Source organism: Arthrobacter sp. Bi83 (genome assembly GCF_918698095.1).
Classification (GTDB): Bacteria; Actinomycetota; Actinomycetes; order Actinomycetales; family Micrococcaceae; genus Arthrobacter.
The window spans coordinates 1-55,932 of the sequence record NZ_CAKKLY010000023.1 but is presented as its reverse complement, the minus strand read 5'-3'; the positions used below and the strand labels follow the sequence as shown (position 1 = coordinate 55,932).

The 55,932-nt window shown below is 66.6% G+C and carries 52 protein-coding genes, 3 tRNA genes and 1 riboswitch; of the genes, 17 read left to right on the top strand and 38 right to left on the bottom strand.

Annotated features, from left to right (window positions below; translation table 11 throughout):
* Positions 1-6: 6 nt before the first annotated feature.
* The 6 genes from LQ144_RS12475 to LQ144_RS12450 form a co-directional block, all read right to left on the bottom strand.
* A complete protein-coding gene (locus tag LQ144_RS12475) occupies positions 7-1,197 on the bottom strand; it encodes an acyl-CoA dehydrogenase family protein (protein ID WP_230119020.1) in 1,191 nt (396 codons plus the stop codon).
* A 222-nt stretch (positions 1,198-1,419) separates the two neighbouring features.
* A tRNA-Ile gene (locus LQ144_RS12470) sits at positions 1,420-1,493 on the bottom strand.
* Between the two features lie 140 nt (positions 1,494-1,633).
* On the bottom strand, positions 1,634-2,830 hold the full coding sequence (locus LQ144_RS12465; protein WP_230119019.1) for a glycosyltransferase: 1,197 nt from the start codon (positions 2,828-2,830) through the stop codon (positions 1,634-1,636).
* A 97-nt stretch (positions 2,831-2,927) separates the two neighbouring features.
* Positions 2,928-3,836: a DMT family transporter gene (locus LQ144_RS12460; protein ID WP_230119018.1), complete on the bottom strand. Its 909-nt coding sequence runs from the start codon at positions 3,834-3,836 to the stop codon at positions 2,928-2,930.
* Positions 3,836-4,456, bottom strand: a complete 621-nt coding sequence (locus tag LQ144_RS12455; protein WP_230119017.1) for a CDP-alcohol phosphatidyltransferase family protein — start codon at positions 4,454-4,456, stop codon at positions 3,836-3,838. Before LQ144_RS12455 ends, LQ144_RS12460 begins: the two co-directional genes overlap by 1 nt.
* A gap of 55 nt (positions 4,457-4,511) precedes the next feature.
* Positions 4,512-5,399 (bottom strand): phage holin family protein, encoded by an 888-nt coding sequence (locus LQ144_RS12450; protein ID WP_230119016.1) that lies wholly within the window; start codon positions 5,397-5,399, stop codon positions 4,512-4,514.
* Positions 5,400-5,581: 182 nt separating this feature from the next.
* Between LQ144_RS12450 and LQ144_RS12445 the strand changes: the two genes are divergently transcribed.
* The 3 genes from LQ144_RS12445 (at position 5,582) to LQ144_RS12435 (ending at position 7,589) form a co-directional block, all read left to right on the top strand.
* Positions 5,582-6,802: a multidrug effflux MFS transporter gene (locus tag LQ144_RS12445; protein ID WP_230119015.1), complete on the top strand. Its 1,221-nt coding sequence runs from the start codon at positions 5,582-5,584 to the stop codon at positions 6,800-6,802.
* A gap of 122 nt (positions 6,803-6,924) precedes the next feature.
* Positions 6,925-7,104 carry a hypothetical protein gene (locus LQ144_RS12440; RefSeq protein ID WP_230119014.1) on the top strand — a complete coding sequence of 60 codons (180 nt, stop codon included), beginning with the start codon at positions 6,925-6,927 and terminating at the stop codon, positions 7,102-7,104.
* Between the two features lie 77 nt (positions 7,105-7,181).
* Complete coding sequence (locus tag LQ144_RS12435) at positions 7,182-7,589, top strand: hypothetical protein (RefSeq protein WP_230119013.1); 408 nt, start codon at positions 7,182-7,184, stop codon at positions 7,587-7,589.
* Between the two features lie 70 nt (positions 7,590-7,659).
* On the opposite strand, the gene LQ144_RS12430 is transcribed toward LQ144_RS12435, so the two are convergent.
* The 6 genes from LQ144_RS12430 to LQ144_RS12405 form a co-directional block, all read right to left on the bottom strand.
* A tRNA-Asn gene (locus LQ144_RS12430) sits at positions 7,660-7,732 on the bottom strand.
* A 124-nt stretch (positions 7,733-7,856) separates the two neighbouring features.
* A tRNA-Asn gene (locus tag LQ144_RS12425) sits at positions 7,857-7,929 on the bottom strand.
* A gap of 75 nt (positions 7,930-8,004) precedes the next feature.
* The gene (dnaG, locus tag LQ144_RS12420; protein WP_230119012.1) at positions 8,005-9,888 is read right to left on the bottom strand and encodes a DNA primase; all 1,884 of its coding nucleotides are present in this window, start codon (positions 9,886-9,888) and stop codon (positions 8,005-8,007) included.
* 85 nt (positions 9,889-9,973) lie between these two features.
* The gene (locus LQ144_RS12415; RefSeq protein ID WP_230119045.1) at positions 9,974-11,263 is read right to left on the bottom strand and encodes a deoxyguanosinetriphosphate triphosphohydrolase; all 1,290 of its coding nucleotides are present in this window, start codon (positions 11,261-11,263) and stop codon (positions 9,974-9,976) included.
* Between the two features lie 37 nt (positions 11,264-11,300).
* On the bottom strand, positions 11,301-12,482 hold the full coding sequence (dusB, locus tag LQ144_RS12410; protein ID WP_230119011.1) for a tRNA dihydrouridine synthase DusB: 1,182 nt from the start codon (positions 12,480-12,482) through the stop codon (positions 11,301-11,303).
* A gap of 40 nt (positions 12,483-12,522) precedes the next feature.
* On the bottom strand, positions 12,523-13,959 hold the full coding sequence (locus LQ144_RS12405) for a YibE/F family protein (RefSeq protein WP_230119010.1): 1,437 nt from the start codon (positions 13,957-13,959) through the stop codon (positions 12,523-12,525).
* A 53-nt stretch (positions 13,960-14,012) separates the two neighbouring features.
* Between LQ144_RS12405 and LQ144_RS12400 the strand changes: the two genes are divergently transcribed.
* Genes LQ144_RS12400 through LQ144_RS23115 form a run of 4 tightly spaced genes read left to right on the top strand, consistent with a single transcriptional unit; the run spans position 14,013 to position 16,502 of the window.
* Entirely contained in the window at positions 14,013-14,870 is an 858-nt protein-coding gene (locus LQ144_RS12400) for an alpha/beta fold hydrolase (protein WP_230119009.1), read from the top strand.
* Positions 14,867-15,685 (top strand): DUF1295 domain-containing protein, encoded by an 819-nt coding sequence (locus LQ144_RS12395; RefSeq protein WP_230119008.1) that lies wholly within the window; start codon positions 14,867-14,869, stop codon positions 15,683-15,685. Before LQ144_RS12400 ends, LQ144_RS12395 begins: the two co-directional genes overlap by 4 nt.
* Entirely contained in the window at positions 15,682-16,212 is a 531-nt protein-coding gene (locus LQ144_RS23120) for a lysophospholipid acyltransferase family protein (protein WP_354962149.1), read from the top strand. The genes LQ144_RS12395 and LQ144_RS23120 overlap by 4 nt, the downstream gene beginning before the upstream one ends.
* Positions 16,182-16,502, top strand: coding sequence for a hypothetical protein (locus tag LQ144_RS23115; protein WP_354962148.1), 321 nt, complete (start codon positions 16,182-16,184; stop codon positions 16,500-16,502). Before LQ144_RS23120 ends, LQ144_RS23115 begins: the two co-directional genes overlap by 31 nt.
* On the opposite strand, the gene LQ144_RS12385 is transcribed toward LQ144_RS23115, so the two are convergent.
* The 3 genes from LQ144_RS12385 to LQ144_RS12375 form a co-directional block, all read right to left on the bottom strand.
* Positions 16,499-17,476, bottom strand: a complete 978-nt coding sequence (locus LQ144_RS12385; protein WP_230119007.1) for a GNAT family N-acetyltransferase — start codon at positions 17,474-17,476, stop codon at positions 16,499-16,501. The genes LQ144_RS23115 and LQ144_RS12385 overlap by 4 nt on opposite strands.
* Before the next feature lie 2 nt (positions 17,477-17,478).
* The gene (locus LQ144_RS12380; RefSeq protein WP_230119006.1) at positions 17,479-18,864 is read right to left on the bottom strand and encodes a glycine--tRNA ligase; all 1,386 of its coding nucleotides are present in this window, start codon (positions 18,862-18,864) and stop codon (positions 17,479-17,481) included.
* Between the two features lie 133 nt (positions 18,865-18,997).
* On the bottom strand, positions 18,998-19,987 hold the full coding sequence (locus tag LQ144_RS12375; RefSeq protein ID WP_230119005.1) for a DMT family transporter: 990 nt from the start codon (positions 19,985-19,987) through the stop codon (positions 18,998-19,000).
* A gap of 33 nt (positions 19,988-20,020) precedes the next feature.
* Between LQ144_RS12375 and LQ144_RS12370 the strand changes: the two genes are divergently transcribed.
* On the top strand, positions 20,021-20,254 hold the full coding sequence (locus LQ144_RS12370) for an RNA-binding S4 domain-containing protein (protein WP_230119004.1): 234 nt from the start codon (positions 20,021-20,023) through the stop codon (positions 20,252-20,254).
* A 33-nt stretch (positions 20,255-20,287) separates the two neighbouring features.
* Here the strand turns inward: LQ144_RS12370 and LQ144_RS12365 are convergent, their stop codons facing one another.
* Entirely contained in the window at positions 20,288-20,938 is a 651-nt protein-coding gene (locus LQ144_RS12365) for a phospholipase (RefSeq protein ID WP_230119003.1), read from the bottom strand.
* A 94-nt stretch (positions 20,939-21,032) separates the two neighbouring features.
* Here LQ144_RS12365 and LQ144_RS12360 point away from each other — a divergent pair, with 94 nt between their 5' ends.
* The 3 genes from LQ144_RS12360 (at position 21,033) to LQ144_RS12350 (ending at position 23,859) form a co-directional block, all read left to right on the top strand.
* The gene (locus LQ144_RS12360; protein WP_230119044.1) at positions 21,033-21,884 is read left to right on the top strand and encodes an SGNH/GDSL hydrolase family protein; all 852 of its coding nucleotides are present in this window, start codon (positions 21,033-21,035) and stop codon (positions 21,882-21,884) included.
* 30 nt (positions 21,885-21,914) lie between these two features.
* Positions 21,915-23,138, top strand: coding sequence for a winged helix DNA-binding domain-containing protein (locus LQ144_RS12355; protein WP_230119002.1), 1,224 nt, complete (start codon positions 21,915-21,917; stop codon positions 23,136-23,138).
* Between the two features lie 139 nt (positions 23,139-23,277).
* Complete coding sequence (locus tag LQ144_RS12350; protein ID WP_354962150.1) at positions 23,278-23,859, top strand: hypothetical protein; 582 nt, start codon at positions 23,278-23,280, stop codon at positions 23,857-23,859.
* Between the two features lie 138 nt (positions 23,860-23,997).
* On the opposite strand, the gene LQ144_RS12345 is transcribed toward LQ144_RS12350, so the two are convergent.
* The 3 genes from LQ144_RS12345 to mmsB all read right to left on the bottom strand — a co-directional run bounded on the left by LQ144_RS12345 (position 23,998) and on the right by mmsB (position 28,285).
* The gene (locus LQ144_RS12345; RefSeq protein WP_230119000.1) at positions 23,998-25,473 is read right to left on the bottom strand and encodes an HNH endonuclease signature motif containing protein; all 1,476 of its coding nucleotides are present in this window, start codon (positions 25,471-25,473) and stop codon (positions 23,998-24,000) included.
* A gap of 329 nt (positions 25,474-25,802) precedes the next feature.
* Positions 25,803-27,287, bottom strand: a complete 1,485-nt coding sequence (locus LQ144_RS12340; protein ID WP_230118999.1) for a CoA-acylating methylmalonate-semialdehyde dehydrogenase — start codon at positions 27,285-27,287, stop codon at positions 25,803-25,805.
* A 95-nt stretch (positions 27,288-27,382) separates the two neighbouring features.
* Positions 27,383-28,285: a 3-hydroxyisobutyrate dehydrogenase gene (gene mmsB / locus LQ144_RS12335; RefSeq protein WP_230118998.1), complete on the bottom strand. Its 903-nt coding sequence runs from the start codon at positions 28,283-28,285 to the stop codon at positions 27,383-27,385.
* A gap of 137 nt (positions 28,286-28,422) precedes the next feature.
* Between mmsB and LQ144_RS12330 the strand changes: the two genes are divergently transcribed.
* The gene (locus tag LQ144_RS12330) at positions 28,423-29,322 is read left to right on the top strand and encodes a LysR family transcriptional regulator (RefSeq protein ID WP_230118997.1); all 900 of its coding nucleotides are present in this window, start codon (positions 28,423-28,425) and stop codon (positions 29,320-29,322) included.
* Between the two features lie 6 nt (positions 29,323-29,328).
* Here LQ144_RS12330 and LQ144_RS12325 read toward each other — a convergent pair whose 3' ends face one another.
* From LQ144_RS12325 to LQ144_RS12315, 3 genes are all read right to left on the bottom strand, one after another.
* Positions 29,329-30,462, bottom strand: coding sequence for a zinc-dependent alcohol dehydrogenase family protein (locus tag LQ144_RS12325; protein WP_230118996.1), 1,134 nt, complete (start codon positions 30,460-30,462; stop codon positions 29,329-29,331).
* Positions 30,463-30,557: 95 nt separating this feature from the next.
* Positions 30,558-31,940 (bottom strand): MFS transporter, encoded by a 1,383-nt coding sequence (locus LQ144_RS12320; RefSeq protein ID WP_230118995.1) that lies wholly within the window; start codon positions 31,938-31,940, stop codon positions 30,558-30,560.
* 238 nt (positions 31,941-32,178) lie between these two features.
* Positions 32,179-33,360, bottom strand: coding sequence for a homoserine O-acetyltransferase (locus tag LQ144_RS12315; protein ID WP_230118994.1), 1,182 nt, complete (start codon positions 33,358-33,360; stop codon positions 32,179-32,181).
* A 12-nt stretch (positions 33,361-33,372) separates the two neighbouring features.
* Positions 33,373-33,488, bottom strand: a riboswitch (SAM riboswitch).
* Between the two features lie 186 nt (positions 33,489-33,674).
* On the opposite strand from LQ144_RS12315, the gene LQ144_RS12310 reads away from it, so the two are divergent.
* On the top strand, positions 33,675-34,313 hold the full coding sequence (locus LQ144_RS12310) for a VOC family protein (RefSeq protein ID WP_230118993.1): 639 nt from the start codon (positions 33,675-33,677) through the stop codon (positions 34,311-34,313).
* Positions 34,314-34,413: 100 nt separating this feature from the next.
* Here the strand turns inward: LQ144_RS12310 and LQ144_RS12305 are convergent, their stop codons facing one another.
* Positions 34,414-35,193, bottom strand: a complete 780-nt coding sequence (locus LQ144_RS12305; protein WP_230118992.1) for a type II CAAX endopeptidase family protein — start codon at positions 35,191-35,193, stop codon at positions 34,414-34,416.
* Positions 35,194-35,298: 105 nt separating this feature from the next.
* Here LQ144_RS12305 and LQ144_RS12300 point away from each other — a divergent pair, with 105 nt between their 5' ends.
* Complete coding sequence (locus tag LQ144_RS12300) at positions 35,299-35,979, top strand: histidine phosphatase family protein (RefSeq protein ID WP_230118991.1); 681 nt, start codon at positions 35,299-35,301, stop codon at positions 35,977-35,979.
* Positions 35,980-36,027: 48 nt separating this feature from the next.
* On the opposite strand, the gene LQ144_RS12295 is transcribed toward LQ144_RS12300, so the two are convergent.
* The 5 genes from LQ144_RS12295 to tdh all read right to left on the bottom strand — a co-directional run bounded on the left by LQ144_RS12295 (position 36,028) and on the right by tdh (position 41,690).
* On the bottom strand, positions 36,028-36,837 hold the full coding sequence (locus tag LQ144_RS12295; protein ID WP_230118990.1) for a DeoR/GlpR family DNA-binding transcription regulator: 810 nt from the start codon (positions 36,835-36,837) through the stop codon (positions 36,028-36,030).
* A gap of 105 nt (positions 36,838-36,942) precedes the next feature.
* Complete coding sequence (gene hutI, locus LQ144_RS12290) at positions 36,943-38,160, bottom strand: imidazolonepropionase (RefSeq protein ID WP_230118989.1); 1,218 nt, start codon at positions 38,158-38,160, stop codon at positions 36,943-36,945.
* An 11-nt stretch (positions 38,161-38,171) separates the two neighbouring features.
* Positions 38,172-39,284: an FAD-dependent oxidoreductase gene (locus LQ144_RS12285; protein WP_230118988.1), complete on the bottom strand. Its 1,113-nt coding sequence runs from the start codon at positions 39,282-39,284 to the stop codon at positions 38,172-38,174.
* A gap of 38 nt (positions 39,285-39,322) precedes the next feature.
* Positions 39,323-40,519, bottom strand: coding sequence for a glycine C-acetyltransferase (locus LQ144_RS12280; protein ID WP_230118987.1), 1,197 nt, complete (start codon positions 40,517-40,519; stop codon positions 39,323-39,325).
* Positions 40,520-40,643: 124 nt separating this feature from the next.
* A complete protein-coding gene (gene tdh / locus LQ144_RS12275) occupies positions 40,644-41,690 on the bottom strand; it encodes an L-threonine 3-dehydrogenase (RefSeq protein ID WP_230118986.1) in 1,047 nt (348 codons plus the stop codon).
* Positions 41,691-41,828: 138 nt separating this feature from the next.
* Between tdh and LQ144_RS12270 the strand changes: the two genes are divergently transcribed.
* Complete coding sequence (locus LQ144_RS12270) at positions 41,829-42,737, top strand: LysR family transcriptional regulator (RefSeq protein WP_230118985.1); 909 nt, start codon at positions 41,829-41,831, stop codon at positions 42,735-42,737.
* 7 nt (positions 42,738-42,744) lie between these two features.
* Here LQ144_RS12270 and LQ144_RS12265 read toward each other — a convergent pair whose 3' ends face one another.
* From LQ144_RS12265 to LQ144_RS12245, 5 genes are all read right to left on the bottom strand, one after another.
* Complete coding sequence (locus LQ144_RS12265) at positions 42,745-43,440, bottom strand: hypothetical protein (RefSeq protein WP_230118984.1); 696 nt, start codon at positions 43,438-43,440, stop codon at positions 42,745-42,747.
* 188 nt (positions 43,441-43,628) lie between these two features.
* Entirely contained in the window at positions 43,629-45,137 is a 1,509-nt protein-coding gene (gatB, locus tag LQ144_RS12260) for an Asp-tRNA(Asn)/Glu-tRNA(Gln) amidotransferase subunit GatB (protein WP_230119043.1), read from the bottom strand.
* On the bottom strand, positions 45,134-46,714 hold the full coding sequence (gene gatA / locus LQ144_RS12255; protein WP_230118983.1) for an Asp-tRNA(Asn)/Glu-tRNA(Gln) amidotransferase subunit GatA: 1,581 nt from the start codon (positions 46,712-46,714) through the stop codon (positions 45,134-45,136). The genes gatB and gatA overlap by 4 nt, the downstream gene beginning before the upstream one ends.
* Positions 46,715-46,720: 6 nt before the next feature.
* Positions 46,721-47,017, bottom strand: coding sequence for an Asp-tRNA(Asn)/Glu-tRNA(Gln) amidotransferase subunit GatC (gene gatC / locus LQ144_RS12250; RefSeq protein ID WP_141940678.1), 297 nt, complete (start codon positions 47,015-47,017; stop codon positions 46,721-46,723).
* 145 nt (positions 47,018-47,162) lie between these two features.
* Positions 47,163-48,851 carry a CitMHS family transporter gene (locus tag LQ144_RS12245; RefSeq protein WP_354962147.1) on the bottom strand — a complete coding sequence of 563 codons (1,689 nt, stop codon included), beginning with the start codon at positions 48,849-48,851 and terminating at the stop codon, positions 47,163-47,165.
* Between LQ144_RS12245 and LQ144_RS12240 the strand changes: the two genes are divergently transcribed.
* Positions 48,850-50,601: an ATP-binding protein gene (locus LQ144_RS12240; protein WP_230118981.1), complete on the top strand. Its 1,752-nt coding sequence runs from the start codon at positions 48,850-48,852 to the stop codon at positions 50,599-50,601. The genes LQ144_RS12245 and LQ144_RS12240 overlap by 2 nt on opposite strands.
* 7 nt (positions 50,602-50,608) lie before the next feature.
* The gene (locus LQ144_RS12235) at positions 50,609-51,271 is read left to right on the top strand and encodes a response regulator (protein WP_230119042.1); all 663 of its coding nucleotides are present in this window, start codon (positions 50,609-50,611) and stop codon (positions 51,269-51,271) included.
* Between the two features lie 50 nt (positions 51,272-51,321).
* Here LQ144_RS12235 and LQ144_RS12230 read toward each other — a convergent pair whose 3' ends face one another.
* The 5 genes from LQ144_RS12230 to LQ144_RS12210 all read right to left on the bottom strand — a co-directional run.
* Positions 51,322-51,705, bottom strand: a complete 384-nt coding sequence (locus LQ144_RS12230; protein WP_230118980.1) for a RidA family protein — start codon at positions 51,703-51,705, stop codon at positions 51,322-51,324.
* 91 nt (positions 51,706-51,796) lie between these two features.
* Positions 51,797-52,300 (bottom strand): GNAT family N-acetyltransferase, encoded by a 504-nt coding sequence (locus LQ144_RS12225; RefSeq protein WP_230118979.1) that lies wholly within the window; start codon positions 52,298-52,300, stop codon positions 51,797-51,799.
* Positions 52,301-52,397: 97 nt separating this feature from the next.
* The gene (locus LQ144_RS12220; RefSeq protein WP_230118978.1) at positions 52,398-53,219 is read right to left on the bottom strand and encodes an inositol monophosphatase family protein; all 822 of its coding nucleotides are present in this window, start codon (positions 53,217-53,219) and stop codon (positions 52,398-52,400) included.
* Entirely contained in the window at positions 53,216-55,459 is a 2,244-nt protein-coding gene (ligA, locus tag LQ144_RS12215) for an NAD-dependent DNA ligase LigA (protein ID WP_230119041.1), read from the bottom strand. Before ligA ends, LQ144_RS12220 begins: the two co-directional genes overlap by 4 nt.
* Before the next feature lie 102 nt (positions 55,460-55,561).
* The coding region (locus tag LQ144_RS12210) for a hypothetical protein (RefSeq protein WP_230118977.1) at positions 55,562-55,932 on the bottom strand (371 nt) is incomplete at its 5' end.

The following is a 55,932-nucleotide window of genomic DNA, read 5'->3' as shown; positions in this document are numbered from 1 at the left end:
GGACCACTAGACGATGGCCGAAACGCCGGTGATGGCGCGCCCCGTGACCAGGGTGTTCACTTCGTGCGTCCCTTCGTAGGAGTAGACGGCCTCGGCGTCGGCGAAGATCTTGGCCATCTCGAAGTCGGTGACGATGCCGTTTCCGCCCAGCAGGCTGCGGCCCATGGCCACGCTTTCCCGCATGCGGGCGGTCGTAAAGGCCTTTGCAAGCGCTGATTGTTCGTCCTTGGCCTGCCCGGCGTCTTCCAGCTGTGACAGGCGGACCATCATGCCCATGGAGCTGACGGCATTCCCCAGGATCTGCACAAGCTGGCTTTGCACCAGCTGGAAGGAGGCCAGCGGGCGTCCGAACTGATGGCGTTCCACAGCGTAGCGGCGGGCGACGTCGAAGGCGGCCAGCTGCTGGCCCACAGCCTGCCAGGCCACGGCGAGGCGTGTGACCTTGAGGACCTTGTTGGTGTCGCGGAAACTGTCGGCGTTGGCCAGCTTGAAGAACTCCGGGACTGCCACGTTCTCGAGTGTGATGTCCGCGTTCTGGACCGTCCGGAGGGAGATCTTGTTCTCGATCTTGGTGGCGCTGAACCCGGGGAGGGTGGTGTCCACCAGAAAGCCCTTCACCTGGTTGTCGGTCACATCCCGGGCATAGATGACCACCCAGTCCGAGAATGTGGCATTGCCGATCCAGCGCTTGGCGCCATTGAGGATCCAGTGGTCGCCGTCGCGCCGTGCCGTGGTGCGGGTTCCGCCCGCAACGTCGGAGCCGCCCAGCGGTTCCGTCAGGCCGAAGGCGCCGATCTTCTTGAGGGAGTAAATGTCCGGCAGCCAGGCATCCTGCTGTTCCCGGGAGGCCAGCGCTTCTATGGATCCGGTGAAAAGGCCGTCGTGGACGCCCATGAACGTGGCGATGGACGTATCCGCCCGGGTGACTTCCGCGTGCACAATGCCGGCAAAAAGATTGGAGTAGCCCTGGCGCCGCACTGGGCTGACGAGGTCGATCTCGGCCAGCTTGGGAATCAGTTCCATGGGGAACTCGCCACGGTTCCAGCAGTCCACCGCAATGGGCTTCACCTCGCGGGCCAGGAAAGCGCGGATCTCGGCCAGCCGGTCCTGCTCCTTGCTGTTGAGCAACTGCTCGAAGGCGAAAAAGTCTCCGTCGGCATAGGGAAGGTTGTTGATGTCAATTGCGGCTTCGGACATGGTGTTCCTTCGCGGTGATCAGCAGTGACCTGAGAGACTCCGGGCATTGCACCTAAGATATGTTACTGACCAGTAACTTACCGCAGTTGCCGCGGGAAACAAAGCCCACGGAAACGACATCCTTCCCGGGGAACGAGGCAGGCCCGGAGACCGGGCCCCCCGGAAAGCAGAAAGAGCCGTGACCGACGTTGAAACGTCGGTCACGGCTCTGTGCAGAACGGGTAGGGCTACTCGGACTTGAACCGAGGACCTTAGGATTATGAGTCCCGCGCTCTAACCAGCTGAGCTATAGCCCCCCGCCCCCGATTCCGGGGCCCCTGACCGGGGCCCGTCATCTGAGGGGCAGAAACACTCTAGCAAACTGGCGAACGGCTTTAGACCACGCGCCCCTCGACGGCCTGCTTCCAGAGAAGACCTTCTTCCAGGCGACGTCCTTCTAGACCACTTTGTCGTCGTAGCTCGCGCCGCGGTACAGATCCTCAAAGGTCTGCAGGGTCCCCTGGATGCTGTGGGGCTCCACCATGCAGCGGCTGGCGTGCCCCATGGCCTTCCGCTCCTCGGCCGGCAGGCGCAGGATCCGCGTCAGCTTCTCTGACAGGTCCGCACTGTCATTCGGAGTGAACAGGTAGCCGTTCTCGCCGTCCCGTACCAGGTGCGGTAGCGCCATGGCGTCGGCCAGCAGCACGGGAGTAGAGGCGGACATCGCCTCAAGGGTAACGAGGGACTGCAACTCGGCGGTTCCCGGCATGCAGAAGATGTCCGCCCGGATGTAGGCCTCGCGGAGCTCTTCGTCGCTGGCAAGGCCCAGGAACTTCACCCGGCCCTGCAGTCCAAGCCGGTGGACGAGGGACTCCAGGGCAGGGCGGACCTCGCCGCCGCCAACGATCTCCAGGTGCACATTCAAGTCCGCGGGAGCGGCCGCCACGGCCTTGATCAGCACATCGACGTGCTTCTCCTCCGCCAGGCGGCCGGCAAACAGCACTGTCGGATGGGCGTGCGGCTTGATGACCTCGTCCGGCTTCAGTTCGTAAGCGGCCGAGTCGATGCCGTTGGACAGCGGCAGGACCTTGCGGAGGAAGGCGTGCTGGTGCATCGCCTTCGCCGCCAGCGGTGTGGGCGTCGTGACGACGTCAGCCTGGCCCATCACCTTGCCCATGTCCCGCCAGGAAATCTTCCCGATGATGTCCTTGAACCACTGCGGGAACGGCAGGAACGGATTGAGGTTTTCCGGCATGAAGTGGTTCGTGGCAACTATCCGGATGCCACGCTTCACCGCCTCGTAGAGCACGTGCTCACCAATCATGTAGTGGCTTTGGATGTGCACCACGTCCGGCTGGACCTTGTCGAACAGGAGGCTGATCTCCTTCTTGATCTCCCAGGGAAGGCAGATCCGGAAATACTCATGCGTGAAGACGCCGTGCGAGCGAAGGCGGTGAACGGTTGCTTCCGTGCGGAACTCCGTGAAGCTCCTGCCCTTGTCTGGCCGGCAAGCAAGGACATGGACGTTGTGTCCGCGGCCGGTCAGGCCCTTCGCCAGCCGGTAGCCGAACTGGGCGGCTCCGTTGACGTGGGGCGGATAGGTGTCGGCCGCAATGAGGATGGTCAGGGGAGGCTGGGCATCGGGCATGGTCACGTGGAGAGCTCCTGGTGGTCACGGCGTGTTCAGCTGCGGCTGTCCACGCCGGGTGGCCGCTGGCACGTTTTGCGCCTGGCCCGCTGTGAAAAGTCGGCTAGTGGGACGCCCTGCCAGCGGCCTTCCGAGCGTCTTTCTTCCGCTTGGTGACCTCGGGATGGTGCCGGGAGAGGGCGATTACTCCCACGATAGCAAGGGTTGCCGCCGTACCCATGGCAATCGCCATCACGGCGTGGACATCGGGCCGCAGCTCACCCAGGATGGCGATGCCGATCGCGATGCCCACAATGGGGTCGATGACGGTCAGGCCGGCGATCACGAGATCAGGCGGCCCGGTGGAGTAGGCACTCTGGACAAACCAGGATCCGAGCCCGCCTGCTGCGGCAATGGCGAGCACGGTATACCACTGCACGTTCAGCAGGCCCAGGCCGTTGGGGTCGAGCAAGTGCTTGCCGATAATCCTGGTCAGCACCGCCACGAATCCGAACAGCACGCCGGCGCCAAGAATGTAGACAAAGGCACTCATGCGGTGCTTGAACATGGCCGCGAGGGTGCCGAAAATACCCACGGCAAGGGCGAGCAGCAGCACAATGGTGAGTTCGTCGTCGGAACTCACATGGTGGTTTTCCTGCGTGACGTTCACGGCAAGCAGGACAAACAGCGCGGAGCCGGTGACGCATGCGGTGATGGCCACTACGGTGGCCCGGTTGATACTCAGCCCTTGGTCCTTGGAATTGACCACTGTGGTGACCACCAACGCGATGGCACCGATCGGCTGCACCACAGTCAACGGGGCTGTGACCAGTGCGGTCGCATTCATCACCATGCCGGTGCACAGGAGCAGCAAGCCGAAGACCCACCGCCGGTTGCGCAGGAGGCGAAGGAACCCGTTGGAGCTGAGGGCCAGGCCGCCGGTATCGGCCTTGACCGCGCTGCCCTGGCGCTGGGCGCCAAAGGCAAGGAAAAACGCGCCCATCACCGCAAGGAAAACGGCAAGCCACACCATCAGCTGTCCCCGCCATCGGCAGTAAGCATCGTGCCCTTCCGGCGGATGGCCCAGAAATAGTTGTAGGCCGCAATCCAGTGGCCGATCAGCCCCAGGCCGAGCACGATCCAGGCGGCCACAAAGAAGGCAGCGGCAGAAGGAATGTCCAGCTTCGACAGCACCAGCAGCGGAGTGCCCAGCAGCAGCAGGCCGGTGCGGGCCTTGCCGATCCGGCTGACCGGCAGATCCGGATGGCTGTGGAAATAGAAGAGCGACATGGTCAGCAACACGGCGTCGGGGATCACGAGCGCAGCCAGGTACCACCACTGCACCACACCGGCGATCACCAGCGTCACCGCCACGGAGAGCAGCGCCAGCCTGTCAGCGATAGGGTCCATGACCCTGCCCAGCTTGGAGGCCTGGTTGAACCGGCGGGCAACGTAACCGTCCACCCAGTCGGTGCTGCCCATGATGGCGAGCACCAGCACGGCGAACCCGTATTCCTTCTGTGCCAGCACGAGCCAGATGAAAAGCGGCACGCCCATGAAGCGCAGCACCGTGATGAGATTGGGGACAGTGAAGACCAGATCGTGATCGACGTGCGGCTGGCCGGGCCGGGAACCAGCGCCGATAAACCTCATCCGGTCCCCCTCTCCATGGCCGGCGGTGTCTTCCTGTCAGAGTTCAGGGCAACACTCAGCTCTTGAACAGTTTGCGCAGCAGGGCAAGCAGAACGGCGGTGGACGCGGCGAAGGCGAGCAGCGGCTTCCACCGTGCCTCCAGCTGTTCCGGCAAGGAACCTGCGGCCGTGCCTCCGGAGGAAGACGCTGAAGCGGACAAGGCCGCAAACTTTTCGCCTACGCGCTCCTTGCCGTCCTTGAGCTTGTCCTTGCCCTGGTCCAGGCGGTGCCTGGCTGTGCCGAGCAGGGCCTGGGCCTGGGTCTTGACGTCGATTTCCTCGCTGAGTTCGTCGCGGACCCCCGTCAGGTGTTCGCGGCGCTGCGCCAGGCGGCGGTGAAGTTCGGGCTCAGTAACGGCCGGCACGTCAACGGCCTCTGCGGCAGCCTTCGCTTCTTTGTCCGCCTTGGCTTTGGCTTTGGCCGCAGCCTTGGCTTCCTTGGCTGCCTTGGCCTGGGGCGAGTTGGGATCCAGCAAGGCAGCGTCGAAGTCCGAGCCCTCCTTGGCGATCCCAAGGTCATGCTTCAGGCCGCGGATGGTTTCCTCGGGGACCAGCGGCATGGCCTTCTTGAACTTCCGGAGGCCGATAAGCCCGCCAATCAGCGCGATGAGGAGGAATACCGCGCACACCAGAAGCGCCGCGAGCCAGGCCGGCATCACGGTGGCGAGCCCCATGATGGCTGCGACGATCAGCCCGGTCACCAGGAACGCCAGGAAGACGGCGGCCACACCAAAGAAGGCTCCGGCAACGCCGAGCTGTTTGCCCTTGCGCTTGACCTCGAACTTGGCCAGGGCAATCTCGTCGTTGAGCTGGCGCGGCGCCAGTTTAAAGATGAGTTTCAACGTTTTTGGCAGCGCAGTTATACGCAATCCCTGGTTGGCCCGCCCGCTGTGACGCCCGCTCATAGGTTCCGCCTAACTGGTTCCCTAGTCGATTCTTCTTCGGCTGTTGCGGGGCCCGCGTGTGGCTCAGCGCGCCCCCGCTGACAAAACTATCATTCAGGGTCAGCCGCAACTTCTGGAATTTCTTCCCGGCGAGCCCTCCAACGCTGTAAAAGTATGATCTTTGCGCCCTAGGATTGATCTCTGTGACCACCACCAACCCGGGCGACGCCCTGAGCCGCCGCCAGAAATTCCGGTACATCCTTCTTCTTGGTGCCCTCACCGCCCTGGGACCCTTCACGGTGGACCTCTATCTGCCCGCCTTCCCCGCGCTGGAGGCAAGCCTGAACGTTTCGGAGGCCGCCGTCCAGCTGACCCTGACAGGCACCACCGTCGGCTTCGCGCTGGGGCAACTGGTGGTGGGCCCGTTCAGCGACAAGTTCGGCCGGCGGCTGCCGCTCATCCTGGCCACCGCCGTGCACATTGCCGCCTCCGTGGGGGCTTCGCTGTCCACAGACATCGGAACCCTCGGCCTGTTCCGCGTCCTGATGGGCATCGGTGCCGCCGGCGGAGGCGTGGTGGCCATGGCCATGGTGCGCGACCTGTTCAGCGGCTACGCCATGGTGCGGATGTTCTCCCGCATGGCCCTGGTCAACGGCCTGGCACCCATCCTTGCTCCCGTGATCGGATCCCAGCTGCTGCTGGCCATGCCGTGGCCGGGCATCTTCGTTTTCCTGGCCTGCTACGGCTCTTTGGTGATCATCGCCGCGACGTTGCTGGTCCGCGAGACGCTGCCGCGTGAGAAACGCGGCCAGTCCGGGATGACGGCCCGCGAGCGGTACCGCAAGCTCTTCTCCGACCGGATCTTCGTCGGCCTCCTTTTGGTCGGCGGCATGAACTTCGGCGGCCTGTTTACATACCTGTCCGCGTCGCCATTCCTCTTCCAGGACATCTACGGTTTCACGCCGCAGCAATATGGCCTGCTGTTCGGCATCAATTCACTGGGTATCGTGGCCGGGGTCCAGACCAGTTCGAGGCTCATCCGGCGGGTCCCGCCCCAATGGATTCTGGCCGGCTCCACCGCCTGGATGTTCCTGATGGCCCTGCTGATCGTCGTCTTCGACCAGCTGGGATTCGGGCTCTGGGGCGTGATGGTCCCGCTCTGGTTCTACATCCTCGGGACAGGCTTCACCTTCCCGAGCGTCCAGGTCCTCGCCCTGGCCAGCCACGGCGCGCAGGCGGGCACGGCTGCGTCCCTGCTGGGTGCCTCCACCTTCCTCATGGCCGGCATCATCTCACCGGTGGTGGGTTGGCTGGGCGGCAGTTCGGCCACGCCCATGGGTGCAGTCCAGGCCTGCTGCATCTTCCTCGCAGCCGCAGCCCTGTGGATCGTGGTCCGCCCCAGGACCGTGCCGTCGATCCACTGATTCGCGGAACCAGCAAGCCAAGGTCCAGCCATGCGAAGGTCCAGCAAGGCGAGGTCCAGCAAGCCAAGGTCCAGCAATACACGGAGCCACCGACGCACACTGTCCGCGGGTACGCTGGCCGCATGACTCGAAAACCGCACCGCAACCGCCGCGGGCTGTTCCTCGGAGCGATCCTTGGCGGCGTCGCAGGCTACTTTGCCGGCAGGGCCGTTGGCAACGCTGCGATGGGCATCATCCTCGGTGCCGTGGCGGGCTCCGCGCTGCTGTACCGGGTCAATCCGGGGCCCTGGAACCGGCCCTGAGGACAGGCACCCCCCGGCGCCCCGGAGGCTCCGCACGGGTCTGTTCCGCGCGGCCCGCTGCGAGATAAAGTTGATACGTGCCCCACTGGCAGGATCATCACCCACTCCCGGCCACGTGGCAGCGGTGCGACGCCGGCATACTGCCGTTGTGGTGGGACCGGCTGTGCACCCAGACCAGTGCGCAGTCGGCAGCTCTCTATGCGGCGGGACTTTTCACCGAGGACCGCCGCCGCCCCATTGCCCAATGGTTCAATCCGGCCTTCAACGCGGCATTGCTCGTGGCCCCGGAGACCTCCCCGGAGTGGCCTGTGCAGCGCTTCGGCATCTTCTATGCCCCGCCCGACGGCGGCTTCACCCGCGTGCACTCCTCGCCGCACGAGTGGCATCCGCGGCAGCCCCGCACCCCGCCCACCGAGAGTGAGGCCTTCGCAGCCGCCGTGGCCGAGGCCGAACGGTTCCTCCAGGTCGAGATGGATTTCGTCTGAAAGCAGGCCCACACCAGAACATGAAAAAAGTCCCGCAGCCGGCGGTGAGCCGGCTGCGGGACTTTGTGCGCTCCTCCTGCTGGACTTGAACCAGCAACCCTTCGATTAACAGTCGAATGCTCTGCCAATTGAGCTAAGGAGGAATGAAGCAGGTATGACATTAGCAAAGGTTCCGGCGCTATGGGAAATCGGCCCGGCCGAGCGGAGAAATACCCCGCCCGGGTATAAAAAAGTCCCCGTTCCGGAGGCCGGAACGGGGACAGTGCGCTCCTCCTGCTGGACTTGAACCAGCAACCCTTCGATTAACAGTCGAATGCTCTGCCAATTGAGCTAAGGAGGAATGAAGCGGGTACTAGCCTAGCAAACACCCCGCCGGGAAACGAAATCGAGCTCCCCCGTGCCGGCCGGTGGCGCCTCAGGCGTCCGAGCGAAGGGCCCTGCGCTCCATCTCCAGCTGCATCAGCTCCCGGTTCAGCCGCTGGAATTCCTCAGGATCGGCCGACGCGTCGAGGCGCTGCAGCTGCCCCATCTTCTCTGCCTTGACCCTGGTGATCTGGAGTTCGAACAGCCGGGCCAGGATGTCGCGGCAGTACTTCAGGACGCCCTCGGCGTTGCTGGCGGGCAGCGGGACGACGGCAAGCTCCGAGACCAGCGGCCGCAGCGGTTCCGGGACCTCGTGCATCACCTGCTCCACCCAGCGCACGGGGTCACCGGTCAGCCCGGGCCCTGAGGCGCGCATGGCGTCGTGGACGGCCTGGTAGGCCGGGGTCCGGAACCCGGCGGCGCTGAACCGGTCCCAGGTCCCGCCCTCCAGCATGCCGGGCTCCTGCAGGGCCACTTCCAGCGCCTGCCGCTCCATGGACGCCACGGGGTCCCGGGGGTCGGGACGGTTGAAGGACGGCACCACGCCCGACGGCGGCAGCGCACCGACGCCGGGCCCCGCACCATGGGAGGGGGCCCCGCCCTGGGCGGCGCGCTTCGCGGCGGCGGCCACCGCTCCGCTGACCTCCTCGACGGACATGCCGAGCCAGCCGGCCAGCTCGCGGGCGTAGCCGGGGCGTATGCCGGCATCGCGGATCTGCGCCACGACGGGCGCGGATTCACGCAGGGCAGCAATACGGCCCTCCACCGTGTCCAGGTTGTGCCGCTTCAGGGAGGCCCTGATGGCAAATTCAAACAGCGGACGCCGGGTCCCGATGAGGTCGCGGACAGCCGCGTCGCCTTTGGCCTGGCGCAGCTCGCAGGGGTCGGCTCCCGTGGGTTCGACGGCCACGTAGGTCTGTGCGACGAACCTCTGGTCCTCTTCAAACGCCCGGAGGGCGGCCTTCTGGCCGGCCGCGTCGCCGTCGAAGGTGAAGATGACCTCTCCCCCGGTGCCATCGTCGGACAGCAGCCGCCGGGCGATCTTGATGTGGTCGGCGCCGAACGCCGTCCCGCAGGTGGCCACCGCCGTCGGGATCCCCGCCAGGTGGCAGGCCATGACGTCGGTGTACCCCTCCACCACCACCAGCTGGCGGTCCTTGGCGATGTTCCGTTTGGCGAGGTCGATGCCATAGAGCACCTGGGATTTCTTGTACAGCGTGGTCTCGGGCGTGTTCAGGTATTTGGGGCCCTGGTCGTCCTCGTAGAGTTTGCGGGCACCGAAGCCGATGGTGTCGCCGGCAATGTCACGGATGGGCCAGATCAGGCGCCCGCGGAACCGGTCGTAGATCCCCCGGTTGCCTTCGGAGAACATGCCCGTCAGCCTCAGTTCAGCATCTGTGTAGCCGCGGCCGCGGAGGTGCTTGAGCAGCGCGTCCCAGCCCTGCGGGGCGTAGCCGACGCCAAACTGTTCCGCCGCGGCGCGGTCAAAACCCCTGCCGTGGAGGAAGTTGCGGCCTTCGGTGGCGCCGGGTGTCAGCAGTTGGGCGCGGAAGAATTCGTCGGCCAGTTTGTGGGCGTCCAGGAGCCTCTGCCGCTTGCCCACGTCCTCCCGGCTGGGGCCGGTGCCGCCGTCTTCGTAGCGGAGTTCGAAACCGATCCGGGCGGCAAGTTTTTCGACGGCCTCCTGGAAAGAGGAGTGGTCAAGTTTCTGGACGAAGGAAATGGCGTCGCCGTCTTCGCCGCAGCCAAAGCAGTGGTAGCGGCCCACCTGGGGCCGGACGGTGAACGACGGGGACCGCTCGTCGTGGAACGGGCACAGGCCCTTGAAACTGCCCAGCCCGGCGCCCTTGAGGGTCACATACCCGTCAATGACTTCCTTGATGTCGGTACGCTGGCGGACTTCGTCGATATCTTCACGTTTGATCAGTCCAGCCACAAAGACATCCTAGACCCGGGGCATGACAACTTTGGATACGCCGTCGACGGCGGGACGCACGGCGTGGAGCTGACTCTTGCCGCCGTCACCACAGCGAGGGCAGGCTGCCCACGAGCCGTTCGTACATGGCCAGCGCAGAACCGTCAGTCAGTGAGGCCACCTGGTCGATGACCACCCGGAGCCGGGCGCCGTCGTCGGCCGCGTCCCGCCAGTCGGCCGCGAACATCGGCTCGAGGTGCCGGTCACCCGAGGCGTTCAAAGAGGTCACCAGGGCATGGAGGACTTCACGCTGCCGCTCGTAAATGGGCTGGCGGTGGTCGGTGGTCATCACGAACGTGGTGGCGAGGCCCTTCATCACCGCGATTTCCATGACTGTTTCGTCCGGCACCATGAGCTCGGCGTTGTAGCGGGTCAGGTGTTCCGGCCCGTAAACGGCGCGGGTGGTCTCCAGCGCGCTCTGGCAGAACCGTCCGATGAGCTGGCTGGTCATATCCTTCAGGGCCGCCATGGACTTGCGGCTGCCGTCGGCCTCGCGCACCCAGACGTCCGTGGCCTCGAGCCTGGCGAGGGCGGCGTCGATCGCCGCGGGATCGTTGTGCGGCAGGTACCACTGCTTGGCGTAGCCCACCACGCGGGCCCGGTGGTCCGGGTTGTCCATCCAGCGCAGCTGGAAGTGGCCCGCCACGATGGCGTCCTCGACGTCGTGCACCGAGTAGGAAATATCGTCCGCAAGGTCCATGACCTGGGCTTCCAGGCAGGACCGCCGCCCGGGCGCACCTTGCCGGATCCAGTTGAAGATGGGCAGGTCGTCCTCGTAGGCGCCGAACTTGCTGGTCCGCTGCCCATGGATCACGGGCGCGTCCAGGGCAGACCACGGGTACTTTGCCGCAGCGTCCAGGCTTGCCCGGGTAAGGTTCAAGCCTGCCGGCCTGCCCTGCAGGTCCAGGACCTTGGGCTCCAGCCTGGTCAGCAGCCGGAGGGTCTGGGCGTTGCCTTCGAAGCCGCCGATCGCGTGGGCCATCTCGTTGAGTGCTGACTCGCCGTTGTGGCCGAACGGCGGGTGTCCGAGGTCATGGCTGAGGCACGCGGTGTCCACCACGTCGGGATCGCAGCCCAGGGCACGTCCCAGTTCACGGCCCACCTGCGCCACCTCGAGACTGTGGGTCAGGCGCGTGCGGACAAAGTCATCCGTGTCCGGCGCCACCACCTGGGTCTTTGCACCGAGCCGGCGCAGCGCCGAGGAGTGCAGCACCCGGGCACGGTCCCGCTCGAAGTCCGAACGGTAGGTGCTCTTGGGCGGTTCCTCCACCCAGCGGGCGGAATCGAAGGCTTCGTAGCCGGGCAGGAACTGGGGCGGCCGGCGGGCCTGGGTCATCGGGCTCCCGGCAATCTGGCTTTCGGCCACCTGGCTTTCACCCACCGGACACATCCAGTTCCGCGGCGGCAATGTCGCGGGTCTGGTCCGCGTCCATCTGCCGGCTCAGCAGCCAGTCCTTGGGCAGGGCCGGCTGTTTGGGCGAGCCGGCGCGGCCGCGCGGGCCCTCGGCGTCGATGCCCGGGTACGGGGAATCCATGTCCAGCTCATCCAGAGTGGCGCGGAGCACTTCGAGGGTGGTCACCATGGCCAGCCGGGTGCGCAGTTCGCTGCCCACCACATAGCCCTTGAAATACCAGGCCATGTGCTTGCGGATTTCGCGCAGGGCCTTGTATTCGTCGTTGCCGAAGGTTTCGACCATGAGCTCGGCATGGCGGTAGACGCCTTCCGCCACCTGCCGCAGGCCGGGGCGGTGGCGCTGGTCGCTGCCTTCGAAGGCCGCCTGCAGGTCCCCGAAGAGCCAGGGGCGGCCCTGGCAGCCGCGGCCGACCACCACGCCGTCCACGCCTGTTTCGCGGACCATGCGCACCGCGTCCTCGGCGGACCAGATGTCGCCGTTGCCCAGGACGGGGATGTCCGGGAGGGCCTCGCGCAGGCGGGCGATGGCGGACCAGTCGGCCTGGCCGGAATAGAACTGCGCGGCAGTGCGGCCGTGGAGGGCGACGGCGGCCACTCCGGAATCGCGGGCGATGCGGCCGGCGTCGAGGTACGTCAGGTGGTCCTCGTCAATGCCCTTGCGCATCTTGATGGTCAGCGGGATGCCGCCCTTGGACGCTTCCCTGACCGCCGTCTGCACGATGGAGGTGAAGAGATCGATCTTCCACGGCAGGGCCGAGCCGCCGCCGCGCCGGGTGACCTTGGGGACCGGGCAGCCGAAGTTGAGGTCGATGTGGTCCGCACGGTCCTCGTCAACCAGCATGCGCACGGCCTGGCCCACGGTGACGGGGTCCACGCCGTAGAGCTGGACGGAGCGGACCTTCTCGTCGTCGTCGTGGGAAATGATGCGCAGCGATTCCGGCGTGCGCTCCACGAGGGCGCGGGAGGTGACCATCTCCGCCACGTACAGTCCGCCGCCGTATTCACGGCAGAGCCTGCGGAAGGCAGAGTTGGTGATGCCGGCCATCGGGGCCAGGATCACGGGGGTGTCCACCGTGATCGGCCCGAGCTCCAGGGGCGGGAGTTCCAGCTTGGGGGCGGGAGGCGTTGCTACTACAGTCACCCGTCCATTGTCTCAAAGACGGGCAAATCGGGCACAAGTGCTATTCTCCGGCCCTCAGCTGCTGGGCTTCGCGGCGGCCGCGCCGTGTCTCCGCGAGGGGTGCGGCGCCGGAGGCAACCGCCGTCGGACGTTCGCTGCCGGCCACGGCTGCTGCGGCCGCGAGCGCACCGGTGTCGTCGACGTCGTCGGGCGTTATTGAGCCCTGGCCGCCGGTCCGGATGCCGGTGGCTTTGACCACGAGCACGGCGATCAGGGTGGTGACCGGAATCGCCAGGACGAGGCCGATCGATCCCACGAGCGTGCGGATGACTTCCTCGGACAGTTCGGCGCTGGTAAGCGCCTCCCCCAGCGGCCGGTCGTAGAGCATCACGATGATGAGCGTGGGCAGGGCTGCGCCGGCATAGGCGAAGGCAATCGTGTACACGGTGGAGGCGATGTGGTCCCGGCCGATCCGCATGGCTGAGGTGAACAGCTTGCGGGCGCTGGTGGCGGGGGCGAGTTCGTACAGCTCCCAGACCGCGGATGACTGCGTGATGGTGACGTCGTTGAGGACGCCCAGCCCGGAAATGATGAGTCCACACAAGATGATGCCTGAAATGGAGATGTTGCCCGAGATGTTCGCCAGGGTGGCGGCGTCGTGGCTTCCCACGCCCGCGAGGTTCGCGGCGTCTGTTGCCCAGGCTGCCAGTAGTGCCGTGATGCCCAGGCCGAACATGGTGCCCAGCAGCGCGGTCGAGGTCCGCGCCGAGAAACCGTGCGCGAAGTACAGCACCCCGATCATGATCACCGTGGAGCCCACCACGGCCAGCAGCAGCGGCGGCTTTCCCTCCACAAGACCGGGAAGCATGAAGCTCACCAGCACAAAGTAGGCTCCGACGAGGCCAATCAGGGCACGCAACCCGCGCCAGCGTGCCACGGTCACGACCACCACGGCGTACAGAACGGCCAGCAGAATGATGGGCATGGTCCGGACGAAGTCCACGAAGATGTAGGCCGGGGACCCCTGGGCGGCCGGTGCGTCGCCGGCCGCGGCGCCCTGAGCGTTGCTGAGGTTCAGGTAGCGGATGTTGTCCCCCGCGTCCACGCCGTGCGATTTGGCGACGTCCGGGTTGATCACCACTTTGACGGGGCTGCCGCCCTTGTCCGGCTCGGTGAAGGCGAAGGTGCACTGGGATCCGCCCCCGGCCTGGCCGCCCTGCTGCGGGTTTTGGCTTGTCCCGCCCGTGCAGTCTTCAATGACGACGCGCTGGATCCGGCCGGTATCAAAGGTGACGCCGGGTGCCGCCGTGTACGGGCTCGCCAGCGTCAGGCCTTCCTTGCTGCCGGACGGCCAGAGCGCCGCCATGGCCGCCAGTGTCAGCAGGGTCAGGGGAATCAGCACGGCGGCCAGAATCCGGTTTGCCTTCCTGCGGGCGGCAATCGCCTGGACCGTCGGCTCCGAATGACCCGTATGACCGTGGGAGTGACCGGAACCCATCAGCAGTTAGACCTCATGCTTGAACTCTACGGCGGTCGCCATAGGGTTGATAAATGGACGCCAGAAAGTCGGAGGATGCCGGAGTGAGCCACCGCAGCACTGCCAATCCCGAGGGGGCGCCGTCGCAAGACGCCACGCCACCGCAAACTGAGTCGCCGCAAGCTCAGCCGCCGGCTGACGCACGACGGGAGGCACCGCCGTCGGAAGCTGTGCTGACCGTCCTGAATCCGGCCGGCGTCACCCGCGGGGTGGCGCTGGTCCTCCACGGCGGCCGTTCGCATTCGTTCGAACCTGTCCAGGCCCGGCACCTGAGCCCCGCGAGGATGGTGCCGTTCGCGCGGCACCTGCACCGGGCGGGCAGCAAACATGGCCTTGCGGTGTGGATACTGCGGAACAGCGTGCGCGGCTGGAATGGCGAGGACATGTCGCCGTTGAAGGATGCCCGCTGGGCCATGGCCAAGATCCGCGACCAGCACCCGGGCGTGCCGGTCTACCTGCTGGGGCACTCCATGGGTGGCCTGACCGCCATTTGCGCGGCCGACGAGGAACAGGTGGATGCCGTGGTGGCACTCGCCCCCTGGCTCAACGACGCAACTCCTGCGACTCCGGTGGCCGGGCGGAAGGTGCTCATCGTCCACGGCGATCGGGACCGCTGGACGAGCCCGACGGCGTCCCTGCGGTTTGCGCGGCGGGCGGCACCGGACGCCGAGGTTCTCCGGTACGTCTCGCTCAGGCGCGCCGGGCACTTCATGTTCCGGCGCGTGCGCCTCTGGCACACCCTGGCCACCGGCTTCCTGATGACGGCCTTCATCGAGAAAACCGGCACCCACGCCGGCCGCCTGCCGGCCCCTGCAGCGGCGCTGGAGCGGCTGCTCCCGCCGTCCGCCCAAGCTATTCCGGAAGTGCTGTGACCCCGTTCCCGCTTGACAGCTTCCTGGCCAGCCTGCCGTGGACTGCGCTCGCCGTCGTGCTGGTACTGGCCGTGACGTTCGCCGTGGCCACTGCCCAGCGCAGGCACTCCGTCATGGATGTGGCGTGGGGTCCGGGCTTCGTGGCCGTGGCGGCGGTCTCCTTCGTGCTGTCGGCCGGAGTGGGTGACAGCGGACGTCGCCTGCTGCTGCTCGCCCTGACCGCGGTCTGGGGGCTCCGGCTCGGCGTGCATATCGGCTTGCGGGCCCGCGGCGGTCATGAAGATCCCCGCTATGCTGCGATGCTCGACGACGCGGCAGGCTCCCGGAATGCCTATGCCCTCCGCCGCGTCTACCTCCCGCAGGGCCTGGTGATGTTCTTCGTCTCATTGACCGTCCAGGCGGGCATGTTCGCTGCCGGTGCCCTGGGGTGGCTGTCCCTGGCCGGCGCCCTGCTCTGGGTCACCGGGTTCGGCTTCGAGACCGTGGGCGACTGGCAGCTGGCGCAGTTCAAGAAGGATCCGTCCCGCAGGGGGACCGTCCTGGACACCGGGCTGTGGCGGTATACCAGGCATCCGAACTACTTCGGCGACGCCGCCGTCTGGGCGGGCCTCTTCCTGGTCGCGGCGGATTCCTGGCCCGGGGTCCTCACGGTCCTCTCCCCTGCGCTCATGATCTGGATGCTGGCCGGCAAGACCGGGAAGCCGCTCACGGAGAAATCCATGTCCGGGCGCCCCGGTTACCGCGAGTATGTGAAGTCGACAAGCGGCTTCATCCCGTGGCCCCCTCGCCAGACGCGCAACAGGACACAGCCGTGACGTGGACACCCAAACCGAACGACCGCTTCTACCGGCTGTTCGTCCGCACGGGCCTCTTCCTGCGGTGGCTGTTCCGGGTCCGGGTCATGGTCACGGGCGGGGAGAACCTGCCCGCCCCTGATCCACGGAACGGGGCATCACGCCTGGTACAGCCCGGCCGCGGGGCAGTCATTGCCGTCACGCACTTTGGCTACGTGGACTTTGCCGCGGCCGAACTGGTGGTCTGGAAGCACGCCCGCGCTCAGCTCCGCTTCCTCATCCACCAGGGCGCGGCGGACCACTGGCTCGCCGGTCCGGCCATCATCGCCACCGGGCACGTGGTGGTGGGCTACGGCGCCGGTTCGGCTGCCTACGATGCCGCCGTGGCCCGACTCCGTGCCGGGGAATACCTCGCCGTGTTTCCGGAGGCCGGAGTCAGCCGCAGCTTCAAGGTGCGCGAGTGCAAGACCGGTGCTGTGCGGATGGCAGCCGAGGCCGGCGTACCGGTGATCCCCCCGTGTCCATCTGGGGCGCGCACCGGCTGCTGACGCGCGGCCACGGATTCTCGGCACGACGAGCCTGGCGGGCACCGGTCCGTATCCACATTGGCCTGCCGGTGAACCTTGCGGCGGACATCGATGCCGAGGCCGAAACCGCGAAGCTCCGGGAAACGCTGCAGAACGGGATCGACACGTGCATCGACAGCTTCCCGGTCGTCCCGAGACCGGGCGACTGGTGGATGCCCGCCGACCTCGGCGGCGGCGCCCCCTCCGAGACTGAACGCCAAATGATGGACGCCCAGGACCTGGCCAGGGGCCGCCGCCGTGGTCCGGACTAGTCGGAGACGACGAACGTCTCGGAACCCTGGCGGCGGGCCCTGCCGGCTTCCATCAGGGGTTCGACGACGGCGCGGAGCGCTGTCATCGAATCGTCCAGTTCCATGAGGACCGGGTGCTGGTACGCAATGAGCGCCAGCAGGTCACGGACCGCGGCCTGCGCCTGATCTGCGTCCATCTCCGGTTCGTGGCCGAGGAACACGTCGGAGGGATGGTCCGACTCTCCCTGTTCGGGGCTGAGCTGGGCGTAACTGACGGCGAAGGCCTGCAACCTGCCTTTCTTCGACGGCGGCACACCCTGGCCGAAGGCGCTGGCCTTCGGTGCGCGCAGTACGATCGCCCCGTGGGCGCCGCTGAGCTCATCGAGGAACAGCCGCTGGACCGTGGGGATGCTCAGCTGGCCTGGGCTGTCCCAGTCATGGACGGACGTGTAGTACCGGCCCACAACGTCGGACAGTTCCACCGAGCCCGTAGCCAGGTCCTCCACCCGGTCCGCTGCGGCTTCCTCCGAGCCGTCCCCGAAGACCGGAAGCTTCAGGGCCGCCGGCTCCACCACCACGAGCTGCGAACGCTGGATCGGAGCGAGCCCCGCCGCCTCGGCGAACGCTGCACCGGGTGTCCCCGGCTCCACCTTGCACCTCAGCCGGGTAACCCCCGACGGCGATGCTTCGGTTTCGCGGCGCAGCATCATGAGCAGCGTGGAACCAATGCCGGAGCGGCGGTGGTCCCGGGCCACCTCAATGTACGCCCACAGGCGTTCCGGATGCAGTGTCGCCTCGTGGACCACCCCGGCCGCAACCGGGATGCCGACGCCGTCAACGACGTCCTCGGCCACGATGCAGCGCCGCCAGGGTGCGTTGCTCGACGGCGCCAGCGTCCCCCGGAACTGTCCGGCCTGGACAGTTTCCGGGTCGCCCCAGATTTGCAGGAGCACGAGGTCGTCGCCCTCGCGCCATTCGCGGTATTGGATTGCCACGGTTAAGCGCCGATCAGCCGTGCGGCCAGGTAGCCCTCCACCTTGTCCAGGGAGACGCGCTCCTGGCTCATGGTGTCGCGCTCACGGATGGTGACAGCCTGGTCATCCAGCGTGTCGAAGTCCACGGTGATGCAGAACGGGGTTCCGATCTCGTCCTGGCGGCGGTAGCGGCGGCCGATCGCACCGGCATCGTCGAAGTCGATGTTCCAGTTCTTGCGGAGCTGGGTACCGAGGTCCTTGGCTTTCGGGGACAGGTCCTCGTTGCGGCTCAGCGGAAGGACGGCGGCCTTGACCGGCGCCAGCCGCGGGTCAAGCTTCAGCACGGTGCGCACATCCACTCCGCCCTTGGCGTTGGGGGCCTCATCCTCCGTGTAGGCGTCCACCAGGAAGGCCATAAAGGAACGGGTCAGGCCGGCGGCCGGCTCGATGACGTACGGGGTGTAGCGCTCGTTCGTGGCCTGGTTGAAGTAGCTCAGGTCGGTGCCCGAGGCCTTGGCATGGGTGGACAGGTCGAAGTCCGTGCGGTTGGCGATGCCCTCGAGCTCGCCCCACTCGGAGCCCTGGAAGCCGAAGCGGTATTCGATGTCCGTGGTGCCCTTGGAGTAGTGGCTGAGCTTGTCCTGCGGGTGCACGAAGAAGCGGAGGTTCTCTTCACGGATGCCCAGGCCGGTGTACCAGGCCATGCGTTCCTTCATCCAGTACTCGTGCCATTCCTCGTCGGTGCCGGGCTCGACGAAGAATTCCATTTCCATCTGTTCGAACTCGCGGGTGCGGAAGATGAAGTTTCCTGGCGTGATCTCGTTGCGGAAGGACTTGCCGATCTGGCCGATGCCGAACGGCGGCTTCTTCCGGGACGTGGTGAGCACGTTGTTGAAGTTCACGAAGATGCCTTGGGCGGTCTCCGGGCGCAGGTAATGCAGGCCCTCCTCGCTGGCAACTGGGCCCAGGAAGGTCTTCAGGAGGCCGGAAAATTCCTGCGGTTCGGTCCATTCGCCGCGGGTGCCGCAGTTGGCACAGGCGATGTCCTTGAGGCCGTTTTCGGCTGGGCGGCCCTTCTTTTCCTCGTATTCTTCCTCGAGGTGGTCCGCGCGGTAGCGCTTGTGGCACGAAAGGCATTCCACCAGCGGGTCGGAAAAGACATCGACGTGGCCGGAAGCTTCCCATACCTGGCGGGGCAGGATCACCGAGGAGTCAAGGCCGACAACGTCTTCGCGGCCGCGTACCACGGACTGCCACCACTGGCGTTTGATGTTCTCCTTCAGCTCTGCACCGAGGGGGCCGTAGTCCCAGGCGGAACGGGAGCCTCCGTAGATCTCGCCGGCCTGGAAAACGAAGCCTCTCCGCTTGGAAAGGGAAATGACCTGGTCGAGGACGGATTTTGCTGCCATGGGAACTCCAATTTCTACAGGGCCGCTGGGTGCGGTCCGCGGTGTCTTGCCCCGGAACTCCGGCTGGTTGCCGGGCGGGGGTATGCGAAGGGGAAAACGGTGCAGGAAGCTGCGTGTCCTAGCCTACCGGGCGCTACCTCCGGAACGCTCCCCGCGGCCACGGAAGCGTGGCGACGACGATGGCTCCGAGGGTCAGCAGGGTGCCGAGCACCGTGGGAACCTCCACCACTGTGCCGGGCGACGGAACCAGGAGGTCCAGCCCCAACGAGCCCAGGAGTTGGCCCGCGATCATGCCGAGCCCGGTCACCAGCACACCGAGGCTGCGCACCAGCAGGGCTCCGATGCCGATGAACACGCAGCCCATCGGGCCGCCGAGGTAGTACCACCACTCGGCCGGCAGCGGGTTGCCAGCACCGGCGACGGCCACTTTGATCAGCCAGGCGACCCACAACACGGTGGTGCCGGCAACGAAATTCACCAGGGTGGCGGCGATCGGGGTGCCGTAGTGCATGGTGGCGGTGCCGTTCATCGCCTGTTGGAAGCTCATGAGGAACCCGGCCAGGACGGGAAGAATCACCGGCAGGATGAGCTGGGCGGGGTCTCCGCCGGAGGTTCCGCCGGAGGGGGCGCCTGCCCCGAAGCGGGGCGACACTGCCCAGGCCACTGCAGCGATGGTGAGGATGCAGCCGATCACGCGGATGCCCGTCACCGCTTTCTTGCCGCCGGGACCAATTCCGAGCCTGTCCACGAGCAGCCCGCTGAGCGTCTGGCCCGTGACGGTGGACACGGTGAACAGGGCGACCCCGAGCAGCCCGATCGTGAAGGACTGGGCGAAGACGAAGAACGCGCCGATGCCGCCGGCAAGGACGTAGTAAGGCGGGAAGTGCCGCTCCCGCACGGCGGGCAGGATCCGGGCAAGGCCGGCCCGCCCCCGGGGCAGGACCAGCGAGACGAGGATCATCAGCACCAGTCCGGTGCTGAAACTGACCACGGCGGCGGCGATTCCGTCTCCGAGGCGGGCGCCGAGGGCACCGTTGATCCGCCCCTGGACGGGGATGGCGAGGCCGGCGGCCACGGCCATCAGAAGGCCTGCGGCAAGGGGCAGCCGCGGTGCGTGGGTCATTGGGTTCACCTTAGTTCGGGCATTATTGCTTGTATGAGCAACCAGGAAATCGAAGACATCCCCATCCGCGACGACATGATCCGCCTCGGTCAGCTCCTGAAACTCGCGAACCTCGTGGAGGACGGCGTCGAGGCCACTGAGCTGATCAAGAACGGCCTGGTCAAGGTCAACGGCGAAATCGACGACAGGCGCGGCCGGCAGCTCCATCACGGTGACACTGTCACGGTCAACAACCGCACCGTCCGGATCAGCGCGGCCGGCGCATAATCCCGGGGACGCCAGAACTTTAGCCGCCAACGGCTACTTGCTCAGGACCTCGTGCGTGAGGAACTCTGACACGTGGCCGATTTCCTGGGCGTTGATCCCGTGCCACATTCCGGTGTACAGGACCTTGGTCAGCTTCACATGGCTGCGGACCCAGCCCATCGTGTACTCGATCTTGTCCGGCGTGATGACGGGATCCTGCTGGTCCCGGCCCCAGAACAGGGGCACAGTGCCGTCCAGCTCGGCGTCCCGGAACTCTCCGTCGGCGCCCGCATCCACAACAAAACCTGAGAGCCCGACGACGGCGGCAAAGTCGGCGGGGCGCTGCCGAAGCAGGGTGGTGGCCATGGCCATGCCCATGGAGAACCCGAGGAGCGTGACGGACGGATGGTTGGCCTTGACGGCGTCGATCCAGTCAAGAATATAGCCGGAGGCAGCCTTGACCGCATCGACGGAGTATTCGATCGAGCCGGTCAAAGGGAACCAGGAAAAGCCGGGGCCCATGGCAATGGGGGCGCGGACGGACGCCACTGCGAAGTCGTCCGGGAGCATGTCCGCCAGGCTGAGGAGATCCTGTTCGTTTGCTCCGTAGCCGTGCAGCAGGACCAGCAGGGGCTTGCCGGCCCGGGCTTCCTCCGGCTTGGACCACAAAACGACGGGGGCAGGAAATGAGTCGGCTAAAGTCATGGGTCCATTCTTACAGTTACCCGTCGGTGGCTACCTACAGTGGCGTAGCTTGGCAGGGACGGTGCAGGATGTGAAGGTGAGCGGAACGGAATCGATGCAGAGTCCCCAAGGCCCGTCAGGCCGCCACCCATGGAGCCGTTACGTCGCAATGGGCGACTCGTTTACGGAGGGAATCGGCGACCCCGAACCGAGCAGCCCGGGCGGCTACCGCGGCTGGGCCGACCGCGTGGCAGAGGAACTGGGACGCGGCCATGACGACTTCGCCTACGCCAACCTGGCCGTGCGCGGCCGGCTGCTTCAGCAGATCATCGACCAGCAGCTTGCCCCGTGCGTGGCCCTGAAACCTGACCTCGTGACCCTTTCAGGAGGAGGAAACGATCTCATCCGCCCCGGCGGGGACCCTGACGCCCTGGCCGAAAAGCTCGACCCCGTGGTGCAGATCCTGGGGATGAGCGGTGCAACGGTGGTCCTGTTCAACGGCCCGGATACCGGGTCCTCGGTGCTGGGCCGGGTACGCAGCAAGGTGGCCATCTACAACGAGAATCTCCGGACCATCGCCGCCCGGCATGATGCCATCATCGCCGACATGTGGTCGCTCAGGCAGCTGAAGGATCCGCAGATGTGGAACGAGGACCGCCTGCACTTCTCCCCGCTGGGCCACCACACGATTGCTGCCATGGTGCTCGATGCGCTGAACGTACAGCACAGCCTGGAACCCCTGTCGCCCAAACCGCTGCCGCCGCGCAGCTGGCGCGAAGCCCGCACCGGCGACCTGGTCTGGGCGCGGGAGTACTTCGTGCCGTGGGTGGTCCGCCGGCTGCGCCACCGCTCCTCCGGTGATGGCATCACCCCCAAACGCCCGACGCCGGGACCCGTCTTCGGCCCGGGTGTCCCGCTGGGCTCCGGCGAAGGTCCGCTCGGGTCCGAAGATGCTGTGCGCCGGTAGCCGCCGCGACGCCGCGTACGGCCATGCGGCATGACGACGGGCACCGCAGGAAGCGACCCCGGACTTAGCCCGGACGACGTCGTCCGGATCAGGCTCGCAAGCCAGCAGCTCCGCGCCCCGTTGGCGGCCTCGCCTGAGGACGCCCTGAAAAACCTGCTGGCCGTTCAGGCGCAGGAGTTTTCGTATGCCCGCTGGTCGCTTGCCCAGCGGACGCCCGGCGCTACGGCGGACGACGTGGAGCGGGCCGTCGCTGACGGGCGGATCCTGCGGACGCATATCCTCCGGCCCACGTGGCATTTTGTGCACCGCGATGATCTGCCCTGGCTCCGGGCCCTGTCCGCACCGCGCCTGCACCAGGCCAACGGCGGCATGTACCGACGGACCGGGATTGATGCGGCCACGGCCGGAAGAAGCGGAGAAATACTTGCGGCGGCGGTCGCAGGCGCCCGGCACCGCACACGGGAGCAGCTGGCGGCGGAACTGCAGCGCGCGGGGTTCCCCGCGAAGGGACTCGTCCTGGCGTACCTCATCATGCACGCCGAGATCAGCGGCGTGCTCGTGAGCGGCACACCTGTGCGGGGTGCCGGCGGCGCGCTCCGGCAGACGTATGCGGCATTCGACGAACGTGTCACAGCGGCGGCGTCCAAACAGGCGACGGCGGCGCCAAGGGAACAGTCCCTCGCTGCCCTGGCAATGCGGTACTTCCGGAGCCGCGGACCCGCCACAGTCAAGGACTGCGCAGACTGGTCCGGGCAGACGATGGCGGATGTATGGCAGGGGCTGTCGCTTGTCCTGGCGGACGATCCGGCGGCTTTGGAGACCGCGGTGATTGACGGCGTCGTATTTTATCGCGGCCCGGAAGATTTCCCCCGCGGCGATGCCGGCGCCGGTAACGGCGTTGTCAACCATTCCCCGCGCATCGACCTGGTCCAATGCTATGACGAATACATCATGGGGTACTCGGCCTCCCGTGGTTACCTCGGCGGAGTCGCCCCAGCCCTTCCGGTGGATGACACTCCCATGCATGTGGTTCTGCTGGACGGCGCGATGGCTGGCTCGTGGCGGCACACCTTTGTACGGCCCGCTTCGCCCGACCAGCGTTGCGAACTCGACGTCCGGATGGCCGTTTCCAGCGGCCCTTCGGCCGGAGGTGCATCGGAGGCGGCCACGCACGGCCAGGGAACAGCGGCGGCGGTGGCCCAGGCCGTGGAAAGGTATAGCGGGTTCCTCGGAATGCCGACGACCCGCATCTGAACGGACGGCACGGGGCTTGCACGGACAGCACTGCGTAGCGTCTCGTGACCCGGCGGCCTCCGCTCCTTGTCCGGCTCACTCCTTGATCCGGGGACTAAGCTGGATTGACACTCATGAGAGGCCCAGCACCGTGAACAACATGTTTTTCTGGATCATTGTTTTGTCGTTCCTCATCCCCATGGGAATGCGCATGTACCGGAGGTCCGTCCAGAGGCGGAACCAAGGCCAGAATTTCTCCGGACAGTATCCGGACCAGTTCCCGGGTTCCTACCAGGGCCGGCCGAACAACCAGCCGCGGGACGGCTACACCCAGCAGGACTACCTCAGCGGCGGCTTTGGCCTTCCCCCGGGCGGAGGCCAGCAGCAGCTTCCCCCGCTGGACCAGCCATACCCGGGGCAGCCGTACCCGAGCCCCCAGTACCCGAACTCCCAGTACCCCGGCGCTGGCCCGAGCCAGCCTGGATCCATGGGCCCGGGCTACCAGGGTCAGGGTTATCAGGGACAGGTCCCCTACGAGGACAGCCCGGAATTCAATGCCAGCCCTCCCCGGTCGCAACACCCGCAGCCACAGCACGGAGCTGCCCCCTCGATGCCCCCGCCGCCGTCGGCCCCGCAGGGCTTCCGCGCGCGCAAGCTGGCCGAACTCGACCAGCAGTACAGCAACGGAGAAATCTCCATGGAGGAGTACATGACCCGGCGCAACGACATCATGAACGGTTAGGCCCGGGCAACTGGCGCCCGGCTTCATCCGAACTTATCCGGCGACGCCACCGCCTTCGGCCATGAGGGTTGCCGACGAGTGATGAGGTAATTCGTGGACGCCCCCATGGTGGGGGCGTCTTTACGATTGGGAGCGGCTTTACGCCGCCAATGCGCCATTGCGACTGGCGCGTTTGAGCGTCTTGGCGCGCCGGAGGAGTTCGCGGCGTTGACGCCGGTTTGAGAACCCAGTGCCTGTCAACCTAATGCCCATCAACGTAGTACCTGTCAACGTAACGCCGGGTTGGCGCGTTCCGGGCGGTGGTGGTGCGGTCGAGTGATAAGTGTGGCCGGTCGGGGTCCGGATCTCGAGGGTGTGCCTAAGCCGGCCCGTGCCAACGGGCCCGGAGCGGGGCTTCGCTGTCCAGCCGGGGGTTTCTTTGGTGTGGTTGCAGGCCTCGCAGAGCCCTGCACCATTCCCGTGCGTGGTGGTGCCGCCGCGGTGCCAGGGGATGATGTGGTCGTGGCGGCGGATCGGGGCGTCGCAGTAGGGCGTGCGGCAGGTCTCATCCCGGGCCTGGAGGAAGCGCCGCAGCCCGGCGGGGAAGAGCCTGGCGCGGGAGTCCATCGCGACGAGCTCTCCGCTGCCCGGTGCGGTGTAGAGCCGGCGCAGCCAGACGTTAACGGCGGCATTCCCCGGGGCCGGCTCTGCGAAGGCGGCGCCGGCATCGCCGTTGCCGCTGACGCCTGCGCGTGCTGGCGTGACGGCACTCCTGGCCCAGCCTGCCGGGACCACACCGTAGCCGGGGAGGCGGGCCGGTTCGGAGTCGCCCTGGAAGAGGGTGCGGTCAGTCATGATGAGCTGGATCTCGATCCCGGTGATCCCGCCGGGGGTGCCGGTGATCCTTTCGACCAGGCCATCGGCCGTGATCTGTCCGCGGGAGCGGGGATCCCCGGCCGAGCGCAGGGAGTCCGCGTGCCGGGTCAGGGCGGCATGGACCGCGACCCCTGCGGTGACCGGGAGCAGGGCGGTCAGGAGCGCCATGGTGTCCGGGGCCGGGCGGAGGCTAACGTGCCGTTCCGCGGCGGCGTGGCCGGCCCGCTCCGTGACGGAACGCGGATCCCGCCGGTAGGCCACGGCACGCGCCGCGGCGATGATGGCCCGGTCACCGGCACCGCTCAGCGTCCCGGCGTCGGCCGCCAGTTCCTCGTCGACGGCGCAGCGATCCACGGCGGACAGGCACGCCGTTTCCTTCACCAGCAGCGTCGCGCGCCACTCGTTTAGCTGACCGGCCTCAAGGGCCGCGAGGGTGTGCGGCATTTCGGTGGCGAGGGCCTTCGCCAGGCCCAGGAGCCGCCCACCCCGGGCCGGGGACTCCCGCCGGGCCAGGGCGATCTGCGCGGCGACGCCCTTGCCCAGTTCCGCCGCCGGAACACCGGCCCGGGCCTGGGCGCGGCGCTGCTGCAGATCGAAGGCCACAGTCATGCGCGCCTGCAACGCGGCCGCGGCGGACTTCAGGTCCTCCAGTCCTCGCAGCTGGTCGATCAGCCCAGCGCTGTCGGCCCTCGGGCGGACAGCAGCGAGCAAGCCAGCCACCTCGGTGACCGTCACAGCACCCGCGGCCCTGGAAGCCATTTTAGGCACCCGATCCTCGACCGTAGAAAGACTCTGCATCCATGAACTGAGTCTTCCAGGCACCACCGACATTTAACGTCGCGTCTGCGCGTTGTGGCCCGGACATTGACCGGCGGCCGCAACCCAATCCACTGCGGGAGGCGGCCGCCCCCGGCACTCCTCCGCCGCCGTCGGCCTCGCAGCGGTTCCAAGCACCCAATCTGGCGGAACTGGATCAGTGGAGCAGCCTCGCAGGAACCTGAAACAGCCCGTGCCCCGCTGCTTTTGGCGGCGGGGCACGGGCTGTCTGCAGGCCAGAGGCTTGGACTGCCTGACGACCGGTTGTCCGTTTAGTCGACCTGCGGGAATCCGAGGTCGATGACGGACGTGGACGGGTCCGGCCACCGGGTGGTGACCACTTTGCCCCGCGTGTAGAAGCGGATGCTGTCGGGCCCGTACATGTGGGTGTCGCCGAACAGGGAGTTCTTCCAGCCGCCGAAGGAGAAGGTCCCCACGGGTACCGGGATCGGCACGTTGACGCCCACCATGCCGACTTCGACGTCGAACTCGAACTGCCGCGCGGCGCCCCCATCGCGGGTGAAGATGGCAACGCCGTTGCCGAACTCGTTCTCGTTGACCAGCCGGACGGCGTCGTTGTAGGTATCAACGCGCACAACCGACAGGACCGGGCCGAAGATTTCGTCGTCGTAGACCTTCATTCCGGGCTTCACGTGATCCACGAGGCTGACGCCGATAAAGAAGCCGTTCGAATCGAACTGCTGCGAGCGGCCGTCGACGACGACCGTGGCACCTTCGTTTTCGGCGCCGGCCACGTAGGAGGCGACCTTGTCACGGTGTTCCGCGGTGATCAGCGGCCCCATCTGCGATGACGGGTCGGTGCCGGGACCGATCTTCAGTGTGGCCATGCGGCTGGTGATTGCGGCCACGAGGTCATCGGCGATGTTCCCGACGGCCACCAGCACGCTGACCGCCATGCAGCGTTCACCGGCGGATCCGTAAGCCGCGGAGATCGCTGCGTCGGCCGCCATGTCGAGGTCGGCGTCGGGCAGGACCACCATGTGGTTCTTGGCTCCGCCGAGGGCCTGGACGCGCTTGCCGTGATCGGCCGCGCGCTTGTAGATGGACTGCGCGATAGGCGTGGATCCCACGAAGCTGACAGCCTTCACATCCGGGTGTTCAAGCAGGACGTCCACCGCTTCCTTGTCACCGTGGACCACGTTCAGCACGCCCGCCGGCAGCCCGGCCTCGGCGAAGACCTCAGCGATGAACACGGCCGAGGACGGGTCCTTCTCGCTGGGCTTCAGCAGCACGGTATTGCCGCAGGCCAGCGCGCTGCCGATCATCCACAGCGGCACCATCGCCGGAAAGTTGAAGGGAGTGATGCATGCCACTACGCCGACAGGCTGGCGGACGGAGTGAACGTCGACGCCGCTGGAGACTTGCTCTGAACGCTCGCCTTTGAGCATGTGGGACAGTCCGGTGGCGAACTCGATGTTCTCGAGGCCACGGGAGATCTCGCCTTCGGCATCGGAAAGCACCTTGCCGTGTTCGCTGGTGAGGATGGCCGCCAGTTCTGATTTTCGCTGCGTCAGGATTTCGCGGACCCGGAAGAAGATGTTCGTGCGCTTGGCCAGGCTGGTGGCCCGCCATCCGGGAAGGGCAGCCTTGGCGGCCGCGATGGCTTCCTCGACCCGGGAGGCGGAGGCGAGGGCAACCTCTTTCTCCTGCTCCCCCGTTGCCGGGTTGAAGACAGGGCCGAAGCGATCGGCATCGCCGACGCGGCTGCCGTTGATGAAATGCGGAATGGTTTCCATGGGTGTCTCTTTCTTAGTGCAAGGCGATCCGGGGCACGGCGAATGTACGTGCCGTTCCGGCGAAGGGGCCTGGTGGGATTTCCTGAACTCGGCTGCTACCGGGCGGACCCCAGCGAGCCGTCTACGAGCTTGATGATCATGGAGCAGTCCTTGCCCGACTCGCCGGCGTCGATGAGCTGCTGGAACAGCTGCTGGACGTGCTTGCCGATTTCGAGGGGCGTTCCGGTGTCCTCGGCGGCGCTGATGGCCAGGCCGATGTCCTTGTTGGCCAGCTCAGTCGTGAACGTGGGCGCAAAATCGTTGTTTGAAGCGGCGGTGGAGACCACGCCCGGAACGGGATACCAGGTGCGCAGGGCCCAGCTGTCCCCCGAGGAGACAGACGCTATGTCCCAGAACACCTGCTTGTCCAGGCCGAGCCGGTCTGCCAGCACGGCACCCTCGGCCGTGGACGCAAGGTTGATGAAGAGCATCAGGTTGTTGCAGATCTTGGCAGCCTGCCCCGTGGTGGCACCTCCGGTGGGGATGATGTTGGACGCCATGGGCTCGATGTACCCGGTGGCGTCAGCCACGGCGCCCGCTTCGCCGCCCACCATGAAGGTGAGGGTTCCCGCCTTGGCCCCGCTCATGCCGCCCGAGACGGGCGCGTCAACGAAGCGGAAGCCGGCGGCAGCAGCGGCGTCGTGCAGTTCCTGGGCGGAGGCGATGTCGATCGTCGAGGAGTCCACCAGCAGCGTCCGGGCGTCGGCGAGCGCCAGGACGCCCTCCTCGCCGAGGTAAACGGCCTTGGCGTGCTCGCCCTTGGGCAGCATGGTGAAAACGACGTCGGCGCCGTTCACGGCGTCCGCGATGCTCTTCACCGGCTTTACTCCGCCAGCTTCTGCGGCGGCGACGGCGGCGGGATTCAGGTCGAATCCCCGCACGTCGTGCCCTGCCTTTGCCAGGTTTGCTGACATGGAACCGCCCATGTTCCCCAGACCGATCCAACCGACTACTGCCATGGCATAAGCTCCTTTGCTTCGTGTCCGGCCTAGCCGGAAGTCCTGTGTCCACCATCACACCCTGTTACAGTGCAATCAAGGGGAAAAAGTACAGAGGGCATGTGCATTGATGCACATACGAGTGAAAGGCACACCACGTGAGGCGGCTTCCGAGTCCGGACGACCTGCTGATCCTGCTGACCGTGGCCCGCCTGGGCCGGTTCAACGCCGTAGCCGAGACGCTGGGCACCACGCACACCACGATTTCCCGCAGGATCCTGGCCCTCGACAAACAGCTGGGCGGGCGCACCCTGGAACGCAGCCCGCACGGCTGGGAACTCACGGAGCTTGGGGCGTCGGCGGTGGCCGCTGCCGAAGCCATTGAGGAGACGCTGGGATCGCTGTCCGGCCTCATCGGCCGCGACGAAAATGCCCTCTCCGGGCTGGTGCGGATCAGCACGTCGGACGGCTTCGGCGCCGAATTCGTCACGCCCGCCCTGGTCCGGCTCCAGCGCCGGCACCCGCTGCTGAATGTGGAGATGCTGAGCGCCACCCGTAAGGTCAGCCAGAACCGGTCCGGCGTGGACCTCGAAGTCGTGGTCGGCCGGACCGATGTCAGCAATGCTCAGACAATTTTCCTGACCAACTATTTCCTGCGGCTTTACGCCAGCCCTGCGTACGCCGCCGAGCACGGCCTGCCTGAAACGCTCGACGGCGTGGGGCAGCACGGCTTCGTGTCCTACGTTGAATCTGCGCTCCAGGTGGCAGAGCTGGGACACCGCTCCTCGCAGTTGCCGATGCCGAAGTCCAGCTTCCAGGCCACCAGCATCTTTGCCCAGGTGGAGGCGGTGCGCCTTGGTGCGGGAATCGGCCTGCTGCCGAATTTCATGGTGGCGGGCAAGCCGGACTTCGTGCCGGTGCTTCCCCACGACTTCCAGCGACAGCTCCCCATCTGGGCGGTGGCGCGCCCCGAATCGCTGCGGTCCGGCCGGGTGCAGGCCGTCATTGCGGCGATCCGGGAGGAAGTACAGGAACGCCAGGAGTTGCTGGCTCGCTGAATGGCGTCAGGCCTGGAACAGCCGCCGCACCACTTTTCCGGCGGCCAGGGCGTCGAGCCCCTCGTTGATCTCGGCCAGTGGCTTCGTATCCGTGTGCAGCAGCTCAACGGGCAGCCGGCCCTCGCGCCAGTAGCCCAGATAGAGGGGAATATCGCGCCTGGGCACGGCGTCACCCATGTAGGAGCCCAGCAGCCGCTTGCCTGCGCCCGCGAACTGAAGGGCCGGGACTGTCAGCTCCGCGGACGGATGCGGGAGGCCTACCGAGACCACGGCGCCGCCCCTCGTCACCTGCTCCAGGCAGGACGCAATCACCCGGGCCGAACCCACGGCTTCGATCGCAACGTCCACCCCGTCGCCGGTGGCCTCCGCGATCAGCCGCGGCGCATCATCCGGCGTGCCCACTGCCGTTGCGCCACACTCCAGTGCCAGCTGGTGTTTGCTCGTGTTAGGGTCAATGGCGATCACCCCCGAGGCGCCCGCGAGGGCCGCCGCCATGACGGCGGAGAGCCCCACGGCCCCCAGTCCGAAAACCGCAACCGACTGGCCGGCCTTGACGGCGGCAGTGTTGAGCACTGCCCCCATGCCGGTGAGTGCGGCGCAGCCGAACATGGCCGCCACCGTGTCCGGGACGTCGTCGTCAATGGCCACCACGGATTCCCTGGCCACCACTGCGTAGTCCGCAAAGGCAGAGACTCCGAGATGGTGGTTGATCCGCTCCCCCGACGGCGTCCGCAGCAGCGCTTCCCCGTGCAGGAGGTCGCCGGAACCGTTGGCTTCAGCGGCCCGGTGGCAGAGTGCGGGGCGCCCCGAGCGGCAGGCCCGGCAATCCCCGCAGCTCGGCACGAAGACCAGCACCACGTGGTCCCCCACGGAAATGTCCGTTACGCCTGCTCCCAGGGCCACGACGCGGCCCACGGCCTCATGCCCGAGCGCCATGGGAAGCGGCCTCACCCTGGAACCGTCCACCACCGACAGGTCTGAGTGGCAAAGGCTGGAGTAGGTGATGGCAACGCCGAGCTCTCCGGCGCGCGGTTCCGGTCGGTCCAGTTCCTGCACCACGAGCGGCTTCGCTTCTGCGTAGCTGGTTCCGGAAGAATCGGTGGGACTCGGAACGGTGGAATAAAGGACGGCTGCTCGCATGGTGATTCCTGTCTTCTGCATCGATGGCTGACACGCAGCTGCCCGGGCCTGCGTCAGTCGCGGGTCCGGGCAGCTGTTTCTGGCTATGGCCGCCCTTACTTCCTGGCAGCCGCCAGGAGGTCGGCGGTGCCGCGGGCGTCGGCGGCGTCGACGTCCCGGAGCGAGACGCCGCGGGTTTCCTTGAGGAAGAACACCGCGACGGCGGTCACCACACAGGCTGCCGCGAGGTAAAGGGCAACAGGGGTGGAGGACTTGAAACTGCCCAGCAGCGACGTGGCGATGATCGGCGCCAGTGAACCGGCGACGATCGACGTCACCTGGTAGCCGAGGGAGACGCCTGAGTAGCGCATCCGGGTTGGGAACATCTCGGCCATGATCGCCGGCTGCCCTGCGTACATCAGGGCGTGGAACAGCAGGCCGATCGTGATCGCCGCGAGGATGGTCATGTCATTGCCGGTGTCCATCATGGGGAAGGCGAAGAAGCCCCAGGTTCCGCCGAGAATCGCTCCGGCCATGTAAACCGGACGGCGGCCGAACGAGTCGGAGAGCTTGCCCACGAGCGGCACGGCGCAGAAGTGGATGAAGTGGGCCACGAGCAGCAGGAGCAGGATCCGGGCAGTGTCGGTCTGGACCACGACCTTCAGGTACGTGATGGAGAACGTAACGACGAGGTAGTAGAGGATGTTCTCCGCGAACCGCAGTCCCATGGCAGTGAAGACGCCGCGCGGGTAGCGCTTAAACACTTCGGCTACGCCGTAGCCCTTCTTCTCGACCGTGACTTCCTTGCGGGCCTCCAGGAAGATGGGTGCGTCCTGGACCTTGGTGCGGATGTAGTAGCCGATGATGACGATCACCGCGGAGAGCCAGAACGCAACGCGCCAGCCCCAGCCGAGGAAGTCCCCGGACGACAGCGTGGAGGAAAGGGTGAAGAGGACGCCGGTGGCCAGCAGGTTGCCCATCGGCACGGCGGACTGCGGCCAGCTGGCCCAGAACCCGCGCGACTTGTTCGGGCTGTGCTCTGCCACGAGGAGCACTGCGCCGCCCCATTCGCCGCCGACGGCGAAGCCCTGGACGAAGCGCAGGAACACCAACAGGGCCGGTGCCCAGTAGCCGATCTGCGCAAAGCTGGGCAGGCAGCCCATCGCAAACGTGGAAATGCCCACGAGAATGATGCTCAGCTGGAGCAGCTGCTTCCGGCCGAACTTGTCCCCGAAGTGGCCGAAGACGATGCCGCCGATAGGCCGGGCAACGAAGCCGACCGCGTACGTGACGAATGCGGCGATGATCCCGTCCAGCTCCGTCCCCGAATTGGGGAAGAACATCTTGCCGAACACCAGGGTGGCTGCGGAGGCATAGAGGAAGAACTCATACCACTCGACTACTGTGCCGGCCATGGAGGCCGTAACGACTTTCTTTAGGCCTGATGCCTTGACATCGGGTTCCTCTACGCGCCTTGCGGCGGAGTTTTCCGTACTCATTGTGAACTCCTTCGGCGTCTCCCTCGACGCCACTGGGACCTGACTTTGGCGGACGTGTGTGATGTGCACCACGAATCACCGGTTCCAACGAGTATGGTCTGCCATTGCTGCAAGCTCAACGACAAAAAGTGCAGAACGCATCTGCATAAATGCACATTCGGGAGGTGCTGGCGCCAAGCTGTCCAGCTTGGGTGCAGCGTCCGCTCAGCGTCGGCTCAGGCGAAGATTCAGGCAAGATTCAGGCGAAAAAGACTCCCCGGAGCTGCGCGTCCAGCTGCCCGATCTCGGTGAGGAAGCCATCATGGCCGATCGGCGCCTCGATCACATGGACGTCCACGTCACCCGGCAGTGCGTCTGCAAGCTCCCGGGACTGCGAGGGGAAGTAAAGCCGGTCTGTGTTTACGGCCGCAATAAAGAAGTCGGCGGTGGTCCGCGCCAGAGTCTCCTTCAGCGATCCGCGCCCGCGGCAGATGTCGTGGCTCATCAGCGCTTCGGTGATTGCAATGTAACTGTTGGCATCGAAGCGCCCCACGAGCTTGCTCCCCTGGTGGTCCAGGTAGCTTTCCACCTGGTACCGGCCGCGGGCAGCAAGGGCATCCGCCCGCAACGGCGCCTCGCTGGCCTGGGCGTTCCGGCCAAACCGGAAATCCAGCTCCTGCGCGGACCGGTAGGTGATGTGCGCAATCCGCCGTGCCAGCGCCAGTCCGGCCTCGGGCACCGGGCCGGCGTAGTAGTCGCCGCCGTTGAAGTGAGGATCCTGCCGGATCGCCAGCGTCTGTGCCTGTGCGAAGGCGATCTGTTCGGCCGTGCTGCTGGCGCCGATGGAAATAACGCCGCAGCGCCGCACCCGCTCCGGGTAGGTGACGGCCCACTCCAGCGCCCGGGCTCCGCCCATGGAGCCGCCAAGGACGGCGTACCAGCTGCTGATGCCCAGCTGGTCCGCAAGCCGCGCTTCGGCCGCGGTGGTGTCGCGGAGCGTGACCAGCGGGAAGCGTGAACCCCACGGCCTGCCGTCCGGAGCAGCCGACGACGGCCCCGTGGATCCGTAGCAGCCGCCGACGATGTTGATGGAGACGACGAAAAACCTGTCCGTATCCGCCGGGGCGCCGGGACCGGCCAGCTGCTCCCACCAGCCTTCTTCGTCGTCCGTGCCGCGGGTAACGTGCGTGCTGCCCGTCAGGGCGTGCTCCACGAGAATGGCGTTCGAGCAGTCCTCGTTGAGCGTCCCCCAGGTTTCATAGGCGAGGGTGACGTCGGGCAGGAATCCGCCGGCCTCGAGCTCAAGGTTGCCGATGTTGACGTACTGGACTGTCCCATCCTTAACTGCCGTGCCGTCCGTAACCGCAGTGCCACCGGGAACCGCAGCGCCATCCGTAACTTCGACATTCGGAACTTCTGTGCGGGTGACGGAAATCGTCATAGGTAAACCTCTTCTACGCGCTTGCCCGCCGCCAGCTGACCGGCGGGCCAGGTCTTCACCCGGGGCACCCCACCGCGGAAGGAGGGTTGCCGGCCAGCAAGCCGGGGCTGTTGCTGGCACTCATGACCTAGGGCAAGTTTACGAAAGAGGGCGCCGCCCACGCGAAGATTGTGACGGCTGTGTGACTCCCGGCAACACCATCGGGAGCCAGAGCCGTTCAAAGCTTGCGACGAAACTTCCGCAAACCCGGACGTCCCATGAGGGTTAGGCTGCCCTTAGCTGAGAGCCGCGTCACAAGATGCCAAGATGAGGGCATGCGCATGGATCACGTCTCTTACGCCTGTGAACACGATGGCCTGGCTGCCACCACCGAACGTATTTCGTCCGCCCTCGGCGTCGAAGCCGTGAAGGGTGGAGTGCACCCCCGTTTCGGAACCCGGAACATGATTATCCCGCTCGCCGGGCACAAGTACCTTGAGGTCGTGGAGGTCCTGGACCACCCGGCGTCGGATAAAGCTCCGTTCGGGCAGGCCGTGCGCGCACGGTCCGCTGCCGGTGGCGGCTGGATGGGATGGTGCGTCGAAGTGGACGACCTCGCCCCGTTTGAGGACCGTCTGGGACGTTCCGCCGTCAACGGCAACCGCAAGTTCCCGGACGGCCGTGAACTCGTGTGGAAGCAGATCGGAATCCTGGGCCTCATTGCAGACCCGCAGGTTCCGTACATGCTCAAGTGGGAAGGCGATCCGGGGCTTCACCCGTCCAACGCCTATGACAGCAACGTCAAGATGTCCAGTCTCACCATCGCAGGCTCCGCCGAGCGCGTTACCGAATGGCTCGGCGAACCCGTAGAGCGGCCCCTCGAGGACGTCGCCGTGAACTGGGTCGCTCCGCACGGAACCCCGGGCATCCTGTCCGTCACGTTTGAAACTGCAGCGGGCGCCGTCACAATCTGACGCAGCGCGCTGCCAACAAGCTTCGGCCGCCATCAGCGGGTGCCAACGACGTCACCCACCGATGGCGGCCGAATTACTTTAACGCCTAGTTACCCAATGCTTAGCCCAGCCCGACGGCCTTTCCGAACAGGCTGAAGCCGACGAACGCCACAATGTCCAGCAGTGCATGGGCTATGACCAGTGGCATCACCCGTCGGGTTTTGGTGTAGACCCAGGCGAACACCACGCCCATGATGGCGTTGCCAATGAAGGGCCCGAACCCTTGATACAGGTGGTAGCTGCCGCGGAGCATGGAACTGGCAAAGATTGACAGCGGCACGGACCAGCCGAACTTCCCGAACCGGTCCAGGAGGTAGCCCACCACGATGACTTCCTCGACGACCGCGTGCCGCACCGCGGAGAGAATCAGCACGGGAACCGTCCACCAGTACGCGTTCAGGGCACTGGGGATGATCGCCGTCGTGATGCCCAGCGCCCGCCCTGCCGCGTAGAGGCCCAGCGATGGTATGCCGATCAAAGCGGCCAGCCCGACGCCCTGCAGCAGGTCCCTTCCGGGGCGGGCGAAATTGAAACCCAGCTTCTGGAATGCAGAGCCACCCACATAGCCCGTTCCTGCCTTCGTCTGGCGGTGCTCCGTCAGGAAATAGATCACCAGCAAGACGGGCACCAGCGCGAAGATGATGTCCAGGAGTTGGTACGTCAGATCGAAATATTCCCGTGTACTTTGCGAGCGGTTCAGCGTGGACGTGCCCTGCGCCAGCGGCGCCCGGGTCATCTTGTCCAGGAGTTGCACCACGGAGTACACGGCGGACTGCCCCAACGACAGTCCCAGGACTATCCAGACTTCGATCCGCAGGCGACGGCGGGAAGGAACCAACATATTCCTATCTTGCCTGCAGTTGCTGGTACTTTCCTGTTTGGCTTCCGGACACTGTATTACTTCAGGAACCTGCCTCCTCCGCGGCGGCCCCTATGCTGGGGAAGTATGAGTGCGCCCGGGAAAATCATCATGATCCGGCACGGCCAGTCCGCCGCCAATGCCGACACCTCCATTTACAACAGGGTGCCCGACTACCGGATTCCGCTGACTCCCCTGGGTATTGAGCAGGCCAAGGCTGCCGGTGAGCGCATCCGGCGCGAGCTGGACGGCCAAGAGGTGTCCGTCTACGTCTCGCCCTACCTGCGCGCCTACCAGACACTCGAAGCGCTCAACCTTGGCTCCCTCACGGAACGGGTCGTCGAGGAGCCGCGGCTCCGTGAGCAGGACTGGGCGAATTTCCAAATAGCCGGCGAAATCGAGGACCAGAAAGAACTGCGCAACGCCTACGGGCATTTCTTCTACCGCTTCCGGGAGGGCGAGTCCGGGTCGGACGTCTACGACCGCATTTCGTCATTCATGGAGACTCTTTACCGCCACTGGGCCAAGCCGGACTACTCCGCCAATACCCTCCTTGTCACGCACGGCCTCACCATGCGCCTGTTCTGCATGCGCTGGTTCCACTGGTCCGTAGAATACTTCGAGTCGCTGAACAACCCGGACAACGCTGAGATCCGCATGCTGATGCGCACCGAGGACGGCAAGTACGAACTCGACCAGCCGTTCACGCAATGGGTGCAGCGCCGCGTGGACGAGACAGTGCTCGACGCACCTCCCGTGTTCTTCTAGGGCCTGATCGGTTGGGCCCTGATCGGTTCTCCCAGGGCCGGAGCGGCCTTAGGACTTGCGTGTGCGGGGCGTTTCCGGCGCCACAATGACGTCCGTGCCGATGGCTTCAAAGGCGGCTTTGTCCTGGGCCGAGATGCCCGAATCGGTAATCAGCCGCGTGAACGCGTACCCGTCCATAGTCGCGAAAGCCCGACGGCCCACCTTGGAAGAGTCCGCAAGGACATAGGAAATGCTGGCCCTGCTGGCGAGCAGCGCGTTGACGGAGGCTTCGCCTTCTCCGGTATTGGTGGGTCCCACTTCGGGATCAATGCCGTTGACGCCGATGAACGCGATATCCAGCACCACCTTCTGCATGATGATGTCCGTGTAGGGGCCCACAAGCTCATAGGACCGCGGGTTCAGGATGCCGCCGGTCACCATAACCTTGATGTTGGGCCGCACCGCCAGCTGCGCGGCGATGTTGATGGCGTTGGTAACCACCGTCAGCGTGGGCTGGTTGGACGGGGAATTGAGGTCCTCGCGGGTTGCCAGGATCTGCGCGAGGGCGGTACTGGTGGTGCCGCCGCAGAGGCCGATGACCATGCCGGGCGCGATAAGCGCGGAGGCGGCGAGGGCAATCTGCTGCTTGGCGGCCGCGTGGTCGTCCCGGTTGTACCGGCCGGGCAGGTCGTAGGCGAGGGCACCTGTTGTGGCTCCGCCCCGGGTCCGGGTCAGCAGACGCCGGTTGGCCAGGCTGTCCAGATCCCGCCGGGCCGTTGCCGGCGAAACGCCGAGCTGGGTGACGATTTCCTCCACCTCCACCTGCCCGGTTTCGGCAAGGAGATCAAGGATTGCCGTCAGTCGGTCGGTGCGGGTCATGCGTAGCTAGCCTCTCGGGGATCAAACCGTCACCAGAAAGTGACGTTTGTTGATTGTAACAGACCCTAAACGATCAGTTCCCGTCATTATCCCCAGGGATCAGGGTTACCTCTCGCGCACTCCGGCGCGCCAGACCGCGTGCGTCAGCGGCATGCCCGGCCGGTAGGCCAGGTGCGTGGCCGACGGTGCGTTGAGCAGGTGCAAGTCAGCCCGGTGCCCGACGGCGATCGAGCCCACCGCGCGTTCGCCGTCGATGTCGGTCCCGGACTCGCGCCCCAGCGCAAGGGCCCCGCCGTACGTCGCCGCGCGGACCGCTTCGTGGACACTCAGCCGCATCTGCAGCACTGCAGTGGTGACACAGTATGCCATGGAGCTCGTGTACGACGTCCCGGGATTGCAGTTGGAGGCCAGGGCCACTGGCACGCCGGCATCCAGGAGCCGGCGGGCGGGCGCCAGGGGCTGCCGGGTGGAAAGGTCGCACGCCGGCAGGCAGGTGGCCACGGTGCCGCGATTATCCGAACCGGCACCTGCCCCCGCACTCCAGCCGGACCAGCTGGCGGCCAGCGCCTCCACATCCTCATCGGACAGATAGTTCACATGGTCCACGCTGGCCGCACGGAACTCCACTGCGAGCTGGACGCCCGCGCCCGGACCCAGCTGGTTGCCGTGGACGCGCAGCCCGAGTCCGGCGTCGCGGCAGGCCTGAAGCACACGGCGCGACTGCTCCTCGGTAAAGGCGCCCCGTTCGCAAAACACGTCGGCCCACGTCACGTACGGGCGGACCGCATCCAGCATCGGGCCGCACACGAGGTCGGTGTACTCGTCGGCGTCCATGTCCGCAGGCACCAGGTGCGCACCGAGGTACGTGACTTCATCGGCCACTGTCGACGCGATCCGTGCGCTGCGCGCCTCCTGCTCAACGTCCAGGCCGTACCCTGTCTTAGTCTCCACATACGTGGTGCCCTGCGACACCGCTTCCGCCACGCGGCCCATCGCGAGCCGGGTGAGGTCGTAGTCCCCGGTGCTGCGCGTTGCTCCTGTAGTGACGGCGATGCCGCCTGCGCTGTAGATCCCTCCAGCCATCCGGGCTTCGAACTCCGCCGTCCGGTCACCGGCGAAAATGAGGTGCGTGTGCGAGTCCACCCAGCCAGGCAGAAGGGCCCTGCCGCCGGCGTCCACCGACTCGTCCGCCGCCGGTGCGTCCGCCGCCGCCCCGAGCCAGGCGATCCGCTCCCCCTCGATCACCACGGCGGCATTCCGGAGGACGCGGTGGTCCTGGTCCTGGGTCATCAGCTCGCCGAGGTTGGTAATGAGGGTAGTCATGAACCCATTCTTCAGCGCCGGATGGACCAGCGCGTCGCGGCCAGCGCGTCCGCTGTCCGGGATTCCGGACTGGTGGCCTGTCCGGTGCCATTTTGGGGTCCGGTGAGGATTTGTGCCGCTGCGAGCTCGGCAATCGCAGACGAAGTCTGGAAGCCGTACCCGCCCTGGCCAGCCAGCCAATAGAATCCGGTGGCCTCGGCGTCGAAGCCCACGACGGGGACGCCATCGGCCGCTTCGGTGCGCAGGCCGGTCCATGCAGTGCGGACGGCGCTGATCCCCAGCGTGGTCAAGGTGTTGAGGCGGGCTATGAGCCGTTCGACATCGCCGGGGAACGGCCGGGCATCCTCCGGCCCGCTGGCGACGTGTTCCGACGGCGAGACAAGAACATCGTTGCCCTCCCGCCGAAAGTAGAAGGAGTCGTCCGCTGCCGCCACCATGGGGCTTCCAACAGGCAGGGAATGCTCGACGCCGACAATCGCCGCCGTGCGCCGGTACGGCTGGAGTCCGAGCTTTTCCACGCCGCTGACCACGGCCACTTCGTCCGCCCATGCCCCGGCCGCGTTGACCACGACGCCGGTCTGGAAGGCCTCCTGGCCAGCGCCGATCTCCCAGCCGCTGCCAAGCCGCTGCGCCGAATGCAGCCGCGCGCCGGTGATGATGTCCACGCCCGCACCTTCGGCCCGTGCCCGGTGGTCGTCAAGCAGGACCGGCGCGTTGCAGCCGAACGATCCCGTGTCCAGGCCCGCAGCGGAGAATGACCCTGGTTCCAGGACAGGACACAGCGCCAGCGCTTCCGCGTGGCTGACCATCCGCATGTGGCCGCTGGCTTCGGCCCTGACGGTTTCCTCGTTGCCGACCAGCATGAAGCTCCGCGGGGACAGCACAGGTTCGGGCAGCGAGGCATCCCTGGCCGCGATCAGCTCCAGGGTGCGGACCGTCAGCTCCTGGACCACGGGCGGGCCGTAGCTGGGGATGAGCTGCCGGGCCGAGCGGGAGGAGGTGTGGTACGCCAACTGCTGCTCGGCTTCGACCAGTGCCACGCTGCATTTTCCGGCCAGGGCGGATGCCAGGGACAGTCCCGCGATCCCGCCTCCAACGATCACCACGTCATAAGTTGCTGCCATGGCTACATCCTTGCAGATGTTAGGCACCCTTGCAGATGCTAGGCGGCGACGGCGTTCCGGCTCTTGACGAACGCCCGCACGCAGGTTTCGACGTCGTCGGCGCTGTGCGCCGCGGACAGCTGCACGCGGATGCGGGCCGCGCCGCGCGGCACCACGGGGAAGCTGAAGGCCGTAACGAAGACGCCGTTCTGCAGCATCTGGTCGGCCACTTTTGCTGCAACGACGGCATCGCCGAACATCACCGGAACGATCGCGTGTTCGCCGTCGAGCAGGTCAAAACCCTCCTCCGTCATGCGGCGGCGGAACAGTTCCGCGTTCTCGAACAGCCGGGTCCGCAGCTCACCGGAGGTCTCCACAAGGTCCAGTGCCTTGATGGTGGCCGAAACGATGGCCGGGGCCAGGGAGTTGGAGAACAGGTACGGGCGGGCTTTCTGCCTGAGCATCGCCACCACTTCGCTGCGGCCGGAGACGTAGCCGCCCGAGGCGCCGCCGAGTGCCTTGCCGAACGTGCCGGTATAGATGTCCACCCGGTCAGACACCCCGGCGTGTTCCGGGGTTCCCGCTCCGGTGGCGCCCATGAAGCCCACGGCGTGGGAGTCATCCACCATCACCAGGGCATCGTGCTTTTCGGCGAGGTCGCAGATGGCCTCCAGCGGCGCAAGGTAGCCGTCCATGGAGAAGACGCCGTCCGTGACGATGATTTTCCGGCGGGCGTCCTTCGCTTCGATGAGTTTCGCCTCAAGGTCTGCCATGTCCTGGTTGGCGTAGCGGAAGCGCTGCGCCTTGCAGAGCCGGATGCCGTCGATGATCGAGGCGTGGTTCAGTGCGTCGGAGATGACGGCGTCTTCCGGGCCGAACAGCGATTCGAAAACGCCGCCGTTGGCGTCGAAGCAGCTGGAGAACAGGATGGTGTCCTCGGTGCCAAGGAACTTCGACACGCGGGCTTCAAGCTGCAGGTGGAGGTCCTGGGTGCCGCAGATGAACCGGACGCTCGCCATGCCGAACCCGCGCTCGTCCATGGCGGACTTGGCCGCGGCGATGATGTCCGGGTGGTCGGCCAGGCCCAGGTAGTTGTTGGCGCAGAAGTTCAGCACGGGTGACCCCGCTTGCCCGATCTGGCCGGCCGTGATGTGGCTGGCCTGGGCGGAGTCGATGTGGCGCTCGGTCTTATAGAGGCCGGCCTCGCGGATCTCCTCCAGTTCGCTGCGCAGCTGGTCCTTGATTGCTGAATACATGGTGTGCTCCTCGGCTCGTTGAAAGTCTGGTGTCTTGATGCTGGGGGTGGGAGTGTCTGGGCTCAGGTCGTGGCTGGTGCTCAGCGCTGGTTACACTTCAGCGCTGGTTACACTTCAGCGCTGGTCACATTTCAACCCAGTCGAGCACTACCTTGCCGCCGACGCCTGCGCGGGCAATTTCGAAGCCCTTCTCCCACTGCGCTGCCGGCAGTACGTCCGTGACCACGGCGGAGATGTTGGCGTGCAGCGTCGGGTTGGAGGACAGCATGGCGCTCATGGCGTACCAGGTCTCGAACATTTCGCGGCCGTAGATCCCTTTCAGGGTCAGCATGTGCGTGACCACCTTGCCCCAGTCGATGTCGATGGACTGGCTGGGGAGGCCCAGCATGGCGATGCGGCCTCCGTGGTTCATGTTGTCGATCATCTCCGGCAGGGCGGTGGGGTGACCGGACATTTCCAGCCCGATGTCGAAGCCTTCGCGCATGCCCAGTTCGCGCTGCGCCTCATGGACACGCGTCCTGGAGACGTCGATGGCCAGGTCAACGCCGAGCTGGCGGGCCAGTTCCAGCCGCGGCGCCGACACGTCGGTGATGGCGATCTTGCGTGCCCCGGCGTGGCGGGCCACGGCGATGGCCATGAGCCCGATGGGTCCGGCGCCGGTGATCAGCACGTCCTCGCCTACGAGCGGAAAGCTCAGTGCTGTGTGCACGGCGTTGCCGAAGGGGTCGAAGATGGCGCCGAGCTCCGGCGTCACGGAAGGATCCTGGTGGACCCAGACATTGGTTTCCGGGATCACGACGTATTCGGCGAACGCCCCGTCCCGCTGTACGCCCACGCTCACGGTGTGGATGCACATCTGCCGGCGGCCGGCGCGGCAGTTGCGGCAAATTCCGCAGACGATGTGGCCCTCGCCAGAAACGCGGTCGCCCACCTTGACGTCCCGGACGTCCTCTCCGGTCTCCACAACCTCGCCGTAGAACTCGTGCCCTGCGATGAGCGGTGCCTGGATGATGCCCTGGGCCCAGGCATCCCAGGACTGGATGTGCAGGTCAGTGCCGCAGATGCCCGTGGTGATGACGCGGATCTTGACATCGCCGGGGCCGGCTTCAGGCTCCGGGCGGTCGACGAGCTCGAATCCGGCGTGTGCGCCGGCCTTGAACAGAGCCTTCATTGGCTTCCTAACTTTTGGCATGCGCGGCAGCGGCATGCGGGCGGGGTCTCCCTTCATTAGAGCCACTCCAACGCATTAGCACAAGGGGATTTTTCTCAATCGACGATTTAGTAATTGCTAAGGCATAGGATGGGGTCCATGGAGATCCACCAGCTTGAGATGCTGCGCGAACTCGGGGCTCTGGGAAGCGTCAAGGCCGTGGCCGACACGCTGCTGGTCACGCCGTCGGCCGTCTCACAGCAGCTGGCACAGCTGCAAAAGAGCGTCGAGGTTCCCCTCACGCGCAAGGAGGGCCGGAACCTGGTCCTCACCGAGGCCGGCCAGGTGCTGGCGGACGCCGGGGCCGCCGTCGTCAGCGCCATGGCCGACGCCCGCATGGCGATCGGCGCCTACCACGGGTCCACGGTGGCGCCGGTGACGGTCAGCGGGTTCCACAGCGCCGGACAGGCGCTGTTCGCGCCGCTCGCGCGGCTCCTGGACGGGCCCGGCAAGCCGAAGGTGCAGCTGTTTGACGAGGACGTGGCGCAGCAGGACTTCCCCGCACTGACGGCGCGGTACGACCTGGTGCTGGCGCACCGCATGGACCACAGCCCGCGCTGGCCGGAGGAGCGGGTGGCGGTGATACCGCTGGCACACGAGCCTCTTGACGTGGCGCTCCCGGCCGGGCACCGGCTCGCTGCCCAGGTGTCGCTGGAAACGGACGACGTCGTCGGCGAACCCTGGGTGACCAGCCGCACGGGCTACTCCCCCGCGGATGTGCTGTCCGCCGTCGCCGCCGTTTCCAGCCGGGAGCTGAACATCGTCCACCGGATCAACGACTACTCCACCGTGGCGGCCCTGGTGGCAGCGGGCGGCGTGATCGGGCTGCTGCCCAGGCACACGGCGCGGCCCGTGCTGAGCCCCGACATCGTGCTGCGGCCGCTCAGGGGCATCAGCACCCGCCGCAGGATCGACATCCTTGCAAGGCCCGAGAACCTCAAGCGCGCTTCGGTCCGGCTGGTCTGCGAGGCGTTGGAGGACATCATGGCCAGCCTCGTCCACGACTGACGTCTGCTCACTTGCGCTTACCGTTGCCGCTGGCCTTTCCGTTGCCTTTACCTTGGCCGAGTCCCTTGGCAGCGGAGGGACCCGCAACCACCGTAATCGCGGTGAGGTCCTCACCATTCCTGATGCCCTTGATGAGCACTGCGTCCCCCGGCTTGAGATCCGAAACGGTGGCGGCGGAGGGCTTGATGAGCTTGCCGGCGCTATCTTTGGGGGCGGTGCCGTCCGCCGCCGCCTTGGGCAACCTGAAGGTCCTGGTGTCAGCGATGATGGCGTATCTCTGGCTGAAACCGTCCTCGCTCTTGACGGTGATGGACGAATCACCGGCCGAGTCAAGGGTGCCGAACTGCGTCACCCGCGACTCCAGGCTTCCGTCGCTTTTCCTGACCACACTTTCGCCGTGCAGCTCACGGGCACGGCCTTTTTCCTTCAGCGTGCCCGCATCCTTCGAGACTGATGCAGACGCCGCGGATGGCGAGGAGGCACCCGGCAATGCAGCTGCCTGCGCCCGGTTGGTTGCCTGGGCCTTTGCCGTTGCCGACGACGTCGGTTCCGAGGCCGTTGCCTGGGACGGTGCTGCCGGCACGCCCGCAGCCCACACGACGGCGGCGCCGGCCCCGCTCAGGGCAAGCACCACGGCGCCCGCCAGCAGGGCCCGGCGTACTTTGTTGGCCCGGCGTACTTCGTTGGTCTGTTGAACCGGCATGCGCATCCTCCCGAGGGACCGGCAGGGCGCGGTGACGCCCTGAGCCTGAGCCCGCAGTTTATGGCCGCGACCCTATGGAGAACATGGACGCCACCGCCCCGTTAACCCCCAACTGGGTCGCAGTCGGTGTCGTTTTGACGGCTCAAATACGACGATAACTGCGACCCAGTTGGGTTAAAACGGGTGGCTTAGCCTTCGACGCCGAGCCTCTGCAGGATCAGCTCCTTGACGCGGCCGGCGTCGGCCTGGCCGCGGGTGGCCTTCATAACGCCGCCCACGATCGCGCCGATGGCCTGCAGCTTGCCGGCGCGGATCTTGTCCGCGACGTCGGGCTGCGCGGCAAGTGCCGCGTCGATGGCTTCCAGCAGGGGGCCGTCGTCGGAGACCACGGCCAGGCCGCGCTTCTCCACGATCTCCGCCGGGGTGCCTTCGCCGGCGAGGACGCCGTCGAGGACTTCGGCGGCCATCTTGTTGTTGATCTTGCCGGCTTCGACCATCTTGTTCAGTTCCACGATGGTTTCGGGCTTGACGCCCAGCTGGCCGGGGTCGACGTCCGCGTTCTTGGCGCGGCCGACGATCTCGCCCATCCACCACTTGCGGGCCACCGTGGCGGCGGCGCCGGCGGCGATGGTTTCCTCGATCTCGTCCATCACACCGGCGTTGACCACGTCGCGGAATTCCAGGTCCGAGTAGCCCCAGTCGGCCTGCAGGCGTTTGCGGCGCTCGGCCGGCGGCTCGGGCAGCGTGGCGCGCAGCTCCTCCACCCATTCCCGCGAGGCAACCACAGGAACGAGGTCAGGCTCCGGGAAGTAGCGGTAGTCATCGGCGTCGGACTTGGCCCGGCCCGACGTCGTCGAGCGGGTATCCTCGTGCCAGTGGCGGGTTTCCTGGATTACGGGCTCACCGGAGTCCAGGACGGCTGCGTGCCGCTGGATCTCGTAGCGGACGGCATGTTCGACGGCGCGCAGCGAGTTCACGTTCTTGGTCTCGGAGCGGATGCCGAAGCGTTCGCGTCCGTGCGGGCGGAGCGAGACGTTGGCGTCGCAGCGGACGTTGCCGCGTTCCATCTTGGCGTCCGAGACGCCGAGGTTCTTGACGATCTCGCGGACCGCGGCAACGTAGGCTTTGGCCAGTTCGGGGGCGCGGGAACCGGCGCCTTCAATCGGCTTGGTGACGATCTCCACGAGCGGTACACCCGCGCGGTTGTAGTCCACGAGGGAGTAGTCGGCGCCCTGGATGCGTCCCGCGGAACCGCCGAGGTGCGTCAGTTTGCCGGCGTCCTCTTCCATGTGCGCCCGTTCAATCTCGACGCGGAAGACGGTGCCGTCGGAGAGCTCGATGTCCAGGTAGCCGTCGTAGGCGATGGGCTCGTCGTACTGGGACGTCTGGAAGTTCTTCGGAGTGTCCGGATAGAAGTAGTTCTTCCGGGCGAAGCGGCAGTTTTCGGCGATCTTGCAGTTCAGCGCGAGGCCGATCTTGATGGAAGACTCCACCGCCGTCCTGTTCAGCACCGGCAGGACGCCGGGCATGCCCAGGTCCACCTCGTTGACGTTGGTGTTGGGCTCGTCGCCGAAGACGTTCGGGGCGGAGGAGAACATCTTGGTCTTGGTGTTCAGTTCCACGTGGACCTCGAACCCCAGGACGGGATCGTACTTCTCCATGGCCTCTTCGAAGCTCAGGGTTGCGTCAGACATCAGTGTGAACCTCCGTGGCTCGGAACAGTCTCAGCGAGTGCGGGTGCCGGCAGCGAAGGAGCACGGTCCAGGAGAGGACCGCCCCACTTCTCTTCCAGCAGCGATTCCAGGACCGCACCCACGCGGTATAGGCGGGCGTCCTCGCGGGCTGGCGCCAGGAGCTGGATGCCCACGGGCAGCCCGTCCTCGTCCGCCAGGCCGCCGGGCAGCGACAGCCCCGGGACGCCGGCCATGTTGGCCGGGATGGTGGCGACGTCGTTGAGGTACATGGCCAGGGGGTCGTCCAGCTTCTCGCCCAGTTTGAACGCCGTGGTGGGGGCGGTCGGGGAAATCAGGACGTCGGCCTTGGTGAAGGCGGCGTCGAAGTCGCGCTGGATGAGCGTGCGGACCTTCTGCGCGGAGCCGTAGTAGGCGTCGTAGTAGCCGGCGCTCAAGGCGTAGGTGCCCAGGATGATGCGGCGCTTGACTTCATCGCCGAAGCCGGCGGCCCGGGTGGCGGCCATGACGCGCTCAATGGTCAGCGGCGGATCCTCGGGGAGGACGCGCAGCCCGTACCGGACGCCGTCGAACTTGGCCAGGTTGGAGGAAGCCTCGGACGGCATGATCAGGTAGTAGGCGCCGAGGGCGTACTTGAAGTTGGGGCAGGAGACCTCAACGATTTCCGCGCCGGCCTGCTTGAGCAGCTCGAGCGATTCATTGAAGCGGTTCTCGACGCCGGCCTGGTAGCCCTCGCCGTGGAGTTCCTTGATGATGCCGATCTTCATGCCGTCCACGTTGCCCAGCCGGGCCGCGGCAGCGAGGTCCGCAAGCGGGTCAGGCAGCGAGGTGGAGTCTTTCGGATCGTGGCCGCCGATGACCTGGTGCAGCAGCGCCGAGTCCAGGACGGTGCGGGAGACGGGGCCGATCTGGTCCAGGGAGGACGCCATGGCGATGGCACCGTAGCGCGAGACGCCCCCGTAGGTGGGCTTCACGCCCACGGTTCCGGTGACCGCGCCGGGCTGGCGGATGGATCCGCCGGTGTCGGTGCCGAGGGCCAGCGGCGCCTCGAAGGCGGCGACGGCGGCTGCCGAACCTCCGCCGGAGCCGCCGGGGATGCGGTCCAGGTCCCACGGGTTGCGGGTGGGGCCGTACGCCGAGTGCTCCGTGGAGGAGCCCATGGCGAATTCGTCCAGGTTGGTCTTTCCCAGGATGGGCATCTTCGCGGCGCGCAGCTTCTGCACGACTGTGGCGTCGTAGGGGCTGTGCCAGCCTTCGAGGATCCTGGAGCCGGCTGTGGTGGGCTGGCCGACCGTGACGATGAGGTCCTTCACGGCGATGGGGACGCCGGCGAGTTCGTGCAGCTCCTCGGCGGCGGCACCGCCGGCGGCGCGGATGGCGTCCACCTCGGCGGCGACGGCGAGGGCCTCTTCCGCGTTGACGTGCAGGAACGCGTGGACGCCGCGGTCGCCGCCGTCGACGGCGGCGATGCGGTCAAGGTGGGCCTGCACCACTGCGACGGCGGTGACTTCGCGGGCGGCAAGCTTTGCGGCCAGCTGGGCGGCGGAGAGGCGGATCAGCTGGTTGCTGTTGGTTTCAGTCATGTTCTTTTATGCCTCATCCAGGATTGCCGGGACCTTGAAACGGTTCTCATCGGAATCCGGAGCGCCGGAGAGTGCCTGCTCGGCCGTGAACGTGTGCCCCACGACGTCTTCGCGGAACACGTTGGTCAGCGGAATCGGGTGCGAGGTGGCCGGAACGTCATCACCGGCGGCTTCACTTACGGACTTCACCGAATCTACGATGACGGCGAGTTCGCCGGCCATCCTGTCCAGCTCTTCAGCACTCATCTCAATGTGCGCGAGCCGCGCGAGGTGCGCGACGTCGTCACGGTTGATCGCAGCCATGGATCTCCCCTGCAAGTTCGGATTGTTTTCCGAACCAGTCTACGTGTCCGGGACGACGAACAACGCGGGGTCACTTACGGCCCATCGGGAGGTCCGGAATGGGCCGTAAGTGACCCCGCGTTGCTTGGTGCGGGTGTTTGGTTTGCTAGCCGACGCCGATGGCTCCGGTCAGCATCCCGACGCCGAGCATGACGAGCGAGATGACGGCGGTCCGCCACAGGACTTTCTTGTGGTGGTCGCCCAGGTCCACCTTGGCGAGCGAAACGAGCAGCAGGATGGCGGGAACGAGCGGGCTCTGCAGGTGGAACGGCTGGCCGGTGATGGAGGCCCGGGCCATTTCGGCGGCGCTGACGCCGTAGTGGGCGGCGGTCTCGCTCAGGACCGGAAGAACGCCGAAGTAGAAGGCGTCGTTGCTCATGAAGAACGTCATGGGGATGCTGAGGATGCCGGTGATGACTGCCATGAACGGGCCCATGTCGGAAGGGATGATGGCCACGAGCCAGGCTGACATGGCCTCTACCATGCCGGTGCCCTTGAGCACACCGGTCAGGACAGCCGCGGCCATGACCATGCTCACCACGGCGACGATCGAAGGTGCATGCGCCACGAGCTGGGCGCCCTGGTCCTTGACCTTGGGGAAGTTCACCAGCAGGGCGATGGCGGAGCCCACCATGAAGACGAACGGCAGCGGCACGAGGTCGGCCACGAGCATGACCATCACGGCGACAGTGAGGCCCAGGTTGAACCACTGCAGCTTGGGCCGGAGGGTCTTGCGGTTGGGGTCCAGTGCCGTGTCCGTGAGACCGGTGTCGCTGTCGGCGAGCGTCTCGGTGCGCTCCAGGACGGCCACGGAGGAGCCGCCGACGGCGGGGCCTCCCGTTGCGGGGACAGGGGCGGTTCCGGTGCCCTTGCGTCCGCGGCCGGTTCCCGAACCGCCGCCGGACGTTCCGCCGTCGAACGCGTCGGCGGTGTCCGGCACGGACCAGATTTCCGGCGCCGTGGCGCGGAGGCGGTTACGTTCCTGCAGGCCGAGCAGCCAGGAGAAGACGAGGACAACAACCAGGCCGGCGATCAGCGAGGGGATCATGGGAACGAAGACGTCGTTGACGTCGAGCTTGAGCGCGGTGGCGGCACGGGCGGTGGGGCCGCCCCACGGCAGGATGTTCATGGTGCCGTTAGCCAGGCCAGCCACGCAGGTGAGGACAACGGGGCTCATCTTCAGCCGGAGGTAGATGGGCAGCATGGCTGCAGTGGTGAGGATGAAGGTGGTGGAGCCGTCGCCGTCGAGGGAGACTGCGGCCGCGAGGATCGCGGTGCCGAGAACAACCTTGGCGGGATCATTGCCGAGCTTGCGCAGGATGAACCGTACCAGCGGATCGAACAGCCCGACGTCGATCATCAGGCCGAAGTAGATGATGGCGAACATGAGCAGGGCGGCGGTGGAGGTCATGGACTTCATTGAGTCCATGACCATGTCACCGATGCCGAGGCCTGCGCCTGCGAAAAGACCGAAAACGGTGGGGACAATGATCAACGCCAGCACTGGCGTCAACTTCTTCGTCATGATCAGCACCATGAATACCGCGATCATGGCGAATCCAAGTAATACCAGCACAGCCGGCTCCTTCTTGATGATTGGCACCACCTCGATGTGATGCGCACTACAGACGTTAGAGTGGCGCGGGTCACGGCAGTGCCTTTGGCTCAATTGATTGGCATACTGCTTATTGGGAGCATTTTGCGCATTTTGCTCACGGGCGTCCGAAGGCCTGCGCACAACCCCATCTGCCCGGCCCCACGGGCCGGGAAAGACCGCCCGAAGGAGGAGCGCCATGGCCAGACCGTCCCGACGGCTGCCGCTCAGGTTCTCCACGCAGACGCTGCTGTTGCAGCTGGGCGTGGTGCTCCTGGTGGTGCTCCTCAGCGGCGCCGTCCATGCCTGGCTGACGTTCGAACGCCTGGGCCGCGAGGCGGAGAACCAGGCGCTCACGCTGGCCCGGACGGTGGCCTCGGATCCCTCGGTCCGCGCCGAGGTGCAGGCCATCAGCCGGCAGGCGGGCACTCCCCCGCGGGCCGAACTGCTTGCCGGTCCGCTGATGGCGACGGCCGAAGGGGCGCGCACCCGGACCGGCGCCCTGTTCGTGGTGATCACTGACGAAACCGGGATCCGGCTGGCCCATCCCGACGCCGAGCGGCTGGGCGAGCGGGTGAGTACTGATCCGTCGGAGGCGCTGGCCGGACGCGAGGTCACCACCCGCAACACCGGGACACTGGGACCCTCGGCGGGTGCCAAGGTGCCGGTTTTCGCGCCCGACCCGCCTGGCTCGCCTGGCTCCGAGGCCGGTTCCCCGGCCGGTTCCAGCGTCGCACCCCAAACCGTCGTCGGCGAGGTCAGCGTGGGCTATTCCACCGAGACCATCGGCCAGAGCCTTGCCCGGGACATCGTGCCCATCGCCGTCACGGCGGCCGGCGCCCTCTTGGCTGGAGTCCTGGCGTCATTCCTCCTCCGTCGCCGGCTGCAGCGGCTCACGCTTGGCCTGGAACCTGAGGAAATCAGCACCCTGGTGCACGACCAGGTGGCCGTGCTGGAGGGTGTGGACGAGGGCGTGGTGGGCGTTTCCGCCGAGGGCCGCATCAGCGTTTTCAATGCCGCGGCCCAGCGGCTCCTGGGCCAGCCCGACCTGACCGGAACGCTGTGGTCGGCAGCCCCGGTTCCGGCCCAGCTCAAGGCGCTCACAGAGGCCGATGCCCGGGAGGGCGAAGCCGTGGAGCTTCTGGCCGGCGGCCAGGTTTTGGTGGCGAGTGCCCGCAAGGCCCTGCACCGTCAGGAGGACCTTGGCTGGGTCGTCATGCTCCGTGACCGCACCGAGCTCCAGCAGCTGACGCGCCAGCTCGACGCCGTTGGCACCATGTCCACGGCACTCCGGGCGCAGCGGCACGAGTTTGCCAACCAGCTGCACACGATCGCCGGCTTCATCAGCATCGGCCAGCATCAGCAGGCGCGCGAGTATCTGGAGCGCCTCGCCGCCACCGGGCCGCTGAGATTCCCGGTGGAACAGGCCGAGCTGCTGCAGGACCCCTACCTTCAGGCATTTGTCGGCGCGAAGGGCGTGGAAGCGGACGAACGCGGCGTTGCGCTCCGGATCGGGCCGGAAACCCTGGTGCGCGGCCAGGTCGCGGAGCCGCAGGATGTCACCACTGTCCTGGGCAACCTCATAGACAACGCGGTCAACGCGGCCGTGGCCGGCTCAGCCGGCGAGCGCTGGGTGGAGCTTGAGCTGCTGGACGAACCGTCGGACGACGGCGGGACGCTGCATATCGTCGTCGCCGATTCCGGCGACGGGCTGCAGGGCGACGCCGATCCGGAGTCGGTGTTCGCGGAAGGATTTACGACGGCGGCCGGCCCGGTACGCGCGGGCGGCGGCCAGGGCCTGGGGCTGGCTTTGGCGCGCCAGCTGGCGCGGCGCCGCGGCGGCGACGTCAGGATGCTGGAGCCCGGGGCCGCCGGGGGGCCCGGCGCCGTGTTCATGGCGACGCTGCCGGGCACCACAACGGCGCAACGATTGAGTGACGAGCAAGGATAGGACGATGATGTCTGAGGATTTCAGGGTGCTGATCGTGGATGACGATTTCCATGTTGCCAAGCTCCATGCCGCCTACGTGGACTCGGTGGCGGGCTTCCTGGCGCTGCCGCCGGCGGGTTCGGCGTCGCTGGCCCTGCAGTCCATCCACAGCCTGCGTCCGGACCTGGTGCTGCTGGATGTGTACCTGCCGGACGCCTCCGGCCTGGACCTGCTGCACCAGCTGGACGTCGACACGATGATCCTGAGCGCGGCGTCCGATGCCGCCTCGCTGCGGACGGCATTCCGCCGCGGCGCCCTCGGGTACCTGCTGAAGCCCTTTACCGCAGAGTCCCTGTCGCAGCAGCTGAGGTCCTATGCCCGGTACCGGCGTATCCTTTCCCAGCCCGGGTCCTTGGATCAGGACACCGTGGAGCGGGCCAAGCGCGCTCTGATTGCGGGGGACGTCTCGCCGTCGGCCAGGCCGCGCTCCGCCACCGAAGCGGCGGTGCTGGAATCCCTGGTCCCGGGGGAACAGTATTCCGCGGCGGACGTGGCCGGGCGGGTGGGTGTTTCCCGGGCCACCGCCCAGCGGTACCTTTCGTCGCTGGCCGATGACGGCGCCGTCGAGATCCAGCTCCGCTACGGAACCACCGGCCGCCCGGAACACCGCTACGGCCTCCCGCCCCAATAATTCACCTCGCCCGGCCGACAGAGGTCTCTGCCGAGTGTCGTTGGTGGTGGCTAGTTAACGCTCTTCTGCGCGACGAGCTCGATCTCCACGAGCATCTTCGGGTCGAGGAACGGCAGGACGTGCACGAGGGACAGCGTGGGGCGGATGTCACCGAAGACCTCGCCGTGGGCCTTGCCAGCGTCTTCCCACTTGCTGATGTCCGTCAGGTACAGCTTGGACTGCACGACGTCGGCCAAGCCGAAGCCCGCGTCGGCCAGGACAGTCTCCAGCTTCTGGAGGATGTATCTGGTCTGCTCGTAGAAGTCGGTGCCGACGATGCCGTCCTCACCGGCGGCGGCGGTGGCGGAAATGTACAGCGTGTTATCCACCTGGACAGCGCGGGAGTAGCCGAGGGTCTGTTCCCAGACGGAACCGGTGCCGAAAGTCTTGCGCATGGTGCGCCTTTCACTGGGGCCGCCTGCCGGCCGGCGCATACGCAGCCGGTGAACGGGGCCGTGGAAATGAGTCGGCACCACTCTAGGGCGGCTAGACGTCCAGCCGGAAAACCAGCAGTTTTATGTCGGTGTCCGGCACGAACCAGTCCCGCTCGGGAACCCGCCGGAAACCGGTCTTCCGGTACAGGCCGTGGGCGCTCTCCCACGTCCCGCCGGTGGTCAGGGCCACGCCGCTGATGCCTTCCAACGACCTCGCGTGCTCGATGATCGCTCCCACGAGGGCCTGACCGGCGCCGCTGCGCTGCACCGCTGGGTCCACCACGAGCATACGGAATTCGAGTTCGTCGTCGAGGGCGATGTCCGCAAACGGCTCGCCCACAACGGCCAGCGTCACGGACCCCACAATCCGGCCATTCCGTTCGGCCACCCAGATGGTGGCCTGCTCCGCCCGCCTGGCCACGTCCTGGATCTGCTGCATGTAGGGGTGATCGGCACTGTCGAAATATCCCGCCGCCAGATAGGAATCGCGGGTGATCCGGGCTATCGCCTCGTAATCGGCGGGGACTGCTGGACGGATATTGATCTGCGGCTGCACCTGTCAATGCTAGTTCCAGCGGCCGGATGCGCCGCGCGAAACAGGCCTTTCCGTGACTGATCTATCACTTCGAGCAACTGGCGTCCGGCTCATCGTCTCAGAGCGGAAACTTGCCGGACATCTCCAGCGTTCCCGCGCACGTCCACGCTGCCAGCCGTTCGTCATCCGAGGGCCCGCCGTTCAGCGGGCTAGTCAGCCGGGGACGCCGCACCCAGCAGCCGGCTTCCTCGGCGATCAGGGCTCCGGCGGCAAAGTCGTGTTCGTTGAGGCCTCGCTCGCCGAAGGCATCGTGCGTGCCATCAGCCACAAGGCAAAGGTCCAGGGCGGCCGAACCGAGCCGCCTCACATCCGCGAACCCCTCCATGAACCCGCCCAGCGCCGCGGCCTGCTCCGCGCGGACAGCGGGATCGTAGCTGAATCCGGTGGCCAGGATCTGGCCCGCACGGCCGGACACTGGACCGGTGAGCTGGACGCGGTGGCCGCCCTGTTCGAGCCAGGCGCCGTGGCCCCTTGAGGCGTAGTACACGCGCCCCAGCGCCGGGGCGTTGACGACGCCGGCCAGCCAGACGCCGTCGGCATCGGCCACCGCCACGGAGGTGGCGTAGTAGACGATGTTGCGGATGAAGTTGGTGGTGCCGTCCAGTGGGTCAATGGACCAGCGGAGCCCGCTGGGATTCTCCGGGCGGGTGGTGCCGTGTTCCTCGCCGGTGATGGTGTCCTGCGGACGCGCCGCGCGGATGGCGCTGCGGACAGCGTTCTCGGCGGCCACATCAAACGCCGTGACCCAGTCCCCCGCCTCGCCCTTGTTGCTGACAGCGCCGTCCGCCAGGGAATCGCCGCCCCGGGTGGACAGGACGGCGGCGCCAGCGGCGGCCGCCGCCTGGGCCACGTCAAGCAGACCGTTCGGATCCAGGCTCATTCCGGGCCGTTTCCGTCATCGTCCGAGACCTCGGGAACGGCCTCCGCGTCGGCAGCCCCGGCTGCCGGACCGTTGGCCAGCAGCTCCCGGAAGCCGTCCTCGTCGAGGACCGGAACGCCCAGCTGTTCGGCCTTGTCCATTTTGGTGCCGGCGTTTTCTCCGGCAACGAGGTAGCTGGTGTTCTTCGAGACCGAACCGGCCGCCTTGCCGCCGCGGACCAGGATGGCTTCCTTGGCCTCGTCCCGGCTGAAGCCTTCCAGCGTTCCCGTCACCACGATCGTCAGCCCCTCAAGGGTGCGCGGCATGGATTCATCACGTTCATCTTCCATCCGCACCCCGGCAGCCGCCCAGCGGTCGATGATCTCCACGTGCCAGTCCTCGGCAAACCATTCCGTGAGCGCCGCAGCGATGGTGGGGCCCACCCCGTCCACGCCGGCGAGTTCGTCTTCCGAGGCCTGCCTGATGGCGTCCATGGTGCCGAAATGCGTGGCCAGCGCCCGGGACGCCCGCGGCCCCACATGCCGGATGGAGAGCGCCACCAGCACCCGCCACAGAGGCTGGGTCTTGGCCTTTTCGAGTTCCTTGAAGAGTTTGTCTGTGGTGGCCGTGGGCTTGGACGGCGTTTTCGCGGTGCCCTTGCTGTAGAAGTACGGGACGAGTTCGTACTCCCCCGTGCCCACGCCCTTGGACCGCTTCTCGCGCCGGATCTTCACCGGGGCGAGGGCCTCCGGCGTGAGATCGAACAGGGCAGCTTCGGTGGTGAGCGGAGGGACCTCCGGTTCCGTCGGCTGCGTCAGGGCGATGGCGGCCTCCCAGCCCAGGGCCTCGATGTCGAAGCCTCCGCGGCCGGCCAGGTGGAAGACCCGCTCGCGCAGCTGGGACGGGCAGGACCGTGCGTTGGGGCAGCGGATGTCGACGTCGCCCTCCTTTGCCGGAGCAAGAGGGGTGCCGCAGGAGGGGCACTCCGTGGGCATGACGAAGTCACGCACCGGCGGATCCTGCTGGTCGCGCAGCGCCAGCACGGGACCCACGATCTCCGGAATCACGTCCCCGGCCTTGCGGAGGACCACGATGTCGCCGATCTTTACGCCTTTGGCCTTGACCACATCCTGGTTGTGGAGCGTGGCCATTTCCACGGTGGATCCTGCGACCTTCACCGGCACCATTACGCCGTACGGGGTGACACGCCCGGTGCGTCCGACGTTGACGGCGATGTCCAGCAGTTTGGTGTGCACTTCCTCGGGCGGGTACTTGTAGGCAACGGCCCAGCGCGGGACGCGGGTGGTGTAGCCGAGGGCGCGCTGGGTGGCGAAATCATCCACCTTCACCACGATGCCGTCGATCTCGTGCAGCAGGCTGTGCCGCTTGTCGCCGTACCTGGAGATGAATTTCAGCACGTCAGCCAGGCCGGCGAGCACTTCGAAGTAGGGACTGACGGGCAGTCCCCACTCCTCCAGCTGCCTGTAGGTTTCTGACTGGCTGGCGGCTGCGAGGCCTTCGCGGGCGCCGATACCGTGGACGAACATCTTCAGGGGCCGCTTGGCTGTCTCGGCGGGATCCTTCTGCCGGAGTGAGCCTGCAGCAGCGTTCCGCGGGTTGGCGAGCGGGGCCTTTCCCGCCTCGATCAGTGCCTCGTTGAACTCCGCAAACGCCTTGGACGGGATGAAAACTTCACCGCGCACTTCCATCTCGGCGGGAAAGCCGGAGCCACTGAGCTCCTGCGGAATTTCCTTGATGGTCAGCACATTGTGCGTGATGTCCTCGCCGGTGGTGCCGTCGCCGCGCGTGGCGGCCCGAATCAGCTTTCCGTCCCGGTACAGCAGATTGACCGCGAGGCCGTCAATTTTCAGCTCGGTCAGCCAGGAGGCCTGATGATTGCCGACCTTCGCGATCCCGGCCTCAGCCTTGGCGATCCACGCTTCGAGTTCCTCGAGGGAAAAGACGTCCTCGAGGCTGTACATCCGCTGCAGATGTTGGACGGCGGCAAAGGCCGCCGACACCTCCCCGCCCACTTCCTGGGTGGGTGAGTCGTTGGCCACCAGCTCCGGGTGGAGCGCCTCCAGCTCCTCAAGCCGCCGGAACAGGGTGTCGAACTCCGCGTCAGAGACGAGCGGCTCGTCCTCCTGGTAGTAGGCGAACCGGTACTTCCTGACGAGGTCCGCCAGATTCTCGTATTCGCCGCGGACCGACTCAGACGGAATCGCTTCCGGCTCGAGCTGGTCAGTTCCGGATGCTGCCATGTCTGCGGGACCTGATGCTGTGCTCACAGACCTATCTTGCCCTACACCCCGGACATTGTGCCGACGGTTCAGTGCTTACCGGTAACGGTCGCCGGAAGGTGCCTACCAGTGGGACGCGAGGCGGTTCCGGCTCCACAGTGCGAAGGCGAGTCCGCCAAGGCCAACAAGCAACACCCCTCCCATGAGCGCGAAGAGTCCGAACATCCCGGCTCCCGGCCCTTTTCCGTTCGCGCTGACGACGGCTTCGTGGCTCGCCTCGGCCTGGGTTTCGATCGGCCGGGTCCAGTTGGAATCCACGGGGGCGCCGGACGGCCCGGCACTCGTGGTGGGTCCGGCTGACGTGCGGCCCGCCGTGGCGGGCGCAACCGCAACGACCGGTTCCTCCGTCGTCGGCATGACGCCAGCGTCCGGTACAGATGCGGGCGGAACCGCAGTCCGCACCGCCGGGGCGGGGACCTTGGCCGGGGCCACCG

What these genes read in the sequence shown, in the direction of transcription:
- LQ144_RS12475 (WP_230119020.1), bottom strand. Translation starts at nt 1,197, where the DNA reads ATGTCCGAAGCCGCAATTGACATCAACAACCTTCCCTATGCCGACGGA.
- LQ144_RS12460 (WP_230119018.1), bottom strand. Translation starts at nt 3,836, where the DNA reads ATGGTGTGGCTTGCCGTTTTCCTTGCGGTGATGGGCGCGTTTTTCCTT.
- LQ144_RS12455 (WP_230119017.1), bottom strand. Translation starts at nt 4,456, where the DNA reads ATGAGGTTTATCGGCGCTGGTTCCCGGCCCGGCCAGCCGCACGTCGAT.
- LQ144_RS12450 (WP_230119016.1), bottom strand. Translation starts at nt 5,399, where the DNA reads ATGAGCGGGCGTCACAGCGGGCGGGCCAACCAGGGATTGCGTATAACT.
- LQ144_RS12440 (WP_230119014.1), top strand. Translation starts at nt 6,925, where the DNA reads ATGACTCGAAAACCGCACCGCAACCGCCGCGGGCTGTTCCTCGGAGCG.
- LQ144_RS12415 (WP_230119045.1), bottom strand. Translation starts at nt 11,263, where the DNA reads ATGACCCAGGCCCGCCGGCCGCCCCAGTTCCTGCCCGGCTACGAAGCC.
- LQ144_RS12405 (WP_230119010.1), bottom strand. Translation starts at nt 13,959, where the DNA reads ATGGGTTCCGGTCACTCCCACGGTCATACGGGTCATTCGGAGCCGACG.
- LQ144_RS12400 (WP_230119009.1), top strand. Translation starts at nt 14,013, where the DNA reads ATGGACGCCAGAAAGTCGGAGGATGCCGGAGTGAGCCACCGCAGCACT.
- LQ144_RS12380 (WP_230119006.1), bottom strand. Translation starts at nt 18,864, where the DNA reads ATGGCAGCAAAATCCGTCCTCGACCAGGTCATTTCCCTTTCCAAGCGG.
- LQ144_RS12375 (WP_230119005.1), bottom strand. Translation starts at nt 19,987, where the DNA reads ATGACCCACGCACCGCGGCTGCCCCTTGCCGCAGGCCTTCTGATGGCC.
- LQ144_RS12370 (WP_230119004.1), top strand. Translation starts at nt 20,021, where the DNA reads ATGAGCAACCAGGAAATCGAAGACATCCCCATCCGCGACGACATGATC.
- LQ144_RS12365 (WP_230119003.1), bottom strand. Translation starts at nt 20,938, where the DNA reads ATGACTTTAGCCGACTCATTTCCTGCCCCCGTCGTTTTGTGGTCCAAG.
- LQ144_RS12360 (WP_230119044.1), top strand. Translation starts at nt 21,033, where the DNA reads ATGCAGAGTCCCCAAGGCCCGTCAGGCCGCCACCCATGGAGCCGTTAC.
- LQ144_RS12355 (WP_230119002.1), top strand. Translation starts at nt 21,915, where the DNA reads ATGACGACGGGCACCGCAGGAAGCGACCCCGGACTTAGCCCGGACGAC.
- LQ144_RS12350 (WP_354962150.1), top strand. Translation starts at nt 23,278, where the DNA reads ATGTTTTTCTGGATCATTGTTTTGTCGTTCCTCATCCCCATGGGAATG.
- LQ144_RS12345 (WP_230119000.1), bottom strand. Translation starts at nt 25,473, where the DNA reads ATGGCTTCCAGGGCCGCGGGTGCTGTGACGGTCACCGAGGTGGCTGGC.
- LQ144_RS12340 (WP_230118999.1), bottom strand. Translation starts at nt 27,287, where the DNA reads ATGGAAACCATTCCGCATTTCATCAACGGCAGCCGCGTCGGCGATGCC.
- mmsB (WP_230118998.1), bottom strand. Translation starts at nt 28,285, where the DNA reads ATGGCAGTAGTCGGTTGGATCGGTCTGGGGAACATGGGCGGTTCCATG.
- LQ144_RS12325 (WP_230118996.1), bottom strand. Translation starts at nt 30,462, where the DNA reads ATGCGAGCAGCCGTCCTTTATTCCACCGTTCCGAGTCCCACCGATTCT.
- LQ144_RS12320 (WP_230118995.1), bottom strand. Translation starts at nt 31,940, where the DNA reads ATGAGTACGGAAAACTCCGCCGCAAGGCGCGTAGAGGAACCCGATGTC.
- LQ144_RS12315 (WP_230118994.1), bottom strand. Translation starts at nt 33,360, where the DNA reads ATGACGATTTCCGTCACCCGCACAGAAGTTCCGAATGTCGAAGTTACG.
- LQ144_RS12310 (WP_230118993.1), top strand. Translation starts at nt 33,675, where the DNA reads ATGCGCATGGATCACGTCTCTTACGCCTGTGAACACGATGGCCTGGCT.
- LQ144_RS12305 (WP_230118992.1), bottom strand. Translation starts at nt 35,193, where the DNA reads ATGTTGGTTCCTTCCCGCCGTCGCCTGCGGATCGAAGTCTGGATAGTC.
- LQ144_RS12300 (WP_230118991.1), top strand. Translation starts at nt 35,299, where the DNA reads ATGAGTGCGCCCGGGAAAATCATCATGATCCGGCACGGCCAGTCCGCC.
- LQ144_RS12295 (WP_230118990.1), bottom strand. Translation starts at nt 36,837, where the DNA reads ATGACCCGCACCGACCGACTGACGGCAATCCTTGATCTCCTTGCCGAA.
- hutI (WP_230118989.1), bottom strand. Translation starts at nt 38,160, where the DNA reads ATGACTACCCTCATTACCAACCTCGGCGAGCTGATGACCCAGGACCAG.
- LQ144_RS12285 (WP_230118988.1), bottom strand. Translation starts at nt 39,284, where the DNA reads ATGGCAGCAACTTATGACGTGGTGATCGTTGGAGGCGGGATCGCGGGA.
- LQ144_RS12280 (WP_230118987.1), bottom strand. Translation starts at nt 40,519, where the DNA reads ATGTATTCAGCAATCAAGGACCAGCTGCGCAGCGAACTGGAGGAGATC.
- tdh (WP_230118986.1), bottom strand. Translation starts at nt 41,690, where the DNA reads ATGAAGGCTCTGTTCAAGGCCGGCGCACACGCCGGATTCGAGCTCGTC.
- LQ144_RS12270 (WP_230118985.1), top strand. Translation starts at nt 41,829, where the DNA reads ATGGAGATCCACCAGCTTGAGATGCTGCGCGAACTCGGGGCTCTGGGA.
- LQ144_RS12265 (WP_230118984.1), bottom strand. Translation starts at nt 43,440, where the DNA reads ATGCCGGTTCAACAGACCAACGAAGTACGCCGGGCCAACAAAGTACGC.
- gatA (WP_230118983.1), bottom strand. Translation starts at nt 46,714, where the DNA reads ATGACTGAAACCAACAGCAACCAGCTGATCCGCCTCTCCGCCGCCCAG.
- gatC (WP_141940678.1), bottom strand. Translation starts at nt 47,017, where the DNA reads ATGGCTGCGATCAACCGTGACGACGTCGCGCACCTCGCGCGGCTCGCG.
- LQ144_RS12240 (WP_230118981.1), top strand. Translation starts at nt 48,850, where the DNA reads ATGGCCAGACCGTCCCGACGGCTGCCGCTCAGGTTCTCCACGCAGACG.
- LQ144_RS12245 (WP_354962147.1), bottom strand. Translation starts at nt 48,851, where the DNA reads ATGGCGCTCCTCCTTCGGGCGGTCTTTCCCGGCCCGTGGGGCCGGGCA.
- LQ144_RS12235 (WP_230119042.1), top strand. Translation starts at nt 50,609, where the DNA reads ATGTCTGAGGATTTCAGGGTGCTGATCGTGGATGACGATTTCCATGTT.
- LQ144_RS12230 (WP_230118980.1), bottom strand. Translation starts at nt 51,705, where the DNA reads ATGCGCAAGACTTTCGGCACCGGTTCCGTCTGGGAACAGACCCTCGGC.
- LQ144_RS12220 (WP_230118978.1), bottom strand. Translation starts at nt 53,219, where the DNA reads ATGAGCCTGGATCCGAACGGTCTGCTTGACGTGGCCCAGGCGGCGGCC.
- ligA (WP_230119041.1), bottom strand. Translation starts at nt 55,459, where the DNA reads ATGGCAGCATCCGGAACTGACCAGCTCGAGCCGGAAGCGATTCCGTCT.